General features: G+C 63.7%; 50 protein-coding genes (1 of these 50 only partly in view). 19 read left to right on the forward strand and 31 right to left on the reverse strand.

All coding sequences use genetic code 11. The features are described from left to right. Positions 1–69: 69 nt before the first annotated feature. The 6 genes from kdpF to J5M71_RS06690 all read left to right on the forward strand — a co-directional run bounded on the left by kdpF (position 70) and on the right by J5M71_RS06690 (position 7992). Positions 70–159 carry a K(+)-transporting ATPase subunit F gene (gene kdpF, locus J5M71_RS06665; protein WP_003251485.1) on the forward strand — a complete coding sequence of 30 codons (90 nt, stop codon included), beginning with the start codon at positions 70–72 and terminating at the stop codon, positions 157–159. 9 nt (positions 160–168) lie between these two features. Next, positions 169–1863: a potassium-transporting ATPase subunit KdpA gene (kdpA, locus tag J5M71_RS06670; protein ID WP_207830981.1), complete on the forward strand. Its 1695-nt coding sequence runs from the start codon at positions 169–171 to the stop codon at positions 1861–1863. A gap of 9 nt (positions 1864–1872) precedes the next feature. Continuing rightward, a complete protein-coding gene (kdpB, locus tag J5M71_RS06675) occupies positions 1873–3927 on the forward strand; it encodes a potassium-transporting ATPase subunit KdpB (protein WP_207830983.1) in 2055 nt (684 codons plus the stop codon). Positions 3928–3937: 10 nt separating this feature from the next. After that, positions 3938–4489: a potassium-transporting ATPase subunit KdpC gene (kdpC, locus tag J5M71_RS06680; RefSeq protein ID WP_207830985.1), complete on the forward strand. Its 552-nt coding sequence runs from the start codon at positions 3938–3940 to the stop codon at positions 4487–4489. Positions 4490–4645: 156 nt separating this feature from the next. Then, positions 4646–7300 (forward strand): sensor histidine kinase KdpD, encoded by a 2655-nt coding sequence (locus J5M71_RS06685; protein ID WP_207830988.1) that lies wholly within the window; start codon positions 4646–4648, stop codon positions 7298–7300. Further along, the gene (locus tag J5M71_RS06690) at positions 7297–7992 is read left to right on the forward strand and encodes a response regulator (RefSeq protein ID WP_207830990.1); all 696 of its coding nucleotides are present in this window, start codon (positions 7297–7299) and stop codon (positions 7990–7992) included. Before J5M71_RS06685 ends, J5M71_RS06690 begins: the two co-directional genes overlap by 4 nt. A gap of 159 nt (positions 7993–8151) precedes the next feature. Here the strand turns inward: J5M71_RS06690 and J5M71_RS06695 are convergent, their stop codons facing one another. Then, the gene (locus J5M71_RS06695) at positions 8152–9057 is read right to left on the reverse strand and encodes a LysR family transcriptional regulator (protein WP_207830993.1); all 906 of its coding nucleotides are present in this window, start codon (positions 9055–9057) and stop codon (positions 8152–8154) included. 363 nt (positions 9058–9420) lie between these two features. Next, positions 9421–12351, reverse strand: coding sequence for an aminotransferase (locus J5M71_RS06700; protein WP_207830995.1), 2931 nt, complete (start codon positions 12349–12351; stop codon positions 9421–9423). Between the two features lie 208 nt (positions 12352–12559). Here J5M71_RS06700 and J5M71_RS06705 point away from each other — a divergent pair, with 208 nt between their 5' ends. Continuing rightward, positions 12560–13018, forward strand: coding sequence for a hypothetical protein (locus tag J5M71_RS06705; RefSeq protein ID WP_207831272.1), 459 nt, complete (start codon positions 12560–12562; stop codon positions 13016–13018). On the opposite strand, the gene J5M71_RS06710 is transcribed toward J5M71_RS06705, so the two are convergent. From J5M71_RS06710 to gloB, 9 genes are all read right to left on the reverse strand, one after another. Then, positions 13015–13581 carry an HD domain-containing protein gene (locus J5M71_RS06710; RefSeq protein WP_233686950.1) on the reverse strand — a complete coding sequence of 189 codons (567 nt, stop codon included), beginning with the start codon at positions 13579–13581 and terminating at the stop codon, positions 13015–13017. The two genes, J5M71_RS06705 and J5M71_RS06710, sit on opposite strands and share 4 nt — an antisense overlap. A gap of 64 nt (positions 13582–13645) precedes the next feature. Then, on the reverse strand, positions 13646–14209 hold the full coding sequence (locus J5M71_RS06715; protein ID WP_233686993.1) for a helix-turn-helix transcriptional regulator: 564 nt from the start codon (positions 14207–14209) through the stop codon (positions 13646–13648). Positions 14210–14440: 231 nt separating this feature from the next. Next, positions 14441–16051 (reverse strand): ABC transporter ATP-binding protein, encoded by a 1611-nt coding sequence (locus J5M71_RS06720; protein ID WP_063912690.1) that lies wholly within the window; start codon positions 16049–16051, stop codon positions 14441–14443. A 1-nt stretch (position 16052) separates the two neighbouring features. Beyond that, positions 16053–17072: an ABC transporter permease gene (locus J5M71_RS06725; protein ID WP_063912689.1), complete on the reverse strand. Its 1020-nt coding sequence runs from the start codon at positions 17070–17072 to the stop codon at positions 16053–16055. Between the two features lies 1 nt (position 17073). After that, positions 17074–18147 carry a microcin C ABC transporter permease YejB gene (locus tag J5M71_RS06730; protein WP_207830996.1) on the reverse strand — a complete coding sequence of 358 codons (1074 nt, stop codon included), beginning with the start codon at positions 18145–18147 and terminating at the stop codon, positions 17074–17076. Between the two features lies 1 nt (position 18148). Further along, positions 18149–19984: an extracellular solute-binding protein gene (locus J5M71_RS06735; RefSeq protein ID WP_207830997.1), complete on the reverse strand. Its 1836-nt coding sequence runs from the start codon at positions 19982–19984 to the stop codon at positions 18149–18151. Further along, the gene (locus J5M71_RS06740; RefSeq protein WP_207830998.1) at positions 19981–21810 is read right to left on the reverse strand and encodes an extracellular solute-binding protein; all 1830 of its coding nucleotides are present in this window, start codon (positions 21808–21810) and stop codon (positions 19981–19983) included. Before J5M71_RS06740 ends, J5M71_RS06735 begins: the two co-directional genes overlap by 4 nt. Before the next feature lie 222 nt (positions 21811–22032). After that, positions 22033–23463: a lytic transglycosylase domain-containing protein gene (locus tag J5M71_RS06745; RefSeq protein ID WP_207830999.1), complete on the reverse strand. Its 1431-nt coding sequence runs from the start codon at positions 23461–23463 to the stop codon at positions 22033–22035. Positions 23464–23563: 100 nt separating this feature from the next. After that, on the reverse strand, positions 23564–24343 hold the full coding sequence (gene gloB / locus J5M71_RS06750; protein ID WP_207831002.1) for a hydroxyacylglutathione hydrolase: 780 nt from the start codon (positions 24341–24343) through the stop codon (positions 23564–23566). 85 nt (positions 24344–24428) lie between these two features. Between gloB and J5M71_RS06755 the strand changes: the two genes are divergently transcribed. The 4 genes from J5M71_RS06755 to J5M71_RS06770 all read left to right on the forward strand — a co-directional run bounded on the left by J5M71_RS06755 (position 24429) and on the right by J5M71_RS06770 (position 28897). Continuing rightward, on the forward strand, positions 24429–25202 hold the full coding sequence (locus J5M71_RS06755; RefSeq protein ID WP_207831006.1) for a methyltransferase domain-containing protein: 774 nt from the start codon (positions 24429–24431) through the stop codon (positions 25200–25202). A 13-nt stretch (positions 25203–25215) separates the two neighbouring features. Continuing rightward, entirely contained in the window at positions 25216–25662 is a 447-nt protein-coding gene (gene rnhA, locus J5M71_RS06760; RefSeq protein WP_016711609.1) for a ribonuclease HI, read from the forward strand. 51 nt (positions 25663–25713) lie between these two features. Continuing rightward, positions 25714–26472: a DNA polymerase III subunit epsilon gene (dnaQ, locus tag J5M71_RS06765; protein WP_207831009.1), complete on the forward strand. Its 759-nt coding sequence runs from the start codon at positions 25714–25716 to the stop codon at positions 26470–26472. Between the two features lie 175 nt (positions 26473–26647). Next, positions 26648–28897, forward strand: a complete 2250-nt coding sequence (locus J5M71_RS06770; protein ID WP_207831278.1) for an Orn/Lys/Arg decarboxylase N-terminal domain-containing protein — start codon at positions 26648–26650, stop codon at positions 28895–28897. Here J5M71_RS06770 and J5M71_RS06775 read toward each other — a convergent pair. Beyond that, the gene (locus J5M71_RS06775) at positions 28881–29099 is read right to left on the reverse strand and encodes a hypothetical protein (protein WP_207831012.1); all 219 of its coding nucleotides are present in this window, start codon (positions 29097–29099) and stop codon (positions 28881–28883) included. The two genes, J5M71_RS06770 and J5M71_RS06775, sit on opposite strands and share 17 nt — an antisense overlap. Positions 29100–29256: 157 nt before the next feature. On the opposite strand from J5M71_RS06775, the gene J5M71_RS06780 reads away from it, so the two are divergent. Further along, entirely contained in the window at positions 29257–29814 is a 558-nt protein-coding gene (locus tag J5M71_RS06780) for an NAD(P)H-dependent oxidoreductase (RefSeq protein ID WP_207831015.1), read from the forward strand. Positions 29815–29870: 56 nt separating this feature from the next. On the opposite strand, the gene J5M71_RS06785 is transcribed toward J5M71_RS06780, so the two are convergent. Beyond that, a complete protein-coding gene (locus tag J5M71_RS06785) occupies positions 29871–31934 on the reverse strand; it encodes a TonB-dependent receptor (RefSeq protein ID WP_207831017.1) in 2064 nt (687 codons plus the stop codon). A 220-nt stretch (positions 31935–32154) separates the two neighbouring features. On the opposite strand from J5M71_RS06785, the gene J5M71_RS06790 reads away from it, so the two are divergent. The 3 genes from J5M71_RS06790 to J5M71_RS06800 are packed head-to-tail and all read left to right on the forward strand — an operon-like array spanning position 32155 to position 33115. Beyond that, positions 32155–32403 (forward strand): helix-turn-helix transcriptional regulator, encoded by a 249-nt coding sequence (locus J5M71_RS06790; RefSeq protein ID WP_063912679.1) that lies wholly within the window; start codon positions 32155–32157, stop codon positions 32401–32403. Positions 32404–32412: 9 nt separating this feature from the next. After that, positions 32413–32760, forward strand: a complete 348-nt coding sequence (locus J5M71_RS06795) for a head completion/stabilization protein (RefSeq protein WP_207831019.1) — start codon at positions 32413–32415, stop codon at positions 32758–32760. Next, complete coding sequence (locus J5M71_RS06800; RefSeq protein ID WP_207831020.1) at positions 32753–33115, forward strand: hypothetical protein; 363 nt, start codon at positions 32753–32755, stop codon at positions 33113–33115. The genes J5M71_RS06795 and J5M71_RS06800 overlap by 8 nt, the downstream gene beginning before the upstream one ends. Here the strand turns inward: J5M71_RS06800 and J5M71_RS06805 are convergent. Then, complete coding sequence (locus tag J5M71_RS06805; RefSeq protein ID WP_207831022.1) at positions 33112–33504, reverse strand: helix-turn-helix domain-containing protein; 393 nt, start codon at positions 33502–33504, stop codon at positions 33112–33114. The genes J5M71_RS06800 and J5M71_RS06805 overlap by 4 nt on opposite strands. Positions 33505–33704: 200 nt before the next feature. Here J5M71_RS06805 and J5M71_RS06810 point away from each other — a divergent pair, with 200 nt between their 5' ends. Next, positions 33705–33968 (forward strand): ogr/Delta-like zinc finger family protein, encoded by a 264-nt coding sequence (locus J5M71_RS06810; protein WP_207831280.1) that lies wholly within the window; start codon positions 33705–33707, stop codon positions 33966–33968. 79 nt (positions 33969–34047) lie between these two features. On the opposite strand, the gene nuoN is transcribed toward J5M71_RS06810, so the two are convergent. The 14 genes from nuoN to J5M71_RS06880 form a co-directional block, all read right to left on the reverse strand. After that, a complete protein-coding gene (nuoN, locus tag J5M71_RS06815) occupies positions 34048–35517 on the reverse strand; it encodes an NADH-quinone oxidoreductase subunit NuoN (protein WP_025339926.1) in 1470 nt (489 codons plus the stop codon). A gap of 7 nt (positions 35518–35524) precedes the next feature. Then, positions 35525–37057, reverse strand: a complete 1533-nt coding sequence (nuoM, locus tag J5M71_RS06820; protein ID WP_207831024.1) for an NADH-quinone oxidoreductase subunit M — start codon at positions 37055–37057, stop codon at positions 35525–35527. Between the two features lie 49 nt (positions 37058–37106). Continuing rightward, positions 37107–38960 carry an NADH-quinone oxidoreductase subunit L gene (gene nuoL, locus J5M71_RS06825; RefSeq protein ID WP_025339925.1) on the reverse strand — a complete coding sequence of 618 codons (1854 nt, stop codon included), beginning with the start codon at positions 38958–38960 and terminating at the stop codon, positions 37107–37109. After that, positions 38957–39265, reverse strand: a complete 309-nt coding sequence (gene nuoK / locus J5M71_RS06830) for an NADH-quinone oxidoreductase subunit NuoK (protein WP_003251446.1) — start codon at positions 39263–39265, stop codon at positions 38957–38959. Before nuoK ends, nuoL begins: the two co-directional genes overlap by 4 nt. 3 nt (positions 39266–39268) lie before the next feature. Beyond that, on the reverse strand, positions 39269–39769 hold the full coding sequence (nuoJ, locus tag J5M71_RS06835; RefSeq protein ID WP_063912672.1) for an NADH-quinone oxidoreductase subunit J: 501 nt from the start codon (positions 39767–39769) through the stop codon (positions 39269–39271). Positions 39770–39779: 10 nt separating this feature from the next. Beyond that, complete coding sequence (nuoI, locus tag J5M71_RS06840) at positions 39780–40328, reverse strand: NADH-quinone oxidoreductase subunit NuoI (RefSeq protein WP_003251442.1); 549 nt, start codon at positions 40326–40328, stop codon at positions 39780–39782. 11 nt (positions 40329–40339) lie between these two features. Next, the gene (nuoH, locus tag J5M71_RS06845) at positions 40340–41347 is read right to left on the reverse strand and encodes an NADH-quinone oxidoreductase subunit NuoH (RefSeq protein WP_063912671.1); all 1008 of its coding nucleotides are present in this window, start codon (positions 41345–41347) and stop codon (positions 40340–40342) included. Continuing rightward, entirely contained in the window at positions 41344–44058 is a 2715-nt protein-coding gene (gene nuoG, locus J5M71_RS06850) for an NADH-quinone oxidoreductase subunit NuoG (RefSeq protein ID WP_207831026.1), read from the reverse strand. Before nuoG ends, nuoH begins: the two co-directional genes overlap by 4 nt. A gap of 132 nt (positions 44059–44190) precedes the next feature. Further along, the gene (nuoF, locus tag J5M71_RS06855) at positions 44191–45555 is read right to left on the reverse strand and encodes an NADH-quinone oxidoreductase subunit NuoF (RefSeq protein ID WP_207831027.1); all 1365 of its coding nucleotides are present in this window, start codon (positions 45553–45555) and stop codon (positions 44191–44193) included. Then, the gene (nuoE, locus tag J5M71_RS06860; RefSeq protein WP_003251433.1) at positions 45552–46049 is read right to left on the reverse strand and encodes an NADH-quinone oxidoreductase subunit NuoE; all 498 of its coding nucleotides are present in this window, start codon (positions 46047–46049) and stop codon (positions 45552–45554) included. Before nuoE ends, nuoF begins: the two co-directional genes overlap by 4 nt. A 2-nt stretch (positions 46050–46051) precedes the next feature. Beyond that, positions 46052–47833: an NADH-quinone oxidoreductase subunit C/D gene (nuoC, locus tag J5M71_RS06865; protein WP_013973384.1), complete on the reverse strand. Its 1782-nt coding sequence runs from the start codon at positions 47831–47833 to the stop codon at positions 46052–46054. A gap of 78 nt (positions 47834–47911) precedes the next feature. Beyond that, complete coding sequence (locus J5M71_RS06870) at positions 47912–48589, reverse strand: NADH-quinone oxidoreductase subunit B (protein WP_003251429.1); 678 nt, start codon at positions 48587–48589, stop codon at positions 47912–47914. A gap of 9 nt (positions 48590–48598) precedes the next feature. Next, positions 48599–49012 carry an NADH-quinone oxidoreductase subunit A gene (locus J5M71_RS06875; protein ID WP_003251427.1) on the reverse strand — a complete coding sequence of 138 codons (414 nt, stop codon included), beginning with the start codon at positions 49010–49012 and terminating at the stop codon, positions 48599–48601. A gap of 383 nt (positions 49013–49395) precedes the next feature. Beyond that, the gene (locus J5M71_RS06880) at positions 49396–50058 is read right to left on the reverse strand and encodes a lysoplasmalogenase (RefSeq protein WP_207831029.1); all 663 of its coding nucleotides are present in this window, start codon (positions 50056–50058) and stop codon (positions 49396–49398) included. Positions 50059–50582: 524 nt separating this feature from the next. Here J5M71_RS06880 and J5M71_RS06885 point away from each other — a divergent pair. Next, positions 50583–50729 (forward strand): hypothetical protein, encoded by a 147-nt coding sequence (locus tag J5M71_RS06885; protein ID WP_207831305.1) that lies wholly within the window; start codon positions 50583–50585, stop codon positions 50727–50729. 145 nt (positions 50730–50874) lie between these two features. Next, complete coding sequence (locus tag J5M71_RS06890; protein ID WP_023660664.1) at positions 50875–51138, forward strand: DUF3077 domain-containing protein; 264 nt, start codon at positions 50875–50877, stop codon at positions 51136–51138. A gap of 92 nt (positions 51139–51230) precedes the next feature. Here the strand turns inward: J5M71_RS06890 and aceA are convergent, their stop codons facing one another. Next, positions 51231–52556, reverse strand: a complete 1326-nt coding sequence (gene aceA, locus J5M71_RS06895) for an isocitrate lyase (RefSeq protein WP_013973380.1) — start codon at positions 52554–52556, stop codon at positions 51231–51233. Between the two features lie 489 nt (positions 52557–53045). Further along, positions 53046–53810, reverse strand: coding sequence for a secretin N-terminal domain-containing protein (locus J5M71_RS06900; RefSeq protein WP_207831032.1), 765 nt, complete (start codon positions 53808–53810; stop codon positions 53046–53048). 134 nt (positions 53811–53944) lie between these two features. Here J5M71_RS06900 and J5M71_RS06905 point away from each other — a divergent pair, with 134 nt between their 5' ends. Then, a complete protein-coding gene (locus tag J5M71_RS06905; RefSeq protein ID WP_207831033.1) occupies positions 53945–55387 on the forward strand; it encodes a SulP family inorganic anion transporter in 1443 nt (480 codons plus the stop codon). A gap of 112 nt (positions 55388–55499) precedes the next feature. Here the strand turns inward: J5M71_RS06905 and fusA are convergent, their stop codons facing one another. Then, positions 55500–56901: the 3' portion of an elongation factor G gene (fusA, locus tag J5M71_RS06910; RefSeq protein WP_207831036.1), read on the reverse strand. The gene runs 710 nt beyond the window's last position; only the last 1402 of its 2112 coding nucleotides appear in the window; the start codon falls outside the window, past its right edge — the gene reads right to left on this strand; the stop codon is at positions 55500–55502.

Below are 56901 nucleotides of genomic sequence, written 5' to 3' on the forward strand. Positions count from 1 at the left end.
CCCCTTTACGCCCCTCCCTCGGACAATTTCCCCAAAGCGGCCCAAGCCGCAACACGGGGAGAACCACACATGAACATGCTCGACGGGCTGTCACTGCTGCTGGCAGTGGCATTGGCGTTTTATCTGCTGGTGGCGCTGCTACGCGCCGATCGCAGCTAGGGAGCGGCCATGCACAGTTACGACTTCGCCTTGCTCCTGGCATTTTTCGCCATCGTGCTGCTACCGGCACCCTGGCTCGGGCGGTTCTACTTCAAGGTCATGGAAGGCCAGCGCACCTGGCTGTCGCCCGTGCTGGGCCCGGTCGAGCAGGCCTGCTACCGGCTGGCAGGCGTGCGTGCCGGCCAGGAACAGAACTGGCAGCAGTACACCCTGGCCCTGCTGGCCTTCAACCTGGCCGGGTTCCTGCTGCTGTTCACGGTGCTGCTGTTACAGGGCTACCTGCCATTCAACCCGCAGCATCTGCCCGGCCAGGAATGGTCGCTGGCGTTCAACACCGCGGTCAGCTTCGTCACCAACACCAACTGGCAGGCCTACAGCGGTGAGGCGTCGGTCAGCTACCTGAGCCAGATGCTCGGCCTGACCGTGCAGAACTTCGTCAGCGCTGCCACCGGCCTGGCCGTGCTGGTCGCGCTGTGCCGTGGCATTGCCCGGCGCAGCGCGACGACACTGGGCAACTTCTGGGTCGACATGACCCGCGCCACCCTCTACGGCCTGCTGCCGCTGTGCCTGCTGCTGGCATTGTTGCTGGTGTGGCAAGGTGTGCCGCAAACCCTGGCCGACTACGCCCACGCGGTCACTCTGCAAGGCACCGAACAGACCATCCCGCTGGGCCCGGCCGCCAGCCAGATCGCCATCAAGCAACTGGGCACCAATGGCGGTGGCTTCTTCGGCGTCAACTCGGCGCACCCGTTCGAAAACCCCACGGCCTGGAGCAACCTGTTCGAGGTGGCTTCGATCATCCTCATTCCGGTGGCGCTGGTGTTCACCTTTGGCCACTACGTGAAGGACCTGCGCCAGAGCCGCGCCATCCTCGCCTGCATGCTTGCCCTGTTCCTGATCGGCGGCAGCACGGCGTTGTGGTCCGAGCACCAGCCCAACCCGGCCCTCGAGAGCGCGCAGGTACAGCAAAGCGCCCCCATGGAGGGCAAGGAAAGCCGCTTCGGCACCACCGGTTCGGTGCTGTGGACGGTGACTACCACTTCCGCTTCCAACGGCTCGGTCAATGCCATGCACGACAGCCTCAACCCGCTGACCGGCATGGTGGCAATGGTCAACATGATGGTCGGTGAGGTGATCTTTGGCGGCGTTGGCGCCGGGCTGTACGGCATGCTGCTGTTCGTGCTCATCGCAGTGTTCCTGGCAGGGCTGATGATCGGCCGCACCCCGGAATACCTCGGCAAGAAACTGCAGGCACGCGAGGTGCAGTTGCTGGTGGCGACCCTGCTGGTGATGCCGGTCGGCGTGTTGGTGCTCGGCGCCATCGCCGCCAGCCTGCCAGGCCCGGCGGGTGCGGTCAGCAACCCGGGTGCGCATGGCTTCAGCCAGCTGCTGTACGCCTACACCTCCGGTACGGCCAACAACGGCTCGGCCTTCGCCGGCTTTGGTGCCAACACGGTGTTCCACAACCTGATGATCGGCCTGGCCATGCTGGTCGGCCGTTTCGGCTACATCCTGCCGGTGCTGGCCTTGGCCGGCAGCCTGGCGGCGAAGAAAAGCGCGCCCCAGGGCCTGAACAGCTTCCCCACCCATGGCCCGCTGTTCACCGGCCTGCTGCTGGTCACCATCCTGCTGGTCGGTGGCCTGACTTTCCTGCCAACCCTGGCCCTTGGGCCGATCGCCGAACACTTGAGTCTGGGTTTTTGAGGACCGACCATGAACATGCCCATTCCTGAAGTACAAGCCCGGCACAGTGCCAAGGACCAGACCCGCTTCGCCGCGTTGTGGCGCCCGGCGCTGGTACAGGCCTTCGTCAAGCTCGACCCGCGGCAACTCAAGCGCTCGCCGGTGATGCTGGTAGTCGCCCTGACTGCTGTGCTGACCACTGTCCTGTGCTTTGCCCCTGACAGCGGTGTGAGCACCGGCGTGGCCGTGCAGATCGCCCTGTGGCTGTGGTTCACCGTGCTGTTCGCCAACTTCGCCGAGGCCCTGGCCGAAGGCCGTGGCAAGGCCCGCGCCGACAGCCTCAAGGCTGGCAGCCAGGGCCTGACTGCCCAGCGTCGCAAGCGCGATGGCAGCTACGAGACCGTCGCCGCCAGCGCGCTGCGCAAGGACGATGTGGTGCGCGTGGTGGCCGGCGAAATGATCCCTGGTGACGGTGAGGTGCTTGAAGGCATCGCTGCGGTCAACGAGGCCGCCATTACCGGCGAGTCCGCGCCGGTGATCCGCGAATCCGGCGGCGACCGCTCGGCGGTGACCGGCAATACCCGGCTGGTCTCCGACTGGCTGTTGATCCGCATCACCAGCAACCCGGGCGAATCGACCCTCGACCGCATGATTGCCCTGGTCGAAGGCGCCAAGCGGCAGAAGACCCCGAACGAGATCGCCCTCGACATCCTGCTGATCGGCCTGACCCTGATCTTCCTGATCGTGGTGGTGACCTTGCAGCCGTTCGCCCACTTCGTGGGTGGCAGCTTGCCGCTGATCTTTCTCGCTGCGCTGCTGGTGACGCTGATCCCCACCACCATCGGCGGCCTGCTGTCGGCCATCGGTATCGCCGGCATGGACCGGCTGGTGCGGTTGAACGTTATCGCCCGCTCGGGCCGCGCGGTGGAAGCGGCCGGTGACGTGCATACACTGATGCTCGACAAGACCGGCACCATCACCTTCGGCAACCGCCGTTGCAGCGCGCTGCACGCCGCACCGGGCATCACCCCCCGCGAGCTGGGGGAGGGCGCCTTGCTGGCCTCGCTGGCGGACGACACCGCCGAGGGCAAGTCGATCGTCGAGTACCTGCGTCAGTTGCACGACTTCGTCGAACCGTCCACCGGGCAGTTCGAGGCCGTGGCCTTCAGCGCCGAGACGCGCCTGTCGGGCATCGACTTGCAGCAGCACCGCTACCGCAAGGGCGCCGTGGATGCCGTGTTGGCGTTTGTCGGCATGCAACGCCTGGAAATGCCTCAGGCACTGGCCCGTGAAGTGGAGCGCATCGCCCAGAGCGGCGGTACACCATTGCTGGTGTGCCTCGACAAGCGCCTGCTCGGCGTGATCCACCTCAAGGACGTGGTCAAGCCCGGCATCCGCGAGCGCTTTGCCGAGCTGCGCAAACTGGGCATCCGCACGGTGATGGTGACCGGCGACAACCCGCTGACCGCCGCTGCCATCGCCGCCGAGGCCGGCGTGGATGACGTGCTGGCCGAGGCCACGCCAGAGAAGAAGCTGGCACGCATCCGCCAGGAGCAGAACGACGGCCGCCTGGTGGCCATGTGCGGCGACGGTGCCAACGACGCCCCGGCACTGGCCCAGGCTGACGTGGGCATGGCCATGAACGACGGCACCCAGGCCGCGCGCGAGGCGGCCAACATGGTCGACCTGGACAGCGACCCGACCAAGCTGCTGGACGTGGTGCAGGTCGGCAAGGAGTTGCTGGTGACTCGCGGCGCGCTGACCACCTTCTCCATCGCCAACGATGTGGCCAAGTACTTCGCCATCCTGCCGGCGCTGTTCGCTGCCATCTACCCGCAGTTGGGCGTGCTCAACCTGATGCACCTGGCCAGCCCGCAGAGTGCGATTTTGTCGGCCATCGTGTTCAACGCGCTGATCATCATCGTGCTGATCCCGCTGGCGCTGCGCGGTGTGCGGGTGCAGGCGGCCAGTGCGGCGCACCTGCTGCGGCGCAACCTGTTGATCTACGGGCTGGGCGGCATTGTCGTGCCGTTTGCCGGGATCAAGCTGATCGATCTGCTGCTCAATGCCCTGCACCTGGTCTGAGGAGGCCACCATGAATGCTTATGTACGCCCGGCGCTGAGCCTGGCCTTGTTGATGACCCTGGTGACTGGCGCGCTGTATCCGCTGGCAGTGACCGGCATTGCCCAGGTCGCTTTCCCGAGCCAGGCCAACGGCAGCCTGGTGCGCGACGACCAGGGCCAGGTGCGCGGTTCGGCGCTGATCGCCCAGGACTTCCAGGGTGATGGCTGGTTCCACCCGCGCCCGTCGGCGGGCGCCTACGCCACCGTGGCCAGCAGCGCCAGCAACCTGTCGCCGAGCAACCCGGCGCTGGCCGAGCGGGTCAAGGGCGATGCGGCTGCGTTGTACCAGGCGCAGCAGGGGCCGGTGCCCCAGGCGCTGCTGACCACCTCGGGCAGCGGCCTCGACCCGCACCTGCCGCCGGAGGCCGTGGCCTACCAGATCCCTCGGGTGGCGGCGGCACGGCAATTGCCGGTGGAGCGCTTGCAAGGCTTGCTGGAAGAGGCCACCCTCCACCCATTGATCGGCCCGCCGGTGGTCAATGTGCTGGCCTTGAACCAGGCCTTGGAAAACCTCAGCCATTGATAGATGGCTTGAGGGGCTGGCAGGGACCCTGTGGGAGCGGGTTTACCCGCGAATGCGTCGGTGGCGCTACTACTGCATTCGCGGGTGAACCCGCTCCCACAGGTACGGTGATGGTCCCTGGATTTGCTGCTTGCTGGAAATGGCAAAGGATGAAAGATGAGTGACTCCGCCCGCGCAGATGCGCTGTTGGCTACCCTCCCGCGATCCGGCCGGGGCCGGTTGAAGGTGTTCCTTGGCGCCGCCCCCGGCGTCGGCAAGACCTTCGCCATGCTCCAGGCCGCCCACGCCCAGCAACGCCAGGGTGTGCAGGTGCTGGCCGGGGTGGTGGAAACCCATGGCCGCGCCGAAACCGAAGCCCTGCTTGGCGGCCTTCACCAGCAGCCCCTGCTGCGCAGCCAGTACCGCGGCGTCACCCTCGAGGAAATGGACCTCGACGGCCTGCTCAAGGCCGCCCCGGCCTTGGTGCTGGTCGACGAACTGGCCCACACCAATGCCCCTGGCAGCCGCCACGCCAAACGCTGGCAAGACGTACAGGAACTGCTCGCCGCCGGCATCGATGTGTACACCACGGTCAACGTCCAGCACCTGGAAAGCCTCAACGACAAGGTCCGCGACATTACCGGCGTGCAGGTGCGCGAAACCCTGCCGGACTGGGTGCTGCAGGAAGCCTTCGAGCTGGTGCTGATCGACCTGCCACCCCGTGAACTGCTCGAACGCCTGCGCGAAGGCAAGGTGTACGTGCCCGAGCAGGCGCGGGCCGCCATCGATGCGTTCTTCTCGCAAACCAACCTTACCGCCCTGCGCGAGCTGGCCATGCAGACCGCTGCGGCCCAGGTGGATGCCGACCTGGCCCACGGCTATCGCCAACGCGGCCAGGAAGCCCCGGCCCTGCGAGGGCGCTTGCTGGTGGGCGTGGATGGCGACGACCAGGCAGAGCGCCTGGTGCGTCATGCCAGCCGTGTGGCCCAGCGCCGCCACCTGCCTTGGAGCCTGGTGCATGTGGACAACGGCCGCCTGCGCGACGAAGCTGCGCGCCAGCGCCTGCAAGCTGCCCAGCAACTGGCCGAACGCCTGGGCGGGGAGGTGGTGCTGCTGCGCGCCGGCGAAGTGGTACGCACGCTGATCCAGCACGCCGCCGAGCGGCGGGCCAGTCTGGTGCTGGTCGGGCAGTCTCGCGACCGCCTGCGCCGGCGCCTGTTCGGTGCCGGTGTGGCCACGCGGCTGCTGCGCGAAAGCCACGGCCTGGAAATCAACGTGCTGGACCGCGACGTGCAGCCGCAAGCGCCACGGTCGGCCGTGCGGCGGGTGTGGGTCTGGCGCCATTACCTGCTGGCGCTGCTGGCCACGGTCATGGCCGCGGGCCTGGCCTGGGCGGTGTCGAGTGTGCTGGCCTTGCCCAACATCTCGCTGGTGTTCCTGGCCGCGGTGTTGCTGGTGGCGGTGCGCAGCAGCCTGGGGCCTGCGCTGGCCTGCGCGGTGCTGTCGTTCCTGACCTACGATTTTCTGTTCATCCCACCCAACCTTTCGTTCAGGATCCAGCGCGAAGAAGACGTGCTGACCCTGGTGTTCTTCCTGTTGATGGCCGCGCTCACCGGCAACCTGGCCGCCCGCCAGCGCCGCCAGTTGCAGGCACTGCGCGAGACCCAGGCGCAGACCAGCCAGCTGCTCGACCTTTCGCGCCGGCTGACCGTGGCCACCGACCGCCAGGCGGTGTTCAACGCCGCCGGCCAGCATCTGGACGGCTGGCAGGACATGCAGGTGTGCCTGCTGGAGCGCAATGTCGAAGGCCAGTTGCAGGTGGTCAGCGGCGAAGCGCATGCCTTTAGCGATAATGAGCGCGCGGCCGCAGAGTGGGCCTGGCAGCATGTCCAGGCCGCCGGGCATGGCAGCGACACCCTGCCCAATGGCCGCTGGTGGTGGTGGCCGCTGGCGGTGGATGAACAGCCTCTGGCATTGCTCGGTGTGCGCCCACGCTCCGGCCAGCCGCTCAGCGACCCGCGCCGGCGCCTGCTCACCGCCCTCGGTCAGCCACTGGCCCAGGCCCTGGCCCGCGCCCGGCTGGCTGAACAGCTGGAGGCCGCGCGCCTGCATGGCGAAACCGAGCAACTGCGCAGCGCCTTGCTCGCGTCCGTTTCCCACGACTTGCGTACCCCGCTGACCGCCATGCGTGGCAGCATCGACAGCCTGTTGGCGTTGGGCGAGGCGATTCCCGCTGCAGACCGTCGCGAACTGTTGGAGGGCACCCGCAACGAGGCCGAACGCCTCGACCGCTACATCCAGAACCTGCTCGACATGACCCGCCTGGGCCACGGCGGCCTCAAGCTGGCCCGCGACTGGGTGGCCCCGGCCGACATCGTCGGCAGCGCGCTCAACCGCCTGCGCGTGGTGCTGGCACCGCTGCGCGTGCACACCGACGTGCCGGCCGAGCTGCCGTTGCTGTTCGTGCATGCGGCGTTGATCGAGCAGGCGCTGGTCAACGTGCTGGAAAATGCCGCGCGTTTCTCGCCAGACAATGGCAGGCTGGAGTTGCAGGTGTCGGTGCAGGACGCCCAGTTGCGCTTCGCCGTCAGCGACCAGGGCCCCGGCATTCCCGTGGCCGACCGCGAGAAGATCTTCGACATGTTCTACACCGCCGCCCGCGGCGACCGCGGTGGGCAGGGCACCGGCCTGGGCCTGGCGATCTGCCAGGGCATGATCGGCGCCCATGGCGGGCAGATCCTGGTGGGCGAAGGCATCGATGGCCAGGGCACCAGCATCACTTTATGCTTGCCGCTGCCCCCTCAACCTGAAGCCGAAAGCGAAACCCCATGAGTCAGTCCGCCACCCTCCTGGTCATCGACGATGAACCGCAGATCCGCAAGTTCCTGCGCATCAGCCTGGCCTCCCAAGGCTACAAGGTGCTCGAGGCCGCCACAGGTGCTCAAGGGCTGGCCCAGGCCGCTTTGGGCAAGCCGGACCTGGTGGTGCTCGACCTTGGCCTGCCGGATATGGACGGCCAGCAGGTGTTGCGTGACCTGCGCGAATGGAGCGCGGTGCCGGTAATGGTGTTGTCGGTGCGTGCCAGTGAGCTGCAGAAGGTCGATGCGCTGGATGGCGGTGCCAACGACTATGTAACCAAGCCGTTTGGCATTCAGGAGTTTCTGGCGCGGGTGCGTGCCTTGCTGCGCCAGGTGCCGCAGGCGGGTGGCTCGGAAGTGGCGGCCAGTTTTGGGCCGCTGACCGTGGACTTTGCCTTTCGCCGGGTGACCCTGGATGGCGTGGAAGTGGCGTTGACGCGCAAGGAGTATGCGCTGCTGGCGCAGCTGGCCGGGCACCCGGGGCGGGTGATTACCCAGCAGCAGCTGCTCAAGGATATCTGGGGGCCTACCCATGTGGATGACACCCATTACCTGCGGATCGTGGTCGGGCACCTGCGACAGAAGCTGGGCGATGACCCGACGGCGCCGCGGTTCATCATCACCGAGGCAGGGGTGGGGTACAGGCTGGTGGCACCTGCTGCATAGTCCGGGTTCACGCCCACCTTGTGGGAGCGGGTTTACCCGCGAAGAATGTGACACGGTGCATGGCACCGGCTTCGCCGGTGTTCGCGGGTGAACCCGCTCCCACAGGGAGGGTGCAAACCCAGGAAGCCTGAGCAGTACAGTTACTCCCGCGAGGGGGCATCAGGCCCTCGGTGGTTCCTTCTCGAACAGCTGGCGCATGACTTCCAGGTAACGCCGTGCACCCAGCCCCAACGGGCGCGACTTGACCCAGATGATGTCCACCCACAAGCGCAACCGGCTGGCCATGTTGTCGAAGCGCACCTCCGCCAGCGCGCCCGAAGCAATCAAAGGCTCGACCAACGGCTGCGGCAGGTAGGCCCAACCGAGCCCCAATTGCACCAGGTCCAGCGTGGCCAGGTAGCTGTCGGTCAGCCAGATGCGCCGCGACAGCACCATGCGCGGGTCCGACCCGGTGGCCTTGCCCGAAGCCACGATGATTTGCCGCTGTTCGGCGAACGCCTCTTCCGGCAACGGCATGCCGTTGTTCTGCCCGGCTGGATGGCGGGGGGAGGCGACGGCCACCAGCAATTGGCTGCCGGCCTCCAGGAATGACTCGCGCTCGTCGATGCCAGGCCGTTCGAAGACCAGTGCCAGTTGCACGCTGCCGTCATGCAGCAGGCGGATGGCTTCTGCCTGGGTGGCTGAGCGCACTTCGATTTCCAGGCTGGGAAATTCCTGGGCGAGGGTTTCCAGCGGCTGGCTCCAGCGGCCGGTCTGCAGCTCGGGGGCCATGGCGATGGTCAGGCGCTTTTCCAGGCCCTTGTGCAGTTGCAGGGCCTGGGCGTCGAGCAGGTTGAGCTGGCAGATCACCTGCCTGGCCTGAGGTTCCAGGGCCAGGGCGGCGCTGGTGGGCAATGCTTTGCGCGTGGCCCGGTCGAACAGCACCAGGTCCAGCTCAGCCTCCAGTTGTGCGATGGCCATGCTCACGGCCGAAGGCACACGCCCGAGCTTGCGCGCGGCGGCAGAGAACGAGCCTGCCTCCAGCACCGCGAGGAAGATTGCCAGGGAGTCGCTGGTAAAGGCCATTGTTGGTAAACCTGATGACGGGGGAGTTTTATGGAAGAAAATTATGGGGCTTTTGTTTGAGAATGCACCAGGGCGCAGAGTGGTTCGGCGGGGGATTGTCAGCGCCTGTGAGATCGGGCGCCGCCCGCGCGGCGCATCGCGAGCGAAGCTCGCTCCTACATTTGTTTCGGGCCAGTAACGCCTGTCGCAGCGCGCGCGACCGCCTTGTTTGTTCCTCACGATATGGAGGTGGACGCCAAAGGGCCGCGCACTTCTGCCTCAGGAATAACTGGCCCGAAACAAATGTAGGAGCGAGCTTCGCTCGCGATGCGCCGCGCGGGCGGCGCTCGATCTCACAGGCGCTGAAAAACCAAAGCCAAGCACCTACAGCCCTTCACCCAGCACCCGATCAATGCTGTCGACAAAGTAGTCCACGCTCGCCCGGCTGGTGCACATCGGCGGCTTGATCTTGAGGATGTTCAGGTAGTCACCGGTCGGCTGCATGAAGATGCCCAGGTCACGCAGGCGGTTGCACAGGGCCATGGTTTCCTCGGTGGCCGGCTCCAGGGTTGTGCGGTCGCGCACCAGTTCCAGCCCCAGGTAAAAGCCCGAACCATGCGCCGCGCCGGCCAGCGGGTGCTTGTCGACCAGTGCCTGCAGGCGTGCCTTGAAGTAGCGCCCGGTGTCACGGGCGTTGTCCCACAGGCCTTCTTCCTGCATTACATCCAGCACCGCCATGCCGATGCGGCAACTGACCGGGCTGCCGCCGGCCGAGGAGAAGAAGTAGCCCTCGGCTTCCAGTGCTTCGGCGATCTCGCGGCGGGTGATGACTACGCCCAGCGGTTGGCCGTTGCCCATGCCCTTGGCCATGGTGATGATGTCGGGCACCACACCCTGTTCCTCGAAGCCCCAGAAGTACTCGCCCAGGCGGCCATAACCGACCTGTACCTCGTCGGCGATGCACACGCCGCCCCGCGCACGGACTTTGGCATAGGCTTCGCGCAGGTAACCGGCCGGCAACGAAATACCACCAGCATTGCCGTATACCGGTTCGCAGATGATGCCCGCCAACTGGCGGCCACGGGCGTCGAGGTCGGCCAGCTTGGCATCGACGTCGCGCAGGTAGTCGGTGGCGCTGTCGGCGCCACGGAAGCGGCCACGGAAGGTGTTCGGTGCCTCGACCGGGTGCACCCAGTCCGGGCGGGTTTCCAGGGCCTGCGGGTTGTCGGCGATGGAGGTGGAAATGGCATCGGTGGCCACCGACCAGCCGTGGTAGGCCTCCAGCACGCTGAGCAGGTCGCGCCCGCCGCTGTAGGCCCAGGCCAGGCGAATCGCCAGGTCGTTGGCTTCGGTACCGCTGTTGACCATGAACACCCGGTCGAAACCTTCGGGCGCCAACGCCAGCAGGCGTTCGGAGAACTCGCTGATGGCCGCGTAATGGAAGCGCGAGTTGGTGTTCAGCAGCGACCATTGCCGCGCCGACTCGGCGACCATGCGCGGGTGGCCGTGGCCCAGTACCGCGACGTTGTTGAGCATGTCCAGGTACGAGCGGCCCTGCATGTCGATCAGGTAGTTGCGCCAGCCGCGTTCGATGTGTGGTGGTTGGGCGTAGTAGTGCTTCTGTGAGCGAGCGAAGCTGGCGTCGCGGCGGGCCAGCAGGGCCTGCGGGTCAGGGAGCGGCTCGGCGTTGCAGTCGAAGCCCAGCAGCGCAGCTGGCGACGGGCACAGGGCCAGCCAGGCGGTCGCCTGGGACGGGGTGGCGAAGAACGGTGGCTGGATGCCGTTATCCAGGCACAGCTGCACACTGAGGAAGCCACAACTGCTGCCCAGCGACTGGCCTTTTTCCACGGTCTGGCCATCTGCCGGCGCGTCTTCCAGGCCCTGTAGCCACAAGGCCCAGTGCGCGCTGCGCAGGCAGCCACGGCCGTCGCCATGGCGCTGCCAGGTGCCGGTATCTGGCGCTTGCACCAGGCTGCCGTTGGGCACGTGCAGCTCGACGCCCAGGGCGCAGGTGGCGGGCTCTTCAGGGCGGTCGATATGGGTTTGCGACAGGCGATACTGCCCATGCAGGCTGCAGGCCGGGGCCGGTTGCGTGGTCAGCAGGTGCTGGTCGAAGCCCGGTTGTTCCCAGTTGCCCGCCTCGCAATGCACGCTGAGTACGCCCAGGTCGACCCGTGTCACTGGCTGCCCTTTCAGTTCAGGGAGCAGGGGGGCGCAGCCGCTCAGGTCCGGCGTGGCGGGGTGCAGGCCCGCAGCTTGCAGGATGGCCGCTTCCATCAACGCGAAAGGTACGGCGGTGGCCGTGTCGAAGATTTCCCATTCATGGGCGATGTTGTCGCGGGTGTACTGGTTGCCGGGGTCGACGGCGAGCTGCTGCTCGCTGCTCAGCACCAGTACGGCGGCGCGGTTGAGCACCAGTGGCCACAGCGCCCGCAGTTCGGCTTCACTCAGTGGGTTGAGCGCCTGGTAGGCACGTACGGCCGGCAGGATGCGCAGCGGGTCGCCCTCGGCGTGGTGCAACAGCGCAGCGCAGGTCACCGACAGGTCGGCGATGCGCCAGGTGCGCAGCAGGTCACCGAAATCGATCACCCCTTGCAGTTGCCACTGGCGCTGGGCATCACGGGCCCACACGGTGTTGTCGTCGGTGATGTCCAGATGCACGGCCTGGCTTGGCAGTTGATCAACCAGCGGCATCAGACGCTCGCAGGCCTGGCGGGTGGCGTGTTCGATGCGGGCGCGCTGCCCGCTGTCCTGCAGCACCGGCAGCAGGTGATCGATCAGTGCCTGGGCATGCTGCGGGTCCCATTGCAGGGTGCGCGCCAGGCCTGGGTGATCGAAATCGGCAAGCGCCTTGTCCAGCTTCGCACAGAGCCCGCCCAGTTCAGCCATCAGGCGTGGCTCCATGTGCTTGAGGCGGGTCAACGGTTGGCCTTCGATGTAATCGAGCAGGCGCAGGCGCAGTGGTTGCGCGTCAATGTCCAGGTCCAGCAATCCCGTGCCGTTGTGCGCTGCGCGCACGGCAGGTACCGGCAAACCTTGATCGCGCAGGAAGGCCAGGGCGGCGTGTTGCGCTTCCAGTTCCAGCTGGGCATAGCTGCCGTGGCAGGCCTTCAGCACATAGCCACCCTGCGGTGTGCTCACACGGAAGTTCAGGTCTTGCTGGCTGCCCAGTACCGAAAGGTTACCGGCAAGGCCGTAGTGGGCCTGCAGCACGGTGTGTGCCTGCGCTTCGCTCAGCGTTGGGCTGGGCAGGCCGGAGCGGTGGATCAGAGTGGCCAAGGCAGGGGAGGCGGGCTGGTTCTGTGGGCTGGACATGGGCTCTACCGTTGGTGCTGGGAGTTGACGGTTGAGAATTTATGCCCGATCCGGCTGATGATGGAAGACGATTGTTGTCAAAAAAACTGATAACAAGGCTGAGTTATAGAAAATCCGATACTTGCGTTGATGCTCTTCCTCGGGCTTGACCTTGGAGCGTACTCCAGGCTTTAGGCTGCAGCCTTCGTTGATTGAGAGGGCAGTGGACATGTGGAGTGACACGCAGTATCGCAAGCTGGTGCGGGCCAGTGGTATCTATGATCTGGTGGTTACCATCGGCTTTGCGACACCCTGGAGTTTTGCCCTGTTGCATGGGTGGTTGAGTGGGCTGCATGACACGTTTGGGCTGGCGGGTGAAATTCCGCTGTTTGGAGCGATGCACGTCATGATGGCCAACCTGATGGGGTCGATTGTGTGCGTGTGGGCGTGGTTGCGGATTCGCCACCCTGAGTATCGGTTTGGTCGTTACGATGCGGCGGGGAGGGTGCTGTTTTCGGCGTGGCAGGTGTATGCGTTGGTCAATGGCGCCTCAGCGCTGATCTGGGGTGTCCTGGTACTGGAAGTGCTGTGGGCTATTGCCCAGTTGGCACCGGTCTCACGAACGCCCGCTATCCCTGTGGGAGGGGCCTTTCGCGACACAAGGCCGCTCCCACAAAGACCGCGCTAGCGGGCCATGCGTTTGCGTGTTTCCTCATCGAGTGTGCGCCTCAAGGAGGCCAGAAACGGTAAGGCATCGGTATAGCGGCGGCCATATTCCAGGTTGAACGCGTAGTCGAAGCCAGGCGGGTTATCGCCTTGGGTGTGCTGCAGGATGGTTTCGATCTTGTCCAGTGCCTTGACCACTTTGGCTTCTGGCGAGTCCGCCGCTTCATACTCGTCGAACAGGGCAACGATGTTGTCCTGCATCGAGGGTTCGAGCATCGAGGTCATGGAGATGAGGTCCTGTCGTTCACTCATGCTCTTGTTTGGCGTTGCCTGCGCTTCAGGCGCAGGAACATCGCCACTCAACGCTTCCCCAAGGTCATGAACCAGGCACAGCTTGAGCACCTTGCAGATATCGACATCACCCAGTTCTTCCTCGAACACCAGCGCCAGCAACGCCAGCCGCCAACTGTGCTCGGCCGTGCTTTCCCGCCGGCCTGTCGACGTGTGGGCACTGCGTGTCACGCTCTTGAGCTTTTCGGCTTGGCGCAGGAATTCGAGTTTTCCATGAAGGTTGTGATTCGGCACGACGGGTGACCTCTTGCTGTTGCAGAGGTAAATCATCGGCTCGCCGTTTGCCGGCGTCCACGCATTAAATATGCGCCAGGGTTTCGACCAGCCTGGCAGTCGACCCATCCGACAGTGTGAATCGGGTCCACCGGCACAGGCTGTGCTGGATGGGCACCACTGCCGAGTCATTTGTGCCGGTGGAGAACTCCAGCGCCGGGGAGGCCAGGTTGTCGCGCCAGCCGATGCCTGCCAAGCGCTGTTCCTGGCTGGCGATTTCCTCTGTTGCGAATGGCCACAGCGAGACACCCAGCAAGTCACTGACGGGCACACTGAACTCAGCCTCGCGGGAAGATGAGCAGGCCAGCAGGCGGTGGGTGAGGTCGCACACCAGGTGCACAGGTTGCGAACTGCCCGACACAAGGCGCGCCAGTGCGTGGTCCGCGGCACTGCTGAGCCTGGCTTTGAGCAAGGCTTCGATACGCGCTCGCTGCTCGGGCTCGGCGTCCTGCACGCCCGACTCCCAGCGAGAAATGGTCGACTGGCACACCCCGAACATCTGCGCGGCATGCAGCTGTTTGACCCGGTTCAGCACGCGCCAGTGTTTTAGCATCGGGCCGATGGGTGTGTTGCGAAGTGAAGGTGAGATGTTCATATCTGTCTTCCATGCTTGCGCCAAAGGTCTACATGCATATAAGCCTTTGGCGCGGTACTTCGAGCGTGTAAGCGGCCATTCTCAGCGCATCATGCCCAGCTCGGCTCATCCTTCAGATCCGAAGATTGCTCGCGGGCCTCTTCGCGGGCACGCCCGCTCCCACAGGCGCTGTGCAGGTCTTGAAGTCTGTGGTGACCTTGTGGGAGCTGGCTTGCCGCACAAAAGCTAACTGGCCGCATCCACCTCCAGAAACGCCGCCTCCAGCAACTGCCGGGTATACGGATGCTGCGGTGCATGGAAGATCGCCTGCGCATCCCCTTGTTCCACCACATGCCCGTGCTTGATCACCATCAACTGGTGGCTCAACGCCTTGACCACCGCCAGGTCATGGCTGATGAACAGGTAGGTCAGGTTGTATTTCTGCTGCAGATTGCGCAGCAGCTCCACCACCTGCCGTTGCACCGTGCGGTCCAGCGCTGAGGTAGGCTCGTCCAGCAGGATCAGCGCCGGCTTCAACACCAACGCCCGGGCAATCGCAATGCGTTGGCGCTGCCCACCGGAAAACTCATGTGGGTAGCGATGCCGCGTGCGCGGGTCCAGCCCCACTTCCTCCAGGGCCGCAATAATCGCAGCTTCCTGTTCCTGCGCCGTGCCGATGCGGTGAATGCGCAACCCTTCACCGACGATGTCCTCCACGCACATGCGTGGGCTCAGGCTGCCAAACGGGTCCTGAAACACCACCTGCATTTCCCGGCGCAACGGGCGCACGGCCTTCTGGTTCAGCCCTTCCAGGTTCTGCCCATGGAAGCGAATGCCGCCCTGGCTGGAGATCAGCCGCAAGATCGCCAGACCCAAAGTCGACTTGCCCGACCCGGACTCGCCGACAATCCCCAGCGTCTGCCCCTGTGGCAAGCTGAAGTTGACCCCGTCCACCGCCTTCACATGGTCGACCGTGCGCCGCAGCAAGCCCTTCTTGATCGGGAACCACACCTTGAGGTCATCCACCTCCAGCAAGGGCGCGCCCACCGGGTTGTGCGCCGGCAGCCCGCTGGGCTCGGCATTGATCAGCATCTGCGTGTAATGGTGTTGCGGTGCACTGAACAGCCTGGCGCATTCGGCCTGCTCGACAATCTGCCCGCGCTGCATCACGCACACGCGGTGGGCGATGCGCCGCACCAGGTTCAGGTCATGGCTGATCAGCAGCAGGGCCATGCCCAAACGCGCCTGCAGTTCCTTGAGCAGGTCGAGAATCTTCAACTGCACGGTCACATCCAGCGCCGTGGTCGGCTCATCCGCAATCAGCAGCTCCGGCTCGTTGGCCAGGGCCATGGCGATCATCACCCGCTGGCGCTGCCCGCCGGACAGTTCGTGGGGCAGGGCCTTCAGGCGCTTGCGTGGCTCGGGAATGCCGACCATCTCCAGCAGTTCAAGGGTGCGCGCGGTTGCTTCCTTGCCGGTCAGACCTTTGTGCAGCAGGAGGATTTCGTTGATCTGCTTCTCGATGCAGTGCAACGGGTTCAGCGAGGTCATCGGTTCCTGGAAGATCATCGCAATGCGGTTGCCGCGAATGCGCTGCATGGTCTTCTCGTTCTGCTGCAGCAGGTCCTTGCCTTCGTAGCGGATGCTGCCGCTGGGGTGGCGGGCCAGGGGGTAGGGCAGCAGGCGCAGGAGCGAGTGCGCGGTGACCGATTTGCCCGAGCCACTCTCGCCCACCAGTGCCAGCGTCTCACCCTTGCGGATATCGAAGCTGATGCCGTCCACCACGCGGTGGGCCTGGTCACCGGTGACGAACTCCACCGACAGGTCGCGCACTTCGATCAGGTTCTGTTCACTCATGTCACTTCCTCGGGTCGAAGGCATCGCGGGCGGATTCGCCGATGAACACCAGCAGGCTCAGCATCAGCGCCAGCACGGCGAAGGCGCTGATGCCCAGCCATGGGGCCTGCAGGTTGGACTTGCCCTGGGCCACCAGCTCGCCCAGCGACGGTGCGCCCGGTGGCAGGCCGAAGCCGAGGAAGTCCAGGGCGGTGAGGGTGCCGATGGCGCCGGTGAGAATGAACGGCATGAAGGTCATGGTCGAGATCATGGCGTTGGGCAGGATGTGCCGGTACATGATCGCGCCGTTGCGCATCCCTAACGCGCGGGCGGCGCGCACGTATTCCAGGTTGCGCCCGCGCAGGAACTCGGCGCGCACCACGTCCACCAGGCTCATCCACGAGAACAGCAGCATGATGCCCAGCAACCACCAGAAGTTGGGCTGCACGAAGCTGGCCAGGATGATCAGCAGGTACAGCACCGGCAGGCCTGACCAGACTTCCAGGAAGCGCTGCCCGGCCAGGTCGACCCAGCCGCCATAGAAGCCCTGCAGGGCGCCGGCGATCACGCCGACGATGGAACTGAGCAGGGTCAGCGTCAGGGCGAACAGCACCGAAATGCGGAAGCCGTAGATCACCCGTGCCAGCACGTCGCGGCCCTGGTCGTCGGTGCCCAGCCAGTTGTCCGCCGAAGGCGGGGCCGGGGCGGGTACGCGCAGGTCGTAGTTGATGCTCTGGTAGCTGAACGGGATCGGCGCCCAAAGCACGAAGCTGTCTTTCTTCTCAAGCAGTTCGCGGATGTACGGGCTCTTGTAGTTGGCTTCCAGCGGGAATTCGCCGCCGAAGGTGGTCTCCGGGTAGCGCTTGAAGGCCGGGAAGTACCATGCGCCGTCGTAGCGCACGGCAATCGGCTTGTCGTTGGCAATCAGCTCGGCGCCCAGGCTCAGGCCGAACAGAATCAGGAACAGCCACAGCGACCACCAGCCACGGCGGTTGGCCTTGAAGCGCTCGAAGCGCCGGCGGTTGAGGGGGGACAAGGCCATGTCAGTGCTCCCGGCTGGCGAAGTCGATGCGTGGATCGACCAGGGTGTAGGTCAGGTCGCCGATCAGTTTCACCACCAGCCCCAGCAGGGTGAAGATGAACAGGGTGCCGAAGACCACCGGGTAGTCGCGGTTGATGGCCGCCTCGAAACTCATCAGGCCGAGGCCGTCGAGGCTGAAGATCACCTCGATCAGCAAGGAGCCGGTGAAGAAGATGCCGATGAACGCCGAAGGGAAACCGGCAATCACCAGCAGCATGGCGTTGCGGAACACATGGCCGTACAGCACCCGTGGCCGGCTCAGGCCCTTGGCCTTGGCGGTGACCACATACTGCTTGTTGATCTCGTCGAGGAAGCTGTTCTTGGTCAGCAAGGTCATGGTGGCGAAGTTGCCGATGACCAGCGCGGTGATCGGCAGCACCAGGTGCCAGAAGTAGTCCAGCACCTTGCCGGTGGTGCTCAGTTCGTCGAAATTGTTGGAGGTGAGGCCACGCAGCGGGAACCAGTCGAAGTAGCTGCCGCCGGCGAACAGCACGATCAGCAGGATGGCGAACAGGAACGCCGGGATGGCGTAGCCGACGATGATCGCCGAGCTGGTCCACACGTCGAAATGGCTGCCGTGGCGCACGGCCTTGGCGATGCCCAGCGGGATCGACACCAGGTACATGATCAAGGTGCTCCACAGCCCCAGCGAAATCGACACCGGCATCTTCTCGAGGATCAGGTCGATGACCTTGGCATCGCGGAAGAAGCTGTCGCCGAAGTCCAGCCGGGCGTAGTTCTTGATCATGATCCACAGGCGCTCGGGCGGCGACTTGTCGAAGCCGTACATGCGTTCGATCTCGGCGATCAGTGCCGGGTCCAGGCCCTGGGCGCCACGGTAGTTGGAGCCGGCAACGGACACTTCGGCACCGCCGCCGGCAATGCGGCTGGTGGCGCCTTCGAAGCCTTCGAGCTTGGCGATCATCTGCTCGACCGGGCCGCCGGGGGCGGCCTGGACGATGATGAAGTTGATGATCAGGATGCCGAACAGGGTCGGGATGATCAGCAGCAGGCGGCGCAGGATGTAGGCCAGCATGTCATTCGGCCTCGTCTGCAGGGGCTGCGCTGACGGCCGGGGTTACGCCGGGTTTGATCCACCAGGTGTCGATGCCGATGTCGTACTTGGGCGAGACGTCCGGGTGGCCGATGTGGTTCCAGTAGGCCACGCGCCAGGTCTTGATGTGCCAGTTGGGGATCACGTAGTAGCCCCACAGCAGCACACGGTCGAGGGCCCTGCAGTGGTCGATCAGGCTCTGCCGCGAATCGGCATTGATCAGCTGTTCCACCAGCTGGTCGATGGCCGGGTCGCGCAGACCGATGAAGTTGCGGCTGCCGGGGTTGTCGGCGGCGGCACTGGACCAGAACTCGCGCTGCTCGTTGCCCGGGGAGTTGGACTGCGGGTAGCCACCGACGATCATGTCGTAGTCACGCGAGCGCAGGCGGGTGATGTACTGGGAAACGTCCACCCGGCGGATGTTCAGGTCGATGCCAAGGTCGGCGAGGTTGCGCTTGAACGGCAGCAGGATGCGTTCGAACTCGGTCTGTGCCAGCAGGAACTCGATGCTCACCGGCTTGCCCTGGGCGTCGACCATCTTGTCGTCGACGATTTTCCAGCCGGCTTCCTGCAGCAGCTTGTAGGCCTGGCGCTGTTGCTCGCGGATCATGCCGCTGCCGTCGCTGACCGGGTTGTGGAAGGCTTCGCTGAACACCTGGTCGGGGATTTTGCCGCGCAGCGGTTCGAGAATCTTCAGCTCGCCAGGGCCGGGCAGGCCGCGAGCGGCCATTTCCGAGTTGTCGAAGTAGCTGCCGGTACGGGTGTAGGCGCCGTTGAACAGCTGCTTGTTGGTCCATTCGTAGTCCAGCAGCAGGCTAAGTGCCTGACGCACGCGCACATCCTGGAATACCGGGCGGCGGATGTTGAAGATGAAGCCCTGCATGCCGGTAGGGTTGCCGTTGGGCAGCTCTTCCTTGATCAGCCGGCCGTCGCGCACGGCGGGCACGTTGTAGGCGGTGGCCCAGTTTTTTGCGCTGACTTCCAGGCCATAGTCGAAGGCCCCGGCCTTGAGGGCCTCGAGGGCGACGGTGGTGTCACGGTAGGAGTCGAACGTCATGACGTCGAAGTTGTAGAAGCCGCGGTTGATCGGCAGGTCCTTGGCCCAGTAGTCCTTGACCCGTTCGTAGCGCACCGAACGCCCGGCCTTGACTTCGGCGACCTTGTACGGGCCGCTGCCCAGCGGGATTTCCAGGTTGCCGCGGTTGAAATCGCGGTTTTCGTACCAGTGCCTGGGCAGTACCGGCAACTGGCCGAGAATCAGCGGTAGCTCGCGGTTGTTCTTGTGCTTGAACTTGAACAGCACCTTCAGCGGGTCTTCGGCGACCACTTCGGCGACGTCGGCATAATACTGGCGGTACAGCGGCGCACCGTCCTTGATCAGGGCATTGAAGGTGAACACCACGTCGTCGGCACGCATCGGGTGGCCGTCATGGAAGCGGGCTTCCGGGCGCAAGTAGAAGCGTACCCAGCTATTGTCGGGTGCTTTCTCGATCTTGCCGGCAACCAGGCCGTATTCAGTGAATGGCTCGTCCTGGCTCTGACGCATCAGGGTGTCGTAGATGATGCCGATGTTCTCGGCCGGCACGCCCTTGTTGATGAACGGGTTGAGGCTGTCGAAGCCGCCGAAGCTGGACTGGCGGAAGGTGCCGCCCTTGGGCGCATCAGGGTTGACGTAGTCGAAGTGCTTGAAGTCGGCCGGGTACTTGGGCGGCTCGTCGTACAGGGTGAGCGCGTGTTGCGGTGCGGCCAGGGCGGGAAGGCTCAGGCAGGCGAGCAACAGGCTGCCTGCCAGCCGGCGCAGTCGGTGCGTTGGCGTCATTGGGCTTTCTCCGAAGTCTTGATCCACCAGCTGTTCAGCCCGAGGGTGTAGGGCGGCGTGGTGACGAAGGCGAACCGGTTGCGGTAGGCCAGGCGATGATTGTCGAGGTACCAGTTGGGAATCATGTAGTACTGCCATGAGAGCACGCGGTCCAGGGCGCGGGCGGCGGCGACCTGGTCATCGCGGGTGCGGGCGGCGAGCAGGGTGTCGAGCAGATGGTCGACCACCGGGTCCTTCACCCCAGCATAGTTCTTGCTGCCCTTGGTCGCGGCCTGGCTGGAATGGAAATACAGCCACTGTTCGAGGCCCGGGCTCAGGGTCTGGTTCAGGGTCATCAGAATCATGTCGAAATCGAACTGGTCCAGGCGCTGTTTGTACTGGGCGCGGTCCACGGTGCGCAAGCGTGCATCGATGCCGATGCTGGCCAGATTTTCGACATAAGGTTGCAGGATGCGTTCAAGGTTGGGGTTTACCAGCAGCAGCTCCATGTGCAGCTGCTGGCCCTTGCTGTCGACCAGGCGCTGGCCGTTCAGCTTCCAGCCGGCCTCGGCGAGCAGGCCGAGGGCCTGGCGCAGAGTCTGACGGCTGATGCCACGGCCATCGGTCTGGCTGACCGTGTAGGGCTCGCTGAACAGTCTGGCTGGCAACTGGTCACGGAACGGCGCCAGCAGCAGCCACTCCTTGCCGGTGGGCAGGCCGGTGGCGGCGAATTCGCTGTTGGGGTAGTAGCTGGTCGAGCGGCGGTAGGCGCCGCTGAACAGCGCGCGGTTGGTCCACTCGAAGTCGAGCATCAGCCCCAGCGCCTGGCGTACCCGTGGGTCGCTGAAGGTGGCCCGGCGGCTGTTCATGAACAGGCCCTGGGTTTGCGTGGGGATGCGGTGCGGGATCTGTACCCTGATTACCTCGCCGCGGCGCACGGCCGGGAAGTTGTAACCGTTGGCCCAGTTCTTCGCCTGGTGCTCTATGTAGATGTCGAACTCACCGGCCTTGAACGCTTCGAAGGCCACCGTGGCGTCGCGGTAGAACTCATATTCCACGCGGTTGAAGTTGTACTTGCCACGGTTCACTGCCAGGTCCTTGCCCCAGTAGTTCTTCACCCGTTCGAACACCAGCCGGCGCCCAGGCTGGACCTGGGTGATGCGGTAGGGGCCGCTGCCCAGCGGGGGTTCGAAGGTGGTGGCCTTGAAGTCGCGCTTTTGCCAGTAGTGCTTGGGCAGCACCGGCATTTCGCCCAGGCGCAGGATCAGCAACGGGTTGCCGGCGCGCTTGAACACGAAGCGGATGCGCAGCGGGCCAAGGATGTCCACCCGCTGCACTTCCTGCAGGTTGGTGCGGTAGATCGGGTGGCCATCCTTGAGCAGCGTGCGGTAGGAGAAGGCCACGTCTGCCGAGGTGATCGGCTTGCCGTCATGCCAGTGGGCTTCCGGGCGCAGGTTGAACACCACCCAGCTGCGGTCCTCGCTGTACTCCACCGAGCGGGCGATCAGGCCGTAGCTGGAGGTCGGTTCGTCGCCGGACGGGTCGTACTGGCCGGTGCCGACCATCAGCGGCTCGTTCAGCTCGCTGATGCCGTATTGCTGGAAATTGGGCGTGGTGATCGGGCTCGACCCCTTGAAGGTATAAGGGTTGAGGGTGTCGAAGGTACCGAAAGCCATGGCCCGCAAGGTGCCGCCCTTGGGCGCTTGCGGGTTGACCCAGTCGAAATGGGTGAATGTGGCTGGGTACTTGAGCGTGCCGAACTGCGCGTATCCGTGGCTTTCGCTCACCATCGCGGCTGCGGGAAAGCTCAAGGCCAGGCTGAGTGACAGCAGGAGGGGACGTATCAAGTCGGCATCCGATCCAGAGGCGTTGGGCTTTGATCGGGGTACAGTAACAGCTTGGTGGGGTTGGAAAAAGAGAGGGGACAGGGGTTTTCCAGTGGGTATTTCTCAGGCTCATTCGCGGGCACGCCCGCTCCCACAGGTACAACACCAGCCTTGATGGCGGTGAAAAACCTGTGGGAGCTGGCGTGCCCGCGAATGGGCTGCAAAGCAGCCCCTGTAACTACATCAATGCGAGAGGTATACGGTGAGGGTCTGGCCTGGCTTCAGGGCATGGCCGCTGCGTGGGTTCCAGCGCTTGAGGTGCTTCATTTCCACGTTGAAGCGCTTGGCCACCAGGTACAGCGAATCGCCTTTGCGTACCTTGTACTGCGTGGAGCGCTGCCCGGAGGCGGCCACCCGATTGCCGGCAGCGCTCGGGGCGTCGCCACCACGCAGGGCCAGGACCTGGCCTGCGCGCACGCTGTTGCCGGAGAGGCGGTTCCAGCGCTTGATGTCCTTGACCGAAACGCGGTTGGCCTTGGCGATGCTGCCCAGGTTGTCGCCGCGCTTGACCCGGTAGCTGCGCGCCGCCACCGGTGCCTTGGCTTCGGCCACGGCGCGGGCGAACACGGCCTTGTTCGGCTGCAGGCTGACCAGTTGCTCGGGCTTGAGGTTGGACAGGCTGTCGCTCAGCAGCTGCGCCTTGGCGGTCGGTACCAGCAGCTGTTGCGGGCCGTCCACGGTCATGCGCTTCTTGAATGCCGGGTTGAGCTGGATCAGCTCGTCTTCGTCGATGTTGGCGAAGGCCGCTACCCGCGACAGGTCGAGGCGGTCGTTGATGGCCACCGCCTCGAAGTAGGGTTCGTTGGCGATCGGGTTCAGGTTCACGCCATAGGCTTCCGGCGTGAGTACCACTTGCGACAGGGCCAGCAGCTTGGGCACGTAGTCACGGGTTTCCTGCGGTAGCGGCAGGTTCCAGTAATCGGTGGGCAGGCCGAGCCGTTCGTTGCGCTCGATGGCGCGGCTGACGGTGCCTTCGCCGGCATTGTAGGCAGCCAGGGCCAGCAGCCAGTCGCCGTTGAACATGTCGTGCAGGCGGCTGAGGTAGTCCAGTGCGGCGTTGGTCGAGGCGGTCACGTCGCGACGGCCATCGTAGAAGTTGGTCTGGCGCAGGTTGAAGTGGCGGCCGGTGGACGGAATGAACTGCCACATGCCCGCGGCATGCGCGCGCGAGTAGGCCATCGGGTTGTAGGCACTTTCGATGGCTGGCAGCAGCGCCAGCTCCAGCGGCATGTCGCGCTCTTCGAGGCGTTCGACGATGTAGTGCAGGTAGAGGCTGCCACGCTCGCCGGCACTTTCGATGTAGCTTGGGTTGCTGGCGAACCACAGGCGTTGCTGCTCGATGCGCGGGTTGACGTCGATGTTGTCCTGCAGGGCAAAGCCCTGGCGCATGCGTTCCCACACGTCCTGTGGTGCCTGCTCGGCCGGCTTGGCCAGCAGTGGCGAAGGTTTGTGCTTGATCCGCGCCTGGTAGTTGTGCGCGCGAACGCTATCGGATTCGTCGAGCTGACGGGTGCTCTGGCAGCCCACCAGGGTGGCGGCCAGGGCCAGCGCACTGATTTGGGCCAGGCGCGTCAGGGCGACGGAATGAGAGGTTCTGCGGCTACGGGAAGACATCGGCTGACACAGGTTTCCGGGCGAAAAATTTCGGCGATTCTAGAAACCGCTCCGGGCCTGGTCAACCTTTGACCATCGCTTGCGATATATCTTGAGGTTATCAGAAGGTGTCCTTCCAAGACCTCAAGGCAGCAAAAACAGCGACATGCGTGGGGTTTGAATGCCCCTTCCATTCGTCTGCTTTTTGTTTAACTAATGTTTCAGAGGTGCGCAGGAAGGGGTTGGTCAGGCGTTCCAGGCCAATCGTTGATGGTAAGGTGATGCGATTGTCGGCGCGCAAACGGGTAACGTCTTCGAACCGCTGCTGAACATGCGGGTTTCCGGGCTCCACCGCCTTGGCGAAACGCAGGTTGCTCAAGGTGTATTCGTGGGCGCAATACACCTCGGTCTGCTCTGGCAGGGCCGCCAGGCGGGCGAGGGCGGGCTGCATCTGTTCGGGGGTGCCCTCGAACATGCGCCCGCAACCGGCGGCGAACAGGGTATCGCCGCTGAACAGCAGCGGCGTTGCCGGCTGGTCGCTGAACAAGGCGATATGCCCCAGGGTATGGCCGGGCACGGCCAGCACCTGGAAGGTCACGCCCAGCACGGTCACCTGGTCGCCTTCGTCCAGCGCCAGGTCACGGCAGGGAATGCGTTCTTGGGCCGGGCCGCAGACCCGCGCGCCGGTCAGTTGCTTGAGGCGTTCCACCCCGCCAACGTGGTCGTTGTGGTGGTGGGTGACCAGGATGTCGCTCAGTACCCACTCGGGGTTGGCTGACAGCCAGCGTTCCACCGGGCCGGCGTCACCCGGATCGACCACCGCGCAGCGGCGTTTGGCAGTATCCTGTAACAACCAGATGTAGTTGTCGGAGAAAGCGGGGAGAGCATCGATCTGTATCATGGTGCGGATCCGATTCGCCTAGCGTGGCACATGAGGGCATCTTAGCCGCGATGGCGCGGTGCGAGAACCTTCGAGGGAGAGCGCAATGACCGACCAAGCCTTTGCCCAGGCCGACCCGGACTGGGTCGAGCTGATCAGCCTGGCCCGTGAGTGGTTCAATGGCCCACTCGGCCAACTGATGCTCAAGGAGGAGGAAAAACTGCTGGAAGAAGAGCTCGGGCGCTTCTTCGGCGGTTACCTTGTGCACTACGGGCCCTGTGCCGAGCCGCCGCCCAGCGCGCCCCAGGTGCAGCGCAACGTGCGCCTCGGTGCGCCGCTGCCGGGGGTGGAGATTGTCTGCGAGGAGCAGGCCTGGCCGCTGAGCGAGCATGCCGCCGACGTGGTGGTGCTGCAGCATGGCCTGGATTTCTGCCTGTCGCCCCATGGCCTGCTGCGCGAGGCGGCCAGCGCCGTGCGCCCTGGCGGGCACCTGCTGATCGTCGGGATCAACCCGTGGAGCAGTTGGGGCATGCGCCATTTCTTCAGCCACGACGCCCTGCGCAAGGCCCGTTGCATCTCGCCGTCGCGGGTGGGCGACTGGCTCAACCTGCTGGGCTTCGCGCTGGAGAAACGCCGCTTCGGGTGCTATCGTCCGCCGCTTGCCTCCCCGGCCTGGCAGCAACGCCTGGCGGGCTGGGAGCGGTTGGCCGGCGGCTGGCAGAGTTCCGGCGGCGGGGTATACCTGCTGGTGGCGCGCAAGATGGTGGTGGGCCTGCGGCCGTTGCGCCCGGAGCGTCGCGAGCCGATGGGCAAGTTGCTGCCGCTGCCACTGGCCAAGGTCAACCGCACGGCGGTCAACCCGGATACCGAAAAGCACTGAACATGAGTGGTACATGAGCGAAAGCGTCGAGATGTTTACCGATGGTGCCTGCAAGGGCAACCCTGGCCCAGGCGGCTGGGGCGTCCTTATGATCTACAAGGGCGTCGAGAAGGAACTGTGGGGCGGCGAACGCGAAACCACCAACAACCGCATGGAACTGATGGCTGCGATCCAGGGGCTGATGGCGCTGAAGCGCGAATGCGAGGTGGTGCTGACTACCGACTCGCAGTACGTGATGAAAGGCATCAACGAATGGATGGTCAACTGGAAGAAGCGTGGTTGGAAAACCGCGGCCAAGGAACCGGTGAAGAACGCCGACCTTTGGCAGCAGCTGGACGAGCAGGTCAACCGCCACAAGGTGACCTGGAAGTGGGTGCGTGGCCATATCGGCCACCCCGGCAACGAACGCGCCGACCAGCTGGCCAACCGTGGGGTCGATGAGGTGCGCGCGCAGCGTTGAGCTGGGGTACAATTCCGGCCTTTGTAACTGATGCAAGTTGGAGCGCCCCGCGTGGAGCAGCAGCAAGATAAGCGGTTCGTCATTCTCGATACCGAAACCACGGGTATGCCGGTCAGCGAAGGCCACCGGATCATCGAGATCGGCTGTGTCGAGGTCATCGGCCGGCGCCTGACCGGGCGGCACTTCCACGTATACCTGCAGCCGGACCGCGAGAGTGACGAGGGCGCCATCAACGTCCACGGCATCACCGATGCCTTCCTGGTCGGCAAGCCACGCTTTGGCGATGTCGCCGAGGAGTTCTTCGAGTTCATCCAGGGCGCCACCCTGGTCATCCACAACGCGACGTTCGACGTTGGCTTCATCAACAACGAATTTGCCTTGCTGGGCCAGCAGGACCGCGCGGACATTTCGCAGCACTGCACCATCCTCGACACCCTGCTGCTGGCGCGCTCGCGCCACCCGGGGCAGCGCAACAGCCTGGACGCGCTGTGCAAACGCTACGACATCGACAACTCGGGTCGTGAACTGCACGGCGCATTGCTCGACTCGGAATTGCTGGCTGACGTCTACCTGGCGATGACCGGTGGCCAGACCAGCCTGTCGCTGGCCGGGCATGGGGCCGAAGCCGAGAGTGAAGGGTCGGGTGCTGGTGGCAGCGAGATTCGCCGTATTACCGGGCGGGCGCCCGGGCGGGTGATCATGGCCAGTGCCGAGGAGCTGGAAGCGCATGCCGAGCGTCTGGCGGCCATTGCCAAGTCGGCGGGCGGGCCGTCCATGTGGCAGTCTCTGACCGAGACACCTGCTGGCTGATCTTTCGCCTGTACCGGCTTCTTCGCGGGCGCGCCCGCTCCCACAGGAATTCGACTGGCCTTGAATGCAATGCGGTACCTGTGGGAGCGGGTTCAACCGCGAAGTGGCCAGCACAGGCAATACAAGGCTCAACTACCCTGAAATGGACGACATGTCCTTCGGAGGTAGCCACCTGATGTACAAGGACCTCAAGTTCCCCATCCTCATCGTCCATCGGGCCATCAAGGCCGACAGCGTCGCTGGCGAGCGCGTGCGGGGCATCGCCGAGGAATTGCGCCAGGACGGCTTTGCCATCCTCGCCGCCGCCGACCATGCCGAGGCCTGCCTGGTCGCCGCCACCCACCATGGCCTGGCCTGCATGCTGATTGCCGCCGAGGGCGTCGGCGAGAATACCCACCTGCTGCAGAACATGGCCGAGCTGATCCGCCTGGCTCGCCTGCGCGCCCCCAACCTGCCGATTTTCGCCTTGGGCGAACAGGTGACCCTGGAAAACGCCCCCGCCGAAGCCATGAGCGAGCTCAACCAGCTGCGCGGCATTCTCTACCTGTTCGAAGACACCGTGCCGTTTCTCGCCCGCCAGGTGGCGCGTGCCGCACACGCTTACCTCGACGGCCTGCTGCCACCGTTCTTCAAGGCCCTGGTGCAGCACACCGCGCAGTCCAACTATTCCTGGCACACCCCGGGCCACGGCGGTGGTGTGGCCTACCGCAAAAGCCCGGTGGGCCAGGCCTTTCACCAGTTCTTCGGGGAAAACACCCTGCGCTCGGACCTGTCCGTTTCCGTGCCGGAACTGGGCTCGCTGCTCGATCACACCGGCCCCTTGGCCGAAGCCGAGGCCAGGGCCGCGCGCAACTTCGGTGCCGACCACACCTTCTTCGTCATCAATGGCACCTCCACGGCCAACAAGATCGTCTGGCACGCCATGGTCGGCCGCGACGACCTGGTGCTGGTGGACCGCAACTGCCACAAATCGGTGGTGCACGCGATCATCATGACCGGTGCCATTCCGCTTTACCTGTGCCCCGAGCGCAACGAGCTGGGCATCATCGGCCCTATCCCGCTCAGCGAGTTCAGCCCCGAGGCGATCCAGGCGAAGATCCAGGCCAACCCCCTTGCCCGTGATCGCGGGCAGCGTATCAAGCTGGCGGTGGTGACCAACTCCACCTACGACGGCCTGTGTTACCACGCCGGGCTGATCAAGCAGACCCTGGGCGCGAGTGTCGAGGTGTTGCACTTCGACGAGGCCTGGTTCGCCTATGCGGCGTTCCACGAGTTCTTCACCGGGCGCTATGCCATGGGCACGGCCTGTGCGGCAGACAGCCCGCTGGTGTTCAGCACTCACTCCACCCACAAGCTACTGGCTGCGTTCAGCCAGGCCTCGATGATTCATGTACAGGACGGGGCCAGGCGCCAGCTGGACCGTGACCGCTTCAACGAAGCGTTCATGATGCACATCTCGACATCACCGCAGTACAGCATCCTCGCCTCGCTGGACGCGGCCTCGGCCATGATGGAAGGGCCGGCCGGGCGTTCGCTGCTGCAAGAAATGTTCGACGAGGCGCTGAGCTTTCGCCGTGCCTTGGCCAACCTGCGCGAGCACATCGCCGCCGACGACTGGTGGTTCAGCATCTGGCAGCCGCCGAACGCCGAGGGCATCCACCGCCTGGCAGCGCAGGACTGGCTGCTGCAGCCGGGGGCGGAGTGGCATGGCTTTGGCGAGGTGGCAGACGACTATGTGTTGCTCGACCCGCTGAAGGTGACCCTGGTAATGCCGGGCCTGAGCGCGGGCGGTGCGCTGGGCGAGCATGGCATCCCGGCGGCGGTGGTCAGCAAGTTCCTCTGGGAGCGGGGGCTGGTGGTGGAGAAAACCGGCCTCTACAGCTTCCTGGTGCTGTTCTCCATGGGTATCACCAAGGGCAAGTGGAGTACCTTGCTTACCGAGTTGCTGGAGTTCAAGCGCCACTATGACGGCAATACCGCCCTGAGCAACTGCCTGCCGAGCGTGGTGGCTGCCGATGCCTCACGCTACCAGGGCATGGGCCTGCGCGACCTGTGCGACCAGTTGCATGGCTGCTACCGCGCCAATGCCACGGCCAAGCAGCTGAAGCGGCTGTTCACGCGCTTGCCGGAGGTGGCCGTGAGCCCGGCACGTGCCTATGACCAGATGGTGCGCGGTGAGGTGGAGGCGGTGCCGATCGAGGCGTTGTCGGGACGGGTGGCTGCGGTGATGCTGGTACCGTACCCGCCGGGTATTCCGTTGATCATGCCGGGGGAGCGGTTCACCGAGGCGACCCGCTCGATACTCGATTACCTGGCATTCGCCCGGGCGTTCAACCAGGGCTTCCCTGGGTTTGTCGCCGACGTGCATGGCCTGCAGAACGAAAGTGGCCGCTACACGGTGGACTGCATCAAGGAATGCGAATGATCTCGACGCCGCTGCGCGCCAGTTCGAAGCGGTTTTCACCCAGGTGGTTGACCTTGTCGCCGATGGCCAGGCGATAGGTGGTGATGGGAACGCCCAGCGTGCTGCCGTCGGATTGCAGGGTCGACTCCTGGAACTCGTGCACGGGGTAGATGCGGCCTTCGGCGTCACGGGCATGGAACTGGCCGACCATTACTGCTGCCATTTGGTTGGAAACCTCTGAATTACGTGGGAAATGTCTGCAGGCATAGACCGTGGAACAGCGTCGGAAGTTTTCGCCCTGCGGAAAAAAAACCAAAGCGACGAGGAACGGTCATCTATAACTACAACGTCCCTTTAGCCAGCAGAGGTTGGAAATTGCCATGAGCCAGGTGTATTCGGTAGCGGTGGTCGTCGGTAGCTTGCGCAAGGACTCCTACAACCGCAAGGTCGCCCGCGCACTATCGGAGCTGGCGCCGTCCAGCCTTGCCCTGAAAATCGTCGAGATAGGTGATTTGCCGTTGTACAACGAGGATGTCGAGGCCGAAGCGCCGGACGCGTGGAAGCGTTTTCGCGAAGAGATCCGCCGCAGTGATGCGGTGCTGTTCGTCACCCCGGAGTACAATCGCTCGGTGCCTGGCGGCCTGAAGAATGCCATTGATGTGGGCTCGCGGCCTTACGGGCAAAGCGCCTGGAGTGGCAAGCCGGCGGCGGTGGTCAGTGTGTCGCCGGGGGCCATTGGTGGCTTTGGCGCCAACCATGCCGTGCGCCAGTCGCTGGTGTTTCTGGACATGCCGTGCATGCAGATGCCAGAGGCCTACATTGGCGGCGCGGCGAGCCTGTTCGAGGATTCGGGCAAGCTCAACGACAAGGCCCGGCCGTTCTTGCAGGCGTTCATTGACAAGTTCGCTTCCTGGGTGAAGTTGAACAGGGCGGTTTGAGGCCTGTTCGTTCAGGCGCCGGTCATCGAAGGGGCTGCGCAGCAGCCCCCAGCGGACTAGCGGAAGCTGTAGGAAACCCCGGCATACACGGCAAAGCCTTCGCCCGGCGTCGAGCGGGCGTTGTCTTTGCCGGCATCGTTGTAGCCAGGTGTCACCGTTGCCGCATAACGCTTGTTGGTCAGGTTGCGCAGGTCCAGCCAGGTCTGCCAGTCCTGCTTCGGTGAATCCCAGCCCAGGCGGGCGCCGAGCAAGGCATATTCATCGGCATGGTAACTGTTGGCGTAGTCAACCTGCACCTTCGACGCCATCTGCGTATTCACCCCCGCGTAGAACCCGTTTGGCCAGTCGTAGCGCAACTCGGCCTGATAGTAGTGCATGGGGATACCGGGCAGGCGATTGTCGCCAAACGTGTCGTCGTCGCGATAGTGGAAGTCACTGAAGGTATAAGCCTGACGCAGGCTCAGCTTGCCAGTGCCGGTGCGCTCCCACAGGATGCTGTCGAGGCCGGCTTCCACACCCTGGTGCACGGTGGCGCTGGCGTTGAATTCCTTGGCCGGAGCGCCTTGCACGATTTCCACCGCCAGCAATTCATGGCGAACCTGCGAGTAGTACCAAGCCAGGTCCCAATGCCCCAATGCCGATTCGCCGCGTGTGCCCAATTCCAGTGTGGTGGCCGTCTGGTTTTGCATTTCGATCGGTTGGTTGGGTGTTGGCGAACTCCAGATCAGGGACCACGGATGTGGAGGTTCGACCGAGCGACTCAGGTTGCCGTACACCTGCAGGTCCGGGCTGATGTCATAGCGCAGCCCAAGGCGTGGCGCGTAGTCCCAGTCATGCATGCTCACCTTGCCGCCCTCGGCAGGGAAAGTGACATCACTTTCACGGCGGGTGTAGATCATCGCCAGGCCTGTGGTCAGCCACAGGTCGGGTACCAGTTCCAGGTCATTGCCCACATGCAGCACCGTGTCCGAGCCCTGGTAGGTGAAGTCACGGGTGCGCTCACCGAACACGTCGCCATTGCGGGTGAACTGCGATGCACCGCTGTTGGGCAGGTGCTTGGTGGTGCGCCAGCCGATGGTGGTCTTGCTCTCGTGGCCGAACAAGGTGTCGCGACGGAAGTAGTTCAAGGTGCCGCTGACATCGGTGTAGGCCACCTTCAGGCGCATCGGGCCTTCGCGCAGGTCCATCGGGTAGTCGTGGTAGACCAGGCCGGCTTCCAGGCGCGCATCGTCGTCGAGGTAGAAGGTGGTCTTGTTGCCTGCCCAGGTACTGCCCGGTTGCGGCCGGCTGTCGTCGCGGGCCAGGTAGGCCGGGTTGGCCGCGCGTGGGTGGTGCTTGATCTGCTCCTTGGTCAGGCGCCCGGCCAGCTGGTTCTCGGTTTCCCGGTAGCGCAGGTAGAAGCGGGTTTCCAGGTTCGGGTTGAAGCGGTAGCCGACATTGGCGGCAACGCCCTTGGCACTGCCGCTGCTGTGCGCCTGGTAGCCGTCATATTCCGAATCGGTCAGGGCCACGTAGTAGTCAAGGTTGCCCAGCACCTGCCCCGAGCTGATGTGCCGGTGCTGGTAGCCGCGGCTGCCGACTTCGTAGCGCACCTGCAGCGGGGCGGCGTCGTAGCCTGTGTGGGTGACGTAGTTGATCGCACCACCAAGGGCGAGGGCGCCCTGGTCGAAGCCATTGGCGCCGCGCAGCACATCGGCACGGCTCAGCCACAGCGGCTCGAACAGTTCGTAGGGCGTACCGCCCGGGCCGGTCAGGGGCAGGCCGTCGAACATCGTGTACACCCCGGAACCATGGGCCCCCGGTGCGCGGTTGATGCCCGAACCGCGGATCGACAGCTTGATGCCATCGTTGCCCGCCGACTGGGCGAACACCCCAGGCTGGTAGGCCAGTACGTCCTGGTTGCTGGCCACCCGGCCTTGCCCCACGCGCTGCATGTCCACCAGGTTGCTGGCACCCGGCACTTCGCGCAGGCGTTCGCTGGCTGCACTCAGGTCGTTCTGCTCCTCATCGGTGATCAGCACCTGGCCCAACTCGACCGCAGGTGCCGCCAGGGCGGGCTGGGTGGCCGCAAAAGCAGCCAGCAGGCCGAGGCAGGATGGTAGGGGCAAAACGCAACGCATTGTACGACTCCAGGCGAAAGGCGAATGGACAACGGCGTTGAGACGAGCGAAATGCCGCTTGGAGCACGAAGAAAGTCGGCAAATCTCGTGCAACCTTCGTCAGACGGTTCTGTACGAAAGTTCTTTACAAGCCGCAGCGGTGGAGTAGGGCGGCCCGCGCTTCGTAAGGTGACTGCAGATCGGCAGCGATGCCTCGCTCAATCACCCGTGGAGTTCAAACATGACTGACAACGCACGACACTCGCAGCAACCCCTGGCGGACGCCCCGGTTCGCCTGACGCCACGTGAACGGCAAGTGCTGTTGTGGTGTGCCTACGGCAAGAGCTCGTGGGAGATTGGCCAGATCCTGGCATGCAAGGAATCGACGGTGAATTTCCATGTGTCGAACATCCTGCGCAAGTTCGATGTGCCCACCCGGGTGGCAGCGGTGATCAAGGCCATTCGCTACGGCATGCTAGCCGAGCAGTGAGGGGGGAGCATGGACAACGATCCTCGGTTACCGCGCTTTGCCGATTGCCATGATCCGTTCTGGCCACGGCTGGACCTGGGCAGGCTGCGTGAGCGGCTGAACCTGCGGCGGCCTGTCAGTGAGGCCGCGCTGGAAGTGGCCGCACGCTGCGCCGCCATCGATGCAGCCCGCGAATTCGCGCGCTGGCGCGCGGTGTTGCGAGAACGGGGCTACAAGCGCCTCGAGGATGTGGCCGGGCATGACCAGGGGCGTGCATTGCGGGTGTGCTACATCCGCTTTGTCGAAGCCGCTGTCCTGTATAACCTCGGCTCGACCGCCTACCTGCCCATTGCGCGCCGGAGGGCTGCCCATGGCTGAGGAATCTGTACTCGACAGTTTGACCTCGGCGCTGGTGGTGTTGCTGGGCGTGGATGGCAATGTATTGTTCGCCGCGTTTCTGGGGGCTTTGCTGGTGAGTGCGGCGCGCGATCGGTTGATCACCAACACGGCCAGGCGCCTCACGCTGGGCAAGAAACTGTTGCTGGTGTTCGTGACCGTGGGGGTGGGCCACCTGTTCGAGCCGCTGGTGTCGTCGCTGGCGCCGTTGCTGACCCGTGGCATGGCGGCGTTCGTGGCTGCCGTGGTGGTGATCCCCATCAGCCTCAAGGTGATGGTCTGGCTGGATACGCTCGACCCGCGCGAACTCATCCAGCGCTGGCGCCGCCGGGGCTAGCCGCTGGTGGCGTTGGGCAAGCGACTGGTCAGTGCGCTCAATTGCCGTTCCAGCTGCTGGATGCGTTGTTTGTCCTGAACCAGCAGGAGAACGGCTTGGCGATCGGCAAGCGACAAGGTGCGCAGGCGCGCGAGCATGTCGCATTCCCAGCCTTCTTCGTCCTGGTATGTGCGAGGTCGCTCGGGTTCGCCCAGCAGAAGCCAGTCCAGTGAGCATGCATATTGCCTGGCGACATCTATGCAAAGCGAATACGGAATGCTGTCGCGCACCTTCCAGCTGCTCAACGTTTGCGGGCTGATCGACAGTGCTCTGGACAGCTCGGCATCAGATTCCGTAGCGGTCAGAAGCTTCAGTCTGGCCAAAACCGAAGCAAGTACATTGGTACTCATAACAAATATCCATGACTGGTTTAATGATATTCCATGGGCTTAAACTACTCGTTATGAATACAGCCCTGCGTTTTAAGGAGCATTTCTGCAATGAGAAGCATCAAACTGAAGAATACACCTACATATGCAGCTAATACTGACAAAACTGGACGACCATTCCCACAGAAGGTATGCCTGAACAATGCTTGCAGGTACTTGCCGTGAGTACATACAAGCTGGTTTGCCCGCATTGCCACAGCCGGATGCGTATACGCACCAGTGAAGGGCGTCATATTTTCCTGCGGATCGCTTATTTGCAATGCACCACCGAAGCGTGTGGCTGGTCAGTGCGCGCCGAATTTGAAATGACCCATGAACTCTCGCCCAGCGGCATGCCCAACCCGGAAGTGTACCTGCCTTCGGCCAATGGTGATTTGCGCAAGGCAGCGTTGCCGGGTGCCGGCCAGGACAAGCCCGGTGAATGAGCCTTCATGCTCACGGACAATAAGTGTGCAGATAAAAAAACACCCCGCATGAGCGGGGTGTCTTGTTTTGCCGGGGCAATCAGCCGATCAGTTGCAGGCCCGCTTGCTGGACCATTTCCAGCAGCGGTTGCGGGTACACACCCAGCACGAAGGCGAGAATGGCGATAGCCAGCAGCATGACACCGCCGGTGCGCTGCTCCCACTTCAGCGGGGCGTCGTGGCGACGCAGGTTCGGCTCGACCAGGTACAGGGTGACCATGACGCGCAGGTAGTAGTAAACGCCGATGGCGCTACCGATCACCAGGGCACCGACCAGCCACCACAGGTGCGACTCCACGCCAGTGGCAATGATGTAGAACTTGCCGATGAAGCCGGCGGTCAGCGGGATACCCGCCAGCGACAGCATCATCACGGTCAGTACCGCAGTCAGGTACGGACGGCGCCAGAACAGGCCGCGGTACTCGTACAGCGCATCGGCGTCACGGCCGCCGTAAGGCGAGGACATCAGGGTGATGACGCCGAAGGCGCCCAGGCTGGTGATCACGTAGGTGACCAGGTAAACGCCCATGGCTTCCAGGGCCAGGCCCTTGCTGGCGACCAGGGCGATGACCAGGTAGCCGAAGTGGGCGATGGACGAGTAACCGAGCAGGCGCTTGAGGTTGCTCTGGGTCAGTGCCAGCAGGTTACCGATCAGGATCGAGGCCACGGCAATCACCGCCAGTACGGTGCTCAGCACGCCGCTGCTGGCAGCAGGGGAGAGCATGAACAGGCGCACGACCACGGCGAACACTGCGACCTTGCTGGCAGTGGCCAGGAAGGCGGCGACCGGTGCCGGGGCGCCTTCATACACGTCCGGGGTCCACAGGTGGAACGGTACCAGCGACAGCTTGAAGGCCAGGCCGACCAGCATCATGCCCAGGCCCAGCTGGGCCACCAGGCTTGGCATGCTGGTGGCGGCCAGGGCCTTGCCGATCTGGTCGAAGCTCAGGCTGCCAGCGTCGGCGTACAGCAGGGCCATGCCGAACAACAGGAAGGCCGAGCCTGCGGCCGACAGCACCATGTACTTGATGCCGGCTTCCAGCGAGCGCTTGTTGAAGAAGGCATACGCTACCAGGCCGTAGACCGGTACCGACAGCAGCTCCAGGCCGATGAACAGGCCGGCCAGGTGATTGGCGCTGACCAGCACCAGGCCACCGAGGGCCGACATCAACAGCAGCAGGTACAGTTCTTCACGGTTGCCCGGGAAGCCCTTGGAGCCTTCGCCGAGGTAGGCGTGGGCGAGGGTGACGCAGGCCAGCGTCGCCACCAGGATGATGGCCATGTACAGGCAGGCGAACTTGTCGATGGTGATCAGCGGGGTGACCGCCAGCGGCGCAACCTTCAGCGCCGGCAGGATCGACAGCAGGGCCAGGTTGAGGCCCACGGTGGACAGCAGGAAGGTCTGCGAGTGGTTGCGCTTCCAGGCGATCGCCAGCATCACCACCACCGTGGTGATGGTGGTGATCAGCATCGGCGCCAATGCGATGAAGTGTTGAGTGGTGAATTCCATAGCGCTCTTACCGGGCCGAAGCGAGTTGAGTGAAAGCGGAACCGAGCCACTGCTGCACACCACTCATGGTGGCGGCAGAGGTGTCGAGGAACGGCTGCGGATACACGCCCAGCAGGATCAGCAGTACCGCCAGACCCAGGACCATGATCAGCTCGCGACCGTCCATGCCGGCCAGCACGGAGTCGGTCTTGGCCGGGCCGAAGTAGGCGCGGTGGATCATGATCAGCGAGTACACCGAACCGAACACCAGGCCAGTGGTGGCGATCACGGTGATCCACGGCACGCTGGCGAAGCTGCCGATCAGGATCAGGAACTCGCCGACGAAGTTGCCGGTACCGGGCAGGCCCAGGGAGGCGGCGGCGAAGAACAGGCTGATGGCCGGCAGGTAGGCGATGCGGTGCCACAGGCCACCCATCTGGCGCATGTCACGAGTGTGCAGGCGCTCGTACAGCTGGCCGGCCAGGATGAACAGCGCGGCAGCCGACAGGCCGTGGGCCAGCATCTGGATCACCGCGCCTTGCAGGGCCTGCTGGCTGCCGGAGTAGATACCGATCAGCACGAAGCCCATGTGCGAGACGCTGGAGAAGGCGACCAGGCGCTTGATGTCGGTTTGCGCGAAGGCCAGGAAGGCACCGTAGAAGATACCGATCAGGCCCAGGGTCATGGCGATTGGTGCAAACTCGGCCGAGGCATTCGGGAACAGCGGCAGGGCAAAGCGCAGCAGGCCATAGGCCGCAGTCTTCAGCAAGATACCGGCCAGGTCCACGGAACCTGCGGTCGGTGCCTGGGCGTGGGCGTCAGGCAGCCAGGAGTGGAACGGCACTACCGGCAGCTTCACCGCGAAGGCGATGAAGAAGCCCAGCATCAGCAGGTACTCGGTACCGGCTGGCAGTTCGGCCTTGAGCAGATCGCTGTAGTTGAAGGTGATCACGCCGGTGTTGGTGTAGTTGACCAGCACCAGGCCGAGGATCGCCACCAGCATGATCAGGCCGCTGGCCTGGGTGAAGATGAAGAACTTGGTAGCGGCGTAGATCCGGGTCTTCTTGCCGTCCGCGGAGCTGTGACCCCAGAGCGCGATGAGGAAATACATCGGCACCAGCATCATTTCCCAGAAGAAGAAGAACAGGAACAGGTCCAGGGCCAGGAACACACCGACCACGCCGCCGAGGATCCACATCAGGTTGAGGTGGAAGAAGCCGACGTGGCGCTGGATCTCTTTCCAGGAGCACAGTACCGACAGCACACCGAGCAGGCCGGTGAGCAGGATCATCAGCAGCGACAGGCCGTCGAGGGCCAGGTGGATGCTGATGCCGAAGCGCTGGATCCACTGGACTTTGTATTCCAGGGCCCAGGCAGGCTCGGCGCCCGGAGCGGGGGCCAGGGTGTAGTCGCCGTTACCCCACAGCCACAGGCCGATGCCGAGCAGCAGGGACATGGTCAGCAGCGCGATCCAGCGCGGCAGGGTGGCGCCGAAGCGCTCACCCAGCCAGCACAGGAAGCCGCCGATGAAGGGGATCAGGATCAGCCAAGGCAAAATCATGACGGGTTCGTTTCCTTTTGCAGGGTCGCAAGGTTCGCAAAGTTCATGGTCATACCGCGGCCACTACCACAGCGCCGAGTACCAGCACTGCGCCAACGGCGATCGAAGCGGTGTACCAGCGCAGCTGGCCGGTCTCGGTCTTGCTCATGGCGACGTGGCCGCCGCGAGCCAGGCGAGGGATCAGGCCGATGCTGCGGTCAACCGGATCCTTGCGCAGGATGTGGCTGATCAGCAGGTAAGGTTTGACGAACAGCTTGTCGTAGATCCAGTCGAAGCCCCAGGCAGCGAACCACCAGGCCGACAGGACACGACCGATACCGCTGTTGGCGACGGCGCTGACGAAACGGCGCTTGCCCAGGAACAGCAGGGCCGACAGCAGGATACCGGCGATGGCGATGGCGCCCGAAGTGAGCTCCAGCGCGTGCTTGGCTTCGCCACCGGCGTGGCCGGCGCTTTCAGGCAGTACACCGGCCAGCGGCGGGGTGATCCAGGCGCCGACGAAGGTCGACAGCACGATCAGCACGCCCAGCGGCAGCCAGTGGCTGATGCCGTGGCCAGCGTGGGCTTCGGTCTTGGCTTCGCCGTGGAAGGCGATGAAGATCAGGCGGAAGGTGTACAGCGAGGTCATGAACGCACCGACCAGGCCGGCGTACAGCAGGCCGGTGTTGCCGCTGGCGAAGGCTTCCCAGAGGATCTCGTCCTTGGAGTAGAAGCCCACGGTCACGATCGGCAGGGCAGCCAGGGCAGCACCACCGACCACGAAGCTGGCGTAGGCCAGCGGCAGTTTCTTCCACAGGCCACCCATCTTGAAGATGTCCTGCTCGTGGTGGCAGGCAACGATTACCGCACCGGAGGCAAGGAACAGCAGGGCCTTGAAGAAGGCGTGGGTCATCAGGTGGAAGATCGCCGCGTCCCAGGCGCCAACGCCCAGGGCCAGGAACATGTAGCCGATCTGGCTCATGGTCGAGTAGGCGAGGATACGCTTGATGTCGGTCTGCACCAGCGCGGCGAAGCCGGCCAGTACCAGGGTCACGCCACCGACCACGCCTACCAGGTGCAGGATGTCCGGTGCCAGCAGGAACAGGCCGTTGGTACGGGCGATCAGGTACACGCCCGCGGTCACCATGGTTGCCGCGTGGATCAGCGCGGAGACCGGAGTCGGGCCGGCCATCGCGTCGGCCAGCCAGGTCTGCAGTGGCAGCTGGGCCGATTTACCGACCGCACCACCCAGCAGCATCAGCGTAGCCAGCACCATCCAGGTGTCGCCAGCCTGGAACTTCTGCGGTGCCAGCACCAGCAGTTCCTGCACGTTCAGGGTACCCAGCTGGACGAACAGGATGAACAGGCCGATGGCCATGAACACGTCGCCGATACGAGTGACGATGAACGCCTTGAGTGCCGCGTTACCGTTGTTGCGGTTGCTGTAGTAGAAACCGATCAACAGGTACGAGCACAGGCCCACGCCTTCCCAGCCGAAGTAGATGAACAGCAGGTTGTCGCCCAGCACCAGGAACAGCATGCTGGCGATGAACAGGTTGGTGTACGCGAAGAATCGCGAGTAGCCCGCTTCGCCACGCATGTACCAGGACGCGAACAGGTGGATCAGGAAGCCGACACCGGTGACCACGCCGAGCATGGTGACCGACAGGCCGTCCAGGTACAGGGTGAAGTTCGGCGCGAAGCCGTCCACCGACATCCACTGCCACAGCAGCTGGCTGTACGCGCCGCCTTCAGGCGGGGCGACGTTGAATTGCCAGATGACGTAAGCGGCGGTGGCGGCCGAAAGGCCTACCGAGCCGACGCCGATCAGGGCCGACAGGTTCTCCGAGAACCGCCCGCGCGAGAACGACAGCAGCAGGAAGCCGACGAGGGGGAAGACGAAAGTCAGGAAGAGAAGGTTCATCCGCGCATCTCACTGGCAGCATCGATGTCGAGAGTGTGGAAGCGGCGATACAGCTGCAGCAGGATGGCCAGGCCAATACTGGCCTCGGCGGCTGCCAGGCTGATCACCAGAATGAACATCACCTGGCCGTCGGGCTGGACCCAACGGGCACCGGCGACGACGAACGCCAGGGCAGAGGCGTTCATCATGACTTCCAGGCTCATGAGCACGAAGAGGATGTTGCGGCGGACCATCAGGCCAACCAGACCTAAGCAGAACAGGATGCCGGCGACCGCCAGACCATGCTCGAGAGGGATAGCACCCATGATTTACTCCTTCGCCTCGTTGCGGCCCAAGTGGAAGGCGGTGACGGCCGCGGCCAGCAGCAGCATCGACGCCAGTTCGACCACCAGCAGGTACGGGCCGAACAGGCTGATGCCGACTGCTTTCGGGCCCACGGTGGTACCGCTGATGGCGGCGCCGCTCGGGGCGACGAACAGCACGTACAGCAGCTCCAGCAGCAGCAGGGCGGCGAGGATCACAGGCCCGGCCCAGATACCGGGCTTGAGCCAGCCCCGTTCCTGGGCGACCGATGCCGGCCCGAGGTTGAGCATCATCACCACGAACACGAACAGCACCATGATGGCGCCGGCGTAGGCGATCACTTCCAGGGCGCCGGCGAACGGCGCACCCAGGGCGAAGAAGATCATGGCCACGGAAATCAGCGAAATGATCAGGTAAAGCAAGGCGTGCACGGGGTTGGTGCCGGTCACCACCCGAAGGGTGGAGACCACGGCGATCCCGGATGCGAAGTAGAAAGCGAATTCCATCTTTCTGTCCTTATGGGAGCAAGCTCTTCACGTTGATCGGCTCGGCTTCGTTCTGTGCAGAGCCCTTCGGCTTGCCAGCGATCGCCATACCGGCAACACGGTAGAAGTTGTAGTCAGGGTTCTTGCCGGGGCCGGAGATCAGCAGATCTTCTTTCTCGTAAACCAGGTCCTGACGCTTGAACTCGGCCATTTCGAAATCCGGAGTCAGCTGGATCGCGGTGGTCGGGCACGCTTCTTCACACAGGCCGCAGAAGATGCAGCGCGAGAAGTTGATGCGGAAGAACTCCGGGTACCAGCGGCCGTCCTCGGTCTCGGCCTTCTGCAGCGAGATGCAGCCGACCGGGCAGGCCACCGCGCAGAGGTTGCACGCTACGCAGCGCTCCTCGCCATCGGGGTCGCGGGTGAGGACGATGCGGCCGCGGTAGCGCGGCGGCAGGTACACGGGCTCTTCGGGGTACTGCAGGGTGTCGCGCTTGCGGAACCCGTGGGAGAACACCATTGCCAGGCTGCGCAGCTGGGTGCCGGTGCCCTTAACGATGTCGCCGATATACTTGAACATGGGTCAAATCCTCACTGGGCCGCGACGGCTGGCGTGTTGTAGAGCACGATCGCAGCGGTCACCAGCAAATTGATCAGGGTCAGCGGCAGGCAGAACTTCCAGCTGAAGTCCATCACCTGGTCATAGCGTGGGCGCGGGATCGAGGCGCGCAGCAGGATGAACAGCATGATGAAGAACGCGGTCTTCAGTGCGAACCACAGGAACGACAGTTGCGGCAGGATGCCGAACGGGCCGTGCCAGCCGCCGAAGAACAGGGTTACCAGCAGCGCCGAGATGAGGATGATGCCGATGTACTCACCGACGAAGAACATGCCCCATTTCATGCCGGCATACTCGATGTGGTAGCCGTCGGCCAGTTCCTGTTCCGCTTCTGGCTGGTCGAACGGGTGACGGTGAGTCACGGCGACGCCAGCGATGAAGAAGGTGCAGAAGCCGAAGAACTGCGGAATGATGAACCACAGGTTCTGCGCCTGGTATTCAACGATGTCGCGCATGTTGAACGAGCCCACCTGTACCACCACGCCCATCAGCGCCAGGCCCAGGAACACTTCGTACGACACGGTCTGTGCCGAGGCACGCAAGCTGCCCAGCAGGGCGTACTTGTTGTTCGACGACCAGCCGGCGAACAGCACCGCGTAGACCGACAGGCCGGCCATGGCGAAGAAGAACAGCAGGCCGATGTTCAGGTCGGCAACGCCCCAGGTCGGGGTGATCGGGATGACCACGAAGGCGATCAGCAGGGCGCTCATGGCCACTACCGGTGCCAGGGTGAAGATCACACGGTCGACGAAGGGTGGGTTCCAGTCTTCCTTGAAGAACATCTTCAGCATGTCGGCAGCGATCTGGAACATGCCGTAAGGGCCGACGCGGTTCGGACCGTAACGGTCCTGCCACCAGCCCAGCAGGCGACGCTCGACGAAGCTGAGCAGCGCGCCGCAGACCACCACCGCCAGCAGGACCACGATGGCCCGCAGCACGGTGAGGATCACATCGATCACTTCGGGGGTGAACCAGCTCATTGTGCTGCCTCCTGCAGACCTTCGACGGATGCACCGAAGATGGCAGGCGGAATGCCAGCCAGGCCTTTCGGCAACGCGACCAGGCCGGCGCCCAGCTCTTCATTGATACGCAGTGGCAGGCGCAGGGCCACACCGCCCACGTTCAGGCTCAGCAGGGCACCGTCGTTGACGCCCAGGCGGTCGGCTTCGGACTTGGCCAGGGCCACATAGGCTGCCGGGATGCGCTCTTGCACCGGGGCGGCGCGCGAGGAGCTTTCTTCGCTGCCGAACAGGTGGAAGAACGGCACTGCAGTCCAGGTGCCACGGGCCGGGTTGAAGGCGCCCGGAATGGCGTTGAACCAGTGCAGGCGGTCGCCTTGCGATTCGATCAGACGTACGCCTGGGTCACCGGCACGCAGGTGGCCACCGACCTCGTCCTGGAACTTGTTCCAGGCTTGCGGCGAGTTCCAGCCCGGCGACCAGGCGAACGGCACTTGCTGGCGCGGTTCGGCCGAGCCCGAGTAGCCTTCCATGGAGAAGGCGAACGCGGTGTCCTTGTCTTGCGGGGTGCGCGGCTCGTGCACGCTGATGTTGGCGCGCATGGCGGTACGGCCGGAATAGCGCAGCGGCTCACGGGCCAGTTTCAAGCCCTTGATGCGGAACGCGGCGCCTGGCGCAGCGTTGACGATGCCGGCCAGTTGCGGGACGGCTTCGGCGCAGGCGCTGGTGACGTGGTCCAGCTGGGTCCAGTCGACCGGCTTGTTCAGCAGGGTGGCGCGCAGGGCGTGCATCCAGCGCCAGCCTTCGTGGATCTGGATGCTGCTGTCCAGGTACTGCGGGTCGAACACCTGGAAGAAGCGCTGGGCACGGCCTTCCTGGCTGACCAGGGTACCGTCGCCTTCGGCGAACGAGGCAGCTGGCAGCACCAGGTGGGCGCGGTCGACAGTCGGCGTTTTCGAGTGGTCGGCAACGATCACTACCTTGGCCGCGGCCAGGGCAGCGTCGACCTTGGCGGCCGGTACGCGGGTGTACAGGTCGTTTTCCAGCACGACGATGGCATCGGCCTTGCCGCTGATGACCGCGTCCAGCGCGGCATCGACCGACTCGCCACCGAGCATGGCCATGCCGAGGCTGTTGGCTTCAGGCACCACCAGGCTCAGCGAGCCGTTCTTCTCGCGCAGCTTCAGCGCCTTGGCGATGTTGGCGGCGGCTTCGATCAGTGCCGGGTCGGCCAGCGAGGTACCGGCTACGACCAGTGGGCGCTTGGCGGCGACCAGGGCGTCGGCAATGCGCTGGGCCAGGGCTTGCGCTTCGGCGTCCAGGCCTTCGACGGCTGGGGCGCTCGGGTCGATGGCGTGGGCCACGGCGAAACCGATGCGGGCCAGGTCGGCCGGGGCGGCGTGCACGCATTCTTCGGCGACGTCGTCCAGCTTGGTTTCAGCCAGCGAAGCGATGAACAGCGGGTACAGCGCGTGCTGGCCGATGTTCTTCACGGCGGCGTCGAGCCACGGCTGCACTTTCATCGCTTCGGCCATGGCCTCGGCCTTGCCCTTGGTGGCCTGGCGCACGGCCAGGGCGACGCGGGCAGCGGTCTGGGTCAGGTCTTCACCGAGCACGAAGACGGCGTCGTGGTCTTCGATGTCGCGCAGGGTCGGAACCGGCAGCGGGCTGTTGTTCAGCACGTTCAGGGCCAGGCGTACGCGGGCCAGTTCGCCGGCTTCCATACCCGAGTAGAAGTACTCGGCACCGACCAGCTCACGCAGGCCGTAGTTGCTTTCCAGGCTGGCGCGTGGCGAACCGATACCAACGATGGTGCGGCCGCGCAGCAGGTCGGCGGCCTTGTCCAGGGCGGCGTCCAGGCCCAGCTTGGTGCCGTCGGCCAGGTGTGGCTGGCGTGGGCGATCCTTGCGGTTGACGTAGCCATAGCCGAAGCGGCCGCGGTCGCACAGGAAGTACTGGTTGACCGAACCGTTGAAGCGGTTTTCGACCCGGCGCAGTTCGCCGTAGCGCTCGCCCGGGCTGATGTTGCAGCCGCTGGAGCAGCCGTGGCAGATGCTCGGGGCGAACTGCATGTCCCACTTGCGGTTGTAGCGCTCGGAGTGGGTCTTGTCGGTGAACACGCCGGTCGGGCAGACCTCGGTCAGGTTGCCGGAGAATTCGCTTTCCAGCACGCCGTCTTCGACGCGGCCGAAGTACACGTTGTCGTGGGCGCCGTACACGCCCAGGTCGGTACCACCGGCATAGTCCTTGTAGTAGCGCACGCAGCGGTAGCAGGCGATGCAGCGGTTCATCTCATGGGCGATGAACGGGCCGAGGTCCTGGTTCTGGTGGGTACGCTTGGTGAAACGGTAGCGGCGCTCGTTGTGGCCGGTCATTACCGTCATGTCCTGCAGGTGGCAGTGACCGCCTTCCTCGCACACCGGGCAGTCGTGCGGGTGGTTGGTCATCAGCCATTCGACGACGCTGGCGCGGAACGCCTTGGATTCTTCATCGTCGATGGAGATCCAGGTGCCGTCGGAGGCAGGGGTCATGCAGGACATGACGATACGACCGCGGGTGTCGTTCTCGTCGGTGTACTGCTTGACCGCGCACTGCCGGCAGGCACCAACGCTACCAAGCGCCGGGTGCCAGCAGAAATAAGGGATGTCGAGGCCGAGCGACAGACAGGCCTGTAACAGGTTGTCTGCACCGTTGACTTCGAGCGCTTTGCCGTCTACGTGGATAGTGGCCATTGTTCAAAGTTCTTCGTTGGCCCGCGTGAGCGGGCGTGGCTAATGGAAATCGTAGAGCTTGCGACACGCCACGATTTCTCGGGCCTGCCGGCAAGCTGGCGAGTGGCACGGACCACCCGCCTAATCATCTTGTTATGCGCCGACCACGATCGGCTTCGCCAGATTTGGACGCAGTGCATCGCCAGCACTTGCTGGGGCGACACCCGCCTCGAACTCCGAGCGGAAGTATTTGATGGCACTGCCCAGCGGCTCGACGGCACCTGGTGCGTGAGCACAGAAGGTACGGCCAGGACCGAGGAAGTTGACCAGGCCCAGCAGCGTCTCGATGTCTTCGGCGCGGCCCTGGCCTTTTTCCAGTGCGCGCAGCATCTTCACGCTCCACGGCAGGCCGTCACGGCATGGAGTGCACCAGCCGCACGACTCGCGGGCGAAGAACTCTTCCATGTTGCGCAGCAGCGAAACCATGTTGATGCTGTCGTCCACCGCCATGGCCAGACCAGTACCCATACGGGTGCCGACCTTGGCGATGCCACCGGCGTACATCTGCGCGTCGAGGTGCTCGGGCAGCAGGAAACCGGTACCGGCGCCGCCTGGCTGCCAGCACTTGAGCTTGAAGCCGTCGCGCATGCCGCCGGCGTAGTCTTCGAACAGTTCACGGGCGGTGACGCCGAATGGCAGTTCCCACAGGCCCGGGTTCTTCACCTTGCCGGAGAAGCCCATCAGCTTGGTGCCGTGGTCTTCACTGCCTTCGCGGGCCAGCGACTTGTACCAGTCGTTGCCGTTGGCGACGATGGCCGGGACGTTGCACAGGGTTTCGACGTTGTTCACGCACGTCGGCTTGCCCCACACACCAACGGCAGCAGGGAAGGGCGGCTTGGAGCGTGGGTTGGCGCGGCGGCCTTCCAGCGAGTTGATCAGTGCGGTTTCTTCACCGCAGATGTAGCGGCCGGCACCGGTGTGCACGAACAGCTCGAAATCGAAACCGCTGCCGAGGATGTTCTTGCCCAGCAGGCCGGCGGCCTTGGCTTCCTCGATGGCGCGGTTGAGGTTCTTCGCTGCGGTGGTGTATTCGCCACGCAGGAAGATGTAGCCACGGTAGGCCTTCAGGGCGCGGGCGCTGATCAGCATGCCCTCGACCAGCAGATGGGGCTGTTGCTCCATCAGCATGCGGTCCTTCCAGGTGTTCGGCTCCATTTCGTCCGCGTTGCACAGCAGGTAGCGGATGTTCATGGATTCGTCTTTGGGCATCAGGCCCCACTTCACGCCAGTGGGGAAGCCTGCGCCACCGCGGCCCTTGAGGCCGGAGTCCTTGACGCTTTGCACGATGTCGTCGGCCGACATCTGCGCCAGTGCCTTGCGGGCGGCAGCGTAGCCGTTCTTCGATTCGTACTCGGCAAGCCATACCGGCTCGCCGTCGTCACGCAGGCGCCAGGTCAGCGGGTGGGTTTCGGCCGTGCGCGCGATGCGGTTGGCCGGGCCGAAGGAAGTAATGGTCATACGTAACCCTCCAGCAGTTTGGAAACGCCAGCCGGCTGCACGTCACCGAAGGTGTCGTCGTCGATCATCAGCGCCGGGGCCTTGTCGCAGTTGCCCAGGCAGCACACCGGCAGCAGGGTGAAACGCCCGTCCGCGGTGGTCTGGCCGAGGCCGATGCCCAGCTCGCTCTGGATCTGGCTGACCACCGATTCATGGCCGCCGATGTAGCAGACCATGCTGTCGCACACACGGATGATGTGGCGGCCGACCGGCTGACGGAAGATCTGGCTGTAGAAAGTGGCGACACCTTCGACGTCGCTGGCCGGAATGCCCAGCACTTCACCGATGGCGTGGATGGCGCCGTCCGGCACCCAGCCACGTTCCTTCTGGACGATCTTCAGGGCTTCGATGGACGCCGCGCGCGGGTCCTCGTAGTGATGCATTTCGTGCTCGATGGCCGAGCGCTCGGTTTCGCTCAGGGCGAAACGGTCTGTCTGGATAAGCGTGCTGTTCATGCTTAGCGGTCCACGTCAGCCATAACGAAGTCGATACTGCCCAGGTACGCAATGAGGTCGGCGACCATGCTGCCTTTGATCACCGAAGGGATCTGCTGCAGGTGCGGGTAGCTCGGGGTACGGATCCGGGTGCGGTAGCTCATGGTGCCGCCATCGCTCGTCAGGTAGTAACTGTTGATGCCCTTGGTCGCCTCGATCATCTGGAACGACTCGTTGGCCGGCATGACCGGGCCCCACGAGACTTGCAGGAAGTGCGTGATCAGGGTTTCGATGTGCTGCAGGGTGCGCTCTTTCGGTGGCGGCGTGGTCAGCGGGTGGTCCGCCTTGTACGGGCCTTCCGGCATGTTGCGCAGGCACTGGTCGATGATGCGGATACTCTGGCGCATCTCCTCGACACGGACCATGCAGCGATCGTAGGCATCGCCGTTGTGGGCCAGCGGTACTTCGAACTCGAAGTTCTCGTAGCCGGAGTAGGGGCGGGCTTTACGCAGGTCGAAGTCGCAACCGGTGGCACGCAGGCCGGCACCGGTGGTACCCCAGGCCAGGGCTTCCTTGGTGTTGTACGCGGCAACGCCGATGGTACGGCCCTTGAGGATGCTGTTCTGCAGGGCAGCCTTTTCGTACTCGTCGAGGCGCTTGGGCAGCCATTCGACGAAGTCCTTGACCAGCTTGTCCCAGCCGCGCGGCAGGTCGTGGGCGACGCCACCGATGCGGTACCAGGCCGGGTGCAGGCGGAAACCGGTGATCGCTTCGATCACGGTGTAGGCGCGCTGGCGGTCGGTGAAGGTGAAGAACACCGGGGTCATGGCGCCGACGTCCTGGATGTAGGTACCCAGGAACAGCAGGTGGCTGGTGATACGGAAGAACTCGGCCAGCATCACGCGGATGGTGTCGACCTTCTGTGGCACCTTGATGCCGGCCAGTTTCTCGACCGCGAGCACGTACGGCAGGTTGTTCATTACCCCGCCGAGGTAGTCGATACGGTCGGTGTACGGGATGAAGCTGTGCCAGGACTGGCGCTCGGCCATTTTCTCGGCACCACGGTGGTGGTAGCCAATGTCCGGTACGCAGTCGACGATTTCTTCACCGTCCAGCTGCAGGACGATACGGAAGGCACCGTGCGCGGAAGGGTGGTTGGGGCCGAGGTTGAGGAACATGTAGTCCTCGTTGGCGCCCTGACGCTTCATGCCCCAGGCTTCCGGGTTGAAGCGTGCCGACTCCTCTTCAAGCTGCTGCTTGGCCAGGGTCAGGCTGTAGGGATCGAACTCGGTGGCGCGGGCCGGGTAGTCCTTGCGCAGCGGGTGGCCTTCCCAGGTGGGCGGCATCATGATGCGGCTGAGGTGCGGGTGGCCGGCAAAGTCGATGCCGAACATGTCCCAGACTTCGCGCTCGTACCAGTTGGCGTTCGGCCAGATACCGGTCACGGTCGGCAGGTTCAGGTCGCCTTCGCTGAGCGACACCTTGATCATCACATCGCTGTTACGCTCGATCGACAGCAGGTGGTAGAACACGCTGAAGTCGGCGGCGGGCAGGCCGCGGCGCTGGGTGCGCAGGCGTTCGTCGACGCCGTGCAGGTCGTACAGCATGCTGTACGGTTTGGCCACGCCGCGCAGGAAGCTGAGCACTTCCTTGAGTTGCTCGCGCTTGACCCACAGCACGGGCATGCCGGTGCGGGTTTCCTGGGCGACGAATGCTTCGGCGCCAAAACGGTTGTGCAGTTCGACGACCACATCCTGGTCGTCAGCCTTGTAGGGCGGAATGAAAATAGCGTTGTCCGCTGTCATGGTCTCGGTCGCTTTGGGTCAACGTTAAGAATGAAGCCAGGCCGCCGGCTCCAGGGGAGCGGGCGGCAGGTCGCTGGATCAGACTTCGTCGGGGCTGCGCAGGTTGGTTACTGCAATGCGCTGCTCACGACGCAGGTCTTTCTGGGCTGGCATCTCGGCACGGTAAATACCTTGATCACCAACGACCCAGGAAAGCGGGCGTCGTTCTTGGCCGATCGACTCCTGCAGCAGCATCAAGCCTTGCAGGAAAGCCTCAGGGCGTGGCGGGCAGCCAGGCACATAGACGTCCACGGGGAGGAACTTGTCGACCCCCTGAACGACCGAGTAGATGTCGTACATGCCGCCGGAGTTGGCGCACGAACCCATGGAAATGACCCATTTCGGTTCGAGCATCTGCTCGTACAGGCGCTGAATGATCGGCGCCATTTTGACGAAGCAGGTACCGGCGATGACCATGAAGTCGGCCTGACGCGGCGAGGCCCGGATGACTTCGGCGCCGAAGCGGGCGATGTCGTGGGGTGCCGTGAAGGCCGTGGTCATTTCCACGTAGCAGCAGGACAGGCCGAAGTTGTACGGCCAGAGGGAGTTCTTGCGACCCCAGTTGACCGCGCCACGCAGCACATCTTCAAGCTTGCCCATGAAGATGTTCTTGTGGACCTGGTCCTCTAGCAGTTGATCGGTGACGGTTTCCCGTTCACCGACCGGGTACTGCTCGTTGGGCGCATCCGGATCGATTCTGGTGAGATTGTATTGCATGCCAAAGCCTCATTGTTTCAGCTTCGCTTGCCGCTTGCGGCGACCTTCGGGAGCCCAATCAAGTGCCCCGACGCGCCATAGGTAGACAAGACCAGCCAACAGAATTGCTATGAAAACGAGTGCTTCGACGAATCCGGTCCAGCCGCTTTCGCGGACGGACACAGACCATGCAAAGAGGAAGAGGGCTTCGATATCGAATATCACGAACAGCATCGCGACCAGATAGAATTTGGCGGACAGGCGCAGGCGGGCGCTGCCGACGGGCAGCATGCCGGATTCGAAGGGTTCGTTCTTGGCGCGGCCCCAGGCCTTGCTACCGAGCAGGCTGGACAGGCCGAGCATGAAGGCGCACAGGCCGACGACACCCAGGAGGAAGATGGCAAAGCCCCAGTTGTGGGCGATGAGTCCTGCCGAATCGGACATGCTAGAGATCCTTATACAGAGACCCAGCTCTGCAGTCTGAAATAAGTGTAGAGCGGCGACCTGGTGTCGCACGTGCAGTGACCAAATGTCGCAGCTGAATCAATCGCGCTGATTTTATGGGTAAACCCGGTGCAAGTAAAATTTCTGTCGCAAATTTATTCGTAGGATTAAGTACAAAACCTGCGTGTAACTGGCTGAAAGCCTTGAGATTCGGGCATTGCGTGCGGTTTTGTTAATTATGTTTCTTGCGACGGGTAACGAATTGCAAGTTTCGTAATGATAATTGATATCATTTAACCTGATGCCTGATATTTCCCCTGTTCTGTGCCTTGTAAAGTTCATCTGGCGATTTCCTCTACTTGCAAATGCGAAAAACGCCTGTTCTAGCACCTCCCGACACCGCTCGCACCGCCCTGGGTCAATACTTTATCGATTGAGCGATGACTGGCAGATGAAGTGATCGCCCACTGGCCGAGCCAGTAGGTGAGGATGATCAGGTACGGCGCGGCGGCGAAGGGGCTGACGAAGCGGTCGATGCCGATCAGGCTGTCGGAGAATACGAACAGGCCGGCACCGAGCGCGGCCAGGCTGCCACAGGCCAGTGCGCGCCAGAGCATGGCACTGATTGCCAGGGCGTACACTGCGACCGGGATCAGCAGCGGGCCGAGACCGTGGCTGGCGAGTACGCCGAACAGGGTGATGCCGGTGAGGGCGCTGAACAGGAGTGCGGGTAGGGCGGGGTGCAATGTTTGGCCGCAATAGGCGCGCAGGTAGGCCAGGTGGGCACAAAGGAATGCGACCAGGCCGAACACGAACAGGTCGGCGGGGATGGCCAGCAGGATGTCGCCGAGTACCGAGAACGCCAGGCCGATCGAGATCCACTTGCGATAGGGCGAGGCTGGGGCGCTGCGCAGCCAGGCGATCAGAGCCAGTACGGGTATCGGTTTGGCCAGCAGGGCGAGCAGGGTGTTGTCGCTGGCCAGTGCATATATATAGAGGGCAGCGGCGGCCAGGGCGATTATGGTCAGGTGGCTCGGGCGGGGCATGGGCGGTCCTTGCTGCTGGGCTGCCACAAGCATAGACCTGATTGTGGGGTTTGTTGGTGATGCGTCGGGGTTGTGTGAGGGCTGGCATGGGTATGGCGAGAGGAATGTGGCGCCTGTGAGATCGAGCGCCGCGCGGGCGGCGCTCGATTTGAGCAGCACCGCAAAAACCAAGGCAGGCACCTGGCCGCCCTGACGCAATCGGGCGCAGAACACCTGACATGTCGGATTTAACCCCTTCCATGTAGGCCATTTCCCAAACATACTCTTGCCGCCTTTTTTCCGTTGCGGCTGCTGTGGCAGCGCTCTAGTCTCGGCGAGTCGTTGCACATCAACGACACGGCTTTGACAGGCCGGAATTGAAAGAAGGTGCACTCGCTTTGCCTCAATGGCAGCTGTGCGTGTGGGCACGTTCGCGTGCGCCGGTCTTTCTTTCTTTCCACCGGTCTGTCAACCCGCGCATAGCTGCCACCTAACCGTTTGACAGCGGGCGGATGGCAGCCAAACAGGAAAGAAAGGAGCGAGTCATGCTAAAAGTTGTCCCCGATCCACCCCACAACCCCCATTCCCTCGAAGACACCCTGATCCAGGCCACCGTGGTGCATCAGGCCTTCGGCATTGGTTCAGGCGCAGATGCACACAGGGCCTCGGACTTTGCACTAAGGCTTGATTGATGTGTTGTCTGGGTGTGCCTCTTCGCGGGTAAACCCGCTCCCACAGGTTCATCACAAGCGCCAAGACTTGCACAGCACCTGTGGGAGCGGGTTTACCCGCGAAAGGGTCGGCCCAGGCAGTAGAGAATTTTCAGGGGAATGAACAATGACAACAGAAGACACCCAGTTCACCGTCGGCAAAACCACCTTCTACCAAGGTGAAAACGGCACCCACCCACTGTTCCGCATCGAGCCCGGCATCCCTTGCCGCGATGCCCGCGAGCAATCATCCGAACTGATGGGCTATGTGCGCGAACTGACCATCACCGGCCTGATGGACGAGAAACCGATGATGATCTGGGCTGCCCATTACCTCAGCGCCATGGCCAAGGCGCTGATGGATGACGCAGAGCTGGGCATGAAGCATTGAGGTTGTTCCAGTCACAGGCTGCTATTTGAACCCATGCAAAAAGGCCCAGGGCTTTCACAAACCCCGGGCCTTTCTTCAACAGCAACCCACTATCAGTGGAACTGCTCTTCCTCAGTCGAACCAGTCAGTGCAGTCACCGACGAAGCCCCGCCCTGAATAACAGTGGTCATGTCGTCGAAGTAGCCAGTGCCCACTTCCTGCTGGTGCGCCACGAAGGTGTAGCCTTTGTTGGCGTCAGCGAATTCCTGCTCCTGCAGCTTCACGTAGGCGGTCATGTCGTTGCGGGCGTAGTCGTGCGCCAGGTTGAACATGCCGTGCCACATGTTGTGGATGCCGGCCAGGGTGATGAACTGGTGCTTGTAGCCCATGGCCGACAGCTCGCGCTGGAACTTGGCGATGGTAGCGTCGTCCAGGTTCTTCTTCCAGTTGAAGGACGGCGAGCAGTTGTACGACAGGATCTGGTCCGGGTACTCCTTCTTGATCGCTTCGGCGAAGCGGCGGGCTTCGTCCAGGTCCGGCTTGGCGGTTTCGCACCAGATCAGGTCGGCGTATGGCGCATAGGCCAGGCCGCGGGCGATGGCCTGGTCGAGGCCGGCGCGTACCTTGTAGAAGCCTTCACGGGTACGCTCGCCGATCACGAACGGCTGGTCGTACGGGTCGCAGTCGCTGGTCAGCAGGTCGGCGGCGTTGGCGTCGGTGCGGGCCAGGATGATGGTCGGAACGCCCGAAACGTCAGCGGCCAGGCGTGCGGCCACCAGCTTCTGTACAGCTTCCTGGGTCGGTACCAGTACCTTGCCACCCATGTGGCCGCATTTCTTGACCGAGGCCAGCTGGTCTTCGAAGTGCACGCCGGCGGCGCCTGCTTCGATCATGTTCTTCATCAGCTCGTAGGCGTTCAGTACGCCACCGAAACCGGCTTCGGCGTCGGCCACGATTGGCGCGAAGTAGTCGATGTAGCCGTCGTCGCCCGGGTTCTTGCCGGCTTTCCACTGGATCTGGTCGGCGCGGCGGAAGGCGTTGTTGATACGCTTGACCACGGTCGGTACCGAGTCGACCGGGTACAGCGACTGGTCAGGGTACATGGACTCGGCCGAGTTGTTGTCGGCGGCAACCTGCCAGCCGGACAGGTAGATGGCCTGGATGCCGGCCTTGACCTGCTGCACTGCCTGGCCGCCGGTCAGGGCGCCCATGCAGTTGACGAAATCTTTTTCTGGGCGGAAGGACGGGTGGGCACCTTCGGTGACCAGCTTCCACAGTTTTTCTGCACCCAGGCGCGCCAGGGTGTGCTCCGGCTGCAGGGAGCCACGCAGGCGAACGACATCAGCGGCGGTGTAGGTACGGGTCACGCCTTTCCAGCGCGGGTTCTCGGCCCAGTCTTTCTCGAGGGCTGCAATTTGCTGTTCGCGTGTCAGTGCCATGGAAATAAACCTCGTCGCATCGATCTTGGGGTAATTGTGCTGATGCTCGGAGCAGATCAGGAGCTGGCGGCTGTCCTGTTCGCAGGAGTGCGGCGGCGAACGCGAAGGCTCGAAGGGGAAGGGTGTGCAGGTCAGGCGAAAGGGTGCTCCGGCAGGTTGGCTCGTGGTTGCCTTGCTGCGGTGCTACGCGATTGCCAGTACTGCGGTGATGCGCTTCCGTCCCTCGGGACAACTTCTTCGTTGCAGTCGCAATCCCGTCGAACCGCCTTGTGGGCCGTATAGACACGAGGCGCCTCCAGGGGTGGGAGGAGCACGCCTCGAAGGCCCTTGCCAGGGCCCCTGATTAGCGGGAGCGAGGCCATCATGCCCTTGGGAAAAAGACCCTGTCAAATGTTTTGTAGTGGTTTTTTTCTCTTACTACATCTTTGGTCTAATGCGACTTGGCAGTCAGTTTCAAGGCCTTTGGTCGAGGCCTTGAATTGCCTGGGATCAGTCGAGAAGGTCGACTTTGACACGTAAAGTCATGTTTTCACCGCGCTGGGTGCTGTAACTGAGGCTTGATGTGCTGCGATCGGCTTGGCTCTGCTGATTGTGCCCGGCCAGTGTGATCCATTCGCCGAGCTTGCCGGTGACCGTCGTGTCGGTGCTTTGCACATTCACTACATCTGCACGTTCATGGCTGATGCGGTCATTATTGGTGCTTATTTGCAGACGAACCGTATCGCCACTCAGGCTTGGGGTGACGTAGAAACCCTGGGTCACGTTGCGGTATTCGGTGTTGCTCTGGATGCGCCCGTAGCCGTCGGTGCTGGTGCTGGTGATCGGGATGCTCTGGCCTATCTGGATCAGTGCCGGCTGGCCTTCGCTGGCCTGGATCTGCTGCATGCCGCCGTCACGGTTACTGGTACCGTAGTGGATGACACGCGCATTGCCACGGTTGTCCTGGAAGTTGCTGTCGTTGTTGTCGACGCTGATCAGCAGGCGCTTGGGCGCGGTGTCCAGCTGTTGCAGCAAGGCGCGCAGGTCGTCGATGCGCTCGGCACTGGCGTTGACGATCAGCTTGTTCTCGAAGGCGCTGACCGTGCCGTCCTTGCCGATGAACGCCTGGGCGGCGGGCAGCAGTTCGGCGCTGCTGCGGTGTTGTAGCGGTACGACCTCGGTGGCGGCCTGGGCGGTAAGGCTGGCGACCAGCAGCAGGGAGGCGAGAAGGGGGCGTAGCGGCATGTCCATGATCTCCGCAGGTGGAATGTTCATGATGGCAAATTTGCCTGGCTTCTGCTGGTTTCACGTTATAGAACCCCTTGAGCGGTGGCCGCTATCAGACAAATTCCGTAACATCGCGCCCCTTGTTTTTGTACCGTCCGCCCGGACCGCCTCACAGGATGCTCATGAAACCCGCCCGACTCCGCGCCGACCTGCTCGCCGGCCTGACCACCTCGTTCGCCCTGGTGCCCGAGTGCATCGCCTTTGCCCTGGTGGCTCACCTGAACCCGCTGATGGGTCTGTATGGCGCCTTCATCATCTGCACCCTGACGGCGCTGTTCGGTGGCCGGCCGGGGATGATTTCCGGCGCTGCCGGCTCGATGGCGGTGGTGATCGTCGCGCTGGTGGTGCAGCACGGTGCGCAGTACCTGCTGGCGACGGTGCTGCTGGGGGGCGTGGTGATGATCCTGTTCGGCTTGCTGCGCCTGGGCAAGCTGGTGCGGTTGGTGCCCTACCCGGTAATGCTCGGCTTCGTCAACGGCCTGGCCATCGTCATCGCCCTGGCCCAGCTGGAGCATTTCAAGCAGGGTGAGCACTGGCTCAGCGGTGCGCCGCTGTACCTGATGGTGGGCCTGGTGGCGCTGACCATGCTGGTGGTTTATGTGTTGCCGAAACTGACCCGTGCGGTGCCGCCGGCGTTGGTGGCGATCCTCAGCGTTGGTGTGCTGGTGTACCTGCTGGGCCTGCCCACTCGCACCCTGGGCGATATGGCGAACATCGCCGGTGGCCTGCCGCACCTGGCGCTGCCGGACGTACCGTGGAATCTTGAAACCCTGAAGATCATCGTCCCTTACGCGGTGCTGATGGCCATGGTCGGCCTGCTGGAAACCCTGCTTACGCTCAACCTGACCGATGAAATCACCGAAAGCCGTGGCTACCCGGACCGCGAGTGCGTGGCACTGGGCGCGGCCAATATGGTTTCCGGCCTGTGCGGTGGCATGGGTGGGTGCGCGATGATCGGCCAGACGGTGATCAACCTCAGTTCCAATGGTCGTGGCCGGCTGTCGGGCGTAGTGGCCGGAGTGATGGTCCTGCTGTTCGTGTTGTTCCTTTCGCCGCTGATCGAGCGTATTCCGCTGGCGGCACTGGTCGGGGTGATGTTCGTGGTGGCGCAGCAGACCTTTGCCTGGGCATCGTTGCGTGTGCTGCACAAGGTGCCGCTGAGCGATGTGCTGGCGATCATTGCCGTGACCGTGGTAACGGTGCTCACCGACTTGGCAGTGGCGGTATTGTTCGGTGTCGTCATCGCGGCGGTGAACTTTGCCTGGCAGCATGCGCGCGAGCTGTATGCCGACAGTCATGAGGACGGGGAAGGGGGCAAGCGTTATCAGGTGCATGGCACGCTGTTCTTTGCCTCGACCACGCCGTTCCTGAACCAGTTCGATCCGGCTAACGACCCGGCCAAGGTGACCCTGGATTGCCAGCATTTGAGCTTTGTCGATTATTCGGCGATTGCCGCGTTGAAGACCTTGCGGGAGCGGTATGCCAGGGCGGGCAAGCAATTGCGGGTGGTGCATCTGTCGGAGCGCTGCAAGAAATTGCTGAAGCGGGCTGGTGAGCAGCACTGAGAGTGGTTGTTGCCTGTACCGGCCTCTTCGCGGCTAAAGCCGCTCCCACAGGGGTTATGCATTCCCTGTGGGAGCGGCTTTAGCCGCGAAGAGGCCGGTACAGACGAATGAACTATTCCCCGCGGTTCTTCTTGACGATGGCGTCGGCAATACTCGCCGGCGCCTCGGCATAGCGGGTGAACTCCATCGAGAAGCTGGCCCGGCCCTGGGTCATCGAGCGCATCGAGGTGGCGTAGCCGAACATCTCGCCCAGCGGCACCTCGGCACGGATCACCTTGCCGGCCGGCGTTTCGTCACCATCCTGGATCATCCCGCGGCGCCGGCTCAGATCACCGAGGATGTCACCCTGGTACTCCTCCGGGGTCACCACTTCCACCTTCATCACCGGCTCCAGCAACACCGCTCCACCTTTCTGCGACAGCTGCTTGGTGGCCATCGAGGCGGCGATCTTGTAGGCCATTTCGTTGGAGTCGACATCGTGGTACGAGCCGTCGTACACCGCCGCCTTCAGGTTGATCAGTGGGTAGCCGGCGAGCACGCCGTTCTTCATCTGCTCCTCGATGCCCTTCTGGATCGCCGGGATGTACTCGCGCGGTACCACGCCGCCGACGATTTCGTTGATGAACTCCAGGCCTTCCTTGCCCTCGTCGCCGGGGGCAAAGCGGATCCAGCAGTGGCCGTACTGGCCTCGGCCGCCGGACTGGCGGACGAAGCGGCCCTCGATTTCGCAGGTGTTGCGGATTTTCTCGCGGTAGGCCACCTGTGGCTTGCCGATGTTGGCCTCGACGTTGAACTCGCGGCGCATGCGGTCGACGATGATGTCCAGGTGCAACTCGCCCATGCCCGAGATGATGGTCTGGCCAGTCTCTTCATCGGTGCGCACACGGAATGACGGGTCTTCCTGGGCCAGCTTGCCCAGGGCAATGCCCATTTTTTCCTGGTCGGCCTTGGTCTTCGGCTCCACTGCCACGGAAATGACCGGGTCGGGGAAGTCCATGCGTTCGAGGATGATCGGCTTGTCCATGTCGCACAGGGTGTCGCCGGTGGTCACGTCCTTCATGCCGATCAGCGCGGCGATGTCGCCAGCGCACACGTCCTTGATTTCGGCGCGCTGGTTGGCATGCATCTGCACCATGCGGCCGATGCGTTCTTTCTTGCCCTTGACCGAGTTGAGCACCGCGTTGCCGGAGCTGAGCACGCCGGAATAGACCCGGGCGAAGGTCAGGGTGCCGACGAACGGGTCGGTGGCGATCTTGAACGCCAGGGCCGAGAACGGCTCGCTGTCGTCGGCGTGGCGCTCCAGGTGCTTCTCTTCGTCATCCGGGTCGGTGCCCTTGATGGCGGGGATTTCCGAAGGCGCGGGCAGGTAGTCGATGACCGCGTCGAGCATCAGCGGTACGCCCTTGTTCTTGAACGACGAGCCGAGGATGGTCGGCACGATCTCGTTGTTCAGGGTGCGTTTGCGCAGGCCGGCCTTGATCTCTTCGATGCTTAACGCTTCGCCTTCGAGAAAC

Source organism: Pseudomonas sp. 43(2021) (assembly GCF_017490805.1).
In the GTDB taxonomy this organism is placed as follows: Bacteria; Pseudomonadota; Gammaproteobacteria; order Pseudomonadales; family Pseudomonadaceae; genus Aquipseudomonas.

Bases quoted from the DNA above. Each gene is read 5' to 3' on its own strand.
- J5M71_RS06880 (WP_207831029.1), bottom strand. From the start codon at position 50,058: ATGCCCCGCCCGAGCCACCTGACCATAATCGCCCTGGCCGCCGCTGCC.
- aceA (WP_013973380.1), bottom strand. From the start codon at position 52,556: ATGGCACTGACACGCGAACAGCAAATTGCAGCCCTCGAGAAAGACTGG.
- rnhA (WP_016711609.1), top strand. From the start codon at position 25,216: ATGAGCGAAAGCGTCGAGATGTTTACCGATGGTGCCTGCAAGGGCAAC.
- nuoF (WP_207831027.1), bottom strand. From the start codon at position 45,555: ATGACCATTACTTCCTTCGGCCCGGCCAACCGCATCGCGCGCACGGCC.
- J5M71_RS06700 (WP_207830995.1), bottom strand. From the start codon at position 12,351: ATGTCCAGCCCACAGAACCAGCCCGCCTCCCCTGCCTTGGCCACTCTG.
- nuoL (WP_025339925.1), bottom strand. From the start codon at position 38,960: ATGAACCTTCTCTTCCTGACTTTCGTCTTCCCCCTCGTCGGCTTCCTG.
- J5M71_RS06780 (WP_207831015.1), top strand. From the start codon at position 29,257: ATGAGCCAGGTGTATTCGGTAGCGGTGGTCGTCGGTAGCTTGCGCAAG.
- gloB (WP_207831002.1), bottom strand. From the start codon at position 24,343: ATGATACAGATCGATGCTCTCCCCGCTTTCTCCGACAACTACATCTGG.
- nuoN (WP_025339926.1), bottom strand. From the start codon at position 35,517: ATGGAATTCACCACTCAACACTTCATCGCATTGGCGCCGATGCTGATC.
- nuoC (WP_013973384.1), bottom strand. From the start codon at position 47,833: ATGACAGCGGACAACGCTATTTTCATTCCGCCCTACAAGGCTGACGAC.
- nuoE (WP_003251433.1), bottom strand. From the start codon at position 46,049: ATGAACAGCACGCTTATCCAGACAGACCGTTTCGCCCTGAGCGAAACC.
- J5M71_RS06870 (WP_003251429.1), bottom strand. From the start codon at position 48,589: ATGCAATACAATCTCACCAGAATCGATCCGGATGCGCCCAACGAGCAG.
- kdpF (WP_003251485.1), top strand. From the start codon at position 70: ATGAACATGCTCGACGGGCTGTCACTGCTGCTGGCAGTGGCATTGGCG.
- J5M71_RS06755 (WP_207831006.1), top strand. From the start codon at position 24,429: ATGACCGACCAAGCCTTTGCCCAGGCCGACCCGGACTGGGTCGAGCTG.
- J5M71_RS06705 (WP_207831272.1), top strand. From the start codon at position 12,560: ATGTGGAGTGACACGCAGTATCGCAAGCTGGTGCGGGCCAGTGGTATC.
- J5M71_RS06875 (WP_003251427.1), bottom strand. From the start codon at position 49,012: ATGTCCGATTCGGCAGGACTCATCGCCCACAACTGGGGCTTTGCCATC.
- J5M71_RS06725 (WP_063912689.1), bottom strand. From the start codon at position 17,072: ATGGCCTTGTCCCCCCTCAACCGCCGGCGCTTCGAGCGCTTCAAGGCC.
- J5M71_RS06905 (WP_207831033.1), top strand. From the start codon at position 53,945: ATGAAACCCGCCCGACTCCGCGCCGACCTGCTCGCCGGCCTGACCACC.
- nuoG (WP_207831026.1), bottom strand. From the start codon at position 44,058: ATGGCCACTATCCACGTAGACGGCAAAGCGCTCGAAGTCAACGGTGCA.
- J5M71_RS06785 (WP_207831017.1), bottom strand. From the start codon at position 31,934: ATGCGTTGCGTTTTGCCCCTACCATCCTGCCTCGGCCTGCTGGCTGCT.
- kdpB (WP_207830983.1), top strand. From the start codon at position 1,873: ATGAACATGCCCATTCCTGAAGTACAAGCCCGGCACAGTGCCAAGGAC.
- kdpC (WP_207830985.1), top strand. From the start codon at position 3,938: ATGAATGCTTATGTACGCCCGGCGCTGAGCCTGGCCTTGTTGATGACC.
- nuoM (WP_207831024.1), bottom strand. From the start codon at position 37,057: ATGATTTTGCCTTGGCTGATCCTGATCCCCTTCATCGGCGGCTTCCTG.
- J5M71_RS06900 (WP_207831032.1), bottom strand. From the start codon at position 53,810: ATGAACATTCCACCTGCGGAGATCATGGACATGCCGCTACGCCCCCTT.
- J5M71_RS06790 (WP_063912679.1), top strand. From the start codon at position 32,155: ATGACTGACAACGCACGACACTCGCAGCAACCCCTGGCGGACGCCCCG.
- nuoH (WP_063912671.1), bottom strand. From the start codon at position 41,347: ATGAGCTGGTTCACCCCCGAAGTGATCGATGTGATCCTCACCGTGCTG.
- J5M71_RS06745 (WP_207830999.1), bottom strand. From the start codon at position 23,463: ATGTCTTCCCGTAGCCGCAGAACCTCTCATTCCGTCGCCCTGACGCGC.
- J5M71_RS06775 (WP_207831012.1), bottom strand. From the start codon at position 29,099: ATGGCAGCAGTAATGGTCGGCCAGTTCCATGCCCGTGACGCCGAAGGC.
- J5M71_RS06695 (WP_207830993.1), bottom strand. From the start codon at position 9,057: ATGGCCTTTACCAGCGACTCCCTGGCAATCTTCCTCGCGGTGCTGGAG.
- nuoJ (WP_063912672.1), bottom strand. From the start codon at position 39,769: ATGGAATTCGCTTTCTACTTCGCATCCGGGATCGCCGTGGTCTCCACC.
- J5M71_RS06805 (WP_207831022.1), bottom strand. From the start codon at position 33,504: ATGAGTACCAATGTACTTGCTTCGGTTTTGGCCAGACTGAAGCTTCTG.
- kdpA (WP_207830981.1), top strand. From the start codon at position 169: ATGCACAGTTACGACTTCGCCTTGCTCCTGGCATTTTTCGCCATCGTG.
- J5M71_RS06735 (WP_207830997.1), bottom strand. From the start codon at position 19,984: ATGACGCCAACGCACCGACTGCGCCGGCTGGCAGGCAGCCTGTTGCTC.
- J5M71_RS06730 (WP_207830996.1), bottom strand. From the start codon at position 18,147: ATGCTGGCCTACATCCTGCGCCGCCTGCTGCTGATCATCCCGACCCTG.
- nuoI (WP_003251442.1), bottom strand. From the start codon at position 40,328: ATGTTCAAGTATATCGGCGACATCGTTAAGGGCACCGGCACCCAGCTG.
- J5M71_RS06720 (WP_063912690.1), bottom strand. From the start codon at position 16,051: ATGAGTGAACAGAACCTGATCGAAGTGCGCGACCTGTCGGTGGAGTTC.
- J5M71_RS06885 (WP_207831305.1), top strand. From the start codon at position 50,583: ATGCTAAAAGTTGTCCCCGATCCACCCCACAACCCCCATTCCCTCGAA.
- J5M71_RS06890 (WP_023660664.1), top strand. From the start codon at position 50,875: ATGACAACAGAAGACACCCAGTTCACCGTCGGCAAAACCACCTTCTAC.
- J5M71_RS06685 (WP_207830988.1), top strand. From the start codon at position 4,646: ATGAGTGACTCCGCCCGCGCAGATGCGCTGTTGGCTACCCTCCCGCGA.
- J5M71_RS06795 (WP_207831019.1), top strand. From the start codon at position 32,413: ATGGACAACGATCCTCGGTTACCGCGCTTTGCCGATTGCCATGATCCG.
- nuoK (WP_003251446.1), bottom strand. From the start codon at position 39,265: ATGGGTGCTATCCCTCTCGAGCATGGTCTGGCGGTCGCCGGCATCCTG.
- J5M71_RS06800 (WP_207831020.1), top strand. From the start codon at position 32,753: ATGGCTGAGGAATCTGTACTCGACAGTTTGACCTCGGCGCTGGTGGTG.
- J5M71_RS06770 (WP_207831278.1), top strand. From the start codon at position 26,648: ATGTACAAGGACCTCAAGTTCCCCATCCTCATCGTCCATCGGGCCATC.
- J5M71_RS06690 (WP_207830990.1), top strand. From the start codon at position 7,297: ATGAGTCAGTCCGCCACCCTCCTGGTCATCGACGATGAACCGCAGATC.